General features: G+C 53.4%; 49 protein-coding genes (2 of these 49 cut by a window edge). 16 read left to right on the top strand and 33 right to left on the bottom strand.

Features of this window, described 5'->3' with window-relative positions:
• Positions 1 to 1,656: the 3' portion of an EAL domain-containing protein gene (locus tag LG202_RS12295; protein ID WP_230348661.1), read on the top strand. 123 nt of this gene lie to the left of the window's left edge; 1,656 of the gene's 1,779 nt are visible here — the last part of the coding sequence; the start codon falls outside the window, past its left edge; the stop codon is at positions 1,654 to 1,656.
• Between the two features lie 16 nt (positions 1,657 to 1,672).
• Here the strand turns inward: LG202_RS12295 and LG202_RS12290 are convergent, their stop codons facing one another.
• The 9 genes from LG202_RS12290 to LG202_RS12250 form a co-directional block, all read right to left on the bottom strand.
• On the bottom strand, positions 1,673 to 2,047 hold the full coding sequence (locus tag LG202_RS12290) for a PEP-CTERM sorting domain-containing protein (protein ID WP_230348660.1): 375 nt from the start codon (positions 2,045 to 2,047) through the stop codon (positions 1,673 to 1,675).
• Between the two features lie 103 nt (positions 2,048 to 2,150).
• Positions 2,151 to 2,789: a response regulator transcription factor gene (locus LG202_RS12285; RefSeq protein WP_230348659.1), complete on the bottom strand. Its 639-nt coding sequence runs from the start codon at positions 2,787 to 2,789 to the stop codon at positions 2,151 to 2,153.
• Complete coding sequence (locus LG202_RS12280; RefSeq protein WP_230348658.1) at positions 2,786 to 3,850, bottom strand: sensor histidine kinase; 1,065 nt, start codon at positions 3,848 to 3,850, stop codon at positions 2,786 to 2,788. The genes LG202_RS12285 and LG202_RS12280 overlap by 4 nt, the downstream gene beginning before the upstream one ends.
• Before the next feature lie 64 nt (positions 3,851 to 3,914).
• The gene (locus LG202_RS12275; protein WP_230348657.1) at positions 3,915 to 5,453 is read right to left on the bottom strand and encodes an efflux transporter outer membrane subunit; all 1,539 of its coding nucleotides are present in this window, start codon (positions 5,451 to 5,453) and stop codon (positions 3,915 to 3,917) included.
• Positions 5,446 to 8,565: a CusA/CzcA family heavy metal efflux RND transporter gene (locus LG202_RS12270; RefSeq protein ID WP_230348656.1), complete on the bottom strand. Its 3,120-nt coding sequence runs from the start codon at positions 8,563 to 8,565 to the stop codon at positions 5,446 to 5,448. Before LG202_RS12270 ends, LG202_RS12275 begins: the two co-directional genes overlap by 8 nt.
• Positions 8,558 to 9,676 (bottom strand): efflux RND transporter periplasmic adaptor subunit, encoded by a 1,119-nt coding sequence (locus LG202_RS12265; protein WP_230348655.1) that lies wholly within the window; start codon positions 9,674 to 9,676, stop codon positions 8,558 to 8,560. Before LG202_RS12265 ends, LG202_RS12270 begins: the two co-directional genes overlap by 8 nt.
• Before the next feature lie 426 nt (positions 9,677 to 10,102).
• Positions 10,103 to 10,942 (bottom strand): TorF family putative porin, encoded by an 840-nt coding sequence (locus LG202_RS12260; RefSeq protein ID WP_230348654.1) that lies wholly within the window; start codon positions 10,940 to 10,942, stop codon positions 10,103 to 10,105.
• Between the two features lie 326 nt (positions 10,943 to 11,268).
• Entirely contained in the window at positions 11,269 to 11,775 is a 507-nt protein-coding gene (gene ssb / locus LG202_RS12255; protein WP_230348653.1) for a single-stranded DNA-binding protein, read from the bottom strand.
• A 3-nt stretch (positions 11,776 to 11,778) separates the two neighbouring features.
• Positions 11,779 to 13,155, bottom strand: a complete 1,377-nt coding sequence (locus tag LG202_RS12250; RefSeq protein ID WP_230348652.1) for an MFS transporter — start codon at positions 13,153 to 13,155, stop codon at positions 11,779 to 11,781.
• A gap of 77 nt (positions 13,156 to 13,232) precedes the next feature.
• Here LG202_RS12250 and uvrA point away from each other — a divergent pair, with 77 nt between their 5' ends.
• Positions 13,233 to 16,052, top strand: a complete 2,820-nt coding sequence (gene uvrA, locus LG202_RS12245) for an excinuclease ABC subunit UvrA (RefSeq protein WP_230348651.1) — start codon at positions 13,233 to 13,235, stop codon at positions 16,050 to 16,052.
• Between the two features lie 138 nt (positions 16,053 to 16,190).
• Here the strand turns inward: uvrA and LG202_RS12240 are convergent, their stop codons facing one another.
• Positions 16,191 to 16,619 carry a GNAT family N-acetyltransferase gene (locus LG202_RS12240; protein ID WP_230348650.1) on the bottom strand — a complete coding sequence of 143 codons (429 nt, stop codon included), beginning with the start codon at positions 16,617 to 16,619 and terminating at the stop codon, positions 16,191 to 16,193.
• A 179-nt stretch (positions 16,620 to 16,798) separates the two neighbouring features.
• On the opposite strand from LG202_RS12240, the gene LG202_RS12235 reads away from it, so the two are divergent.
• A complete protein-coding gene (locus tag LG202_RS12235; RefSeq protein ID WP_230348649.1) occupies positions 16,799 to 17,188 on the top strand; it encodes a DoxX family protein in 390 nt (129 codons plus the stop codon).
• Positions 17,189 to 17,257: 69 nt separating this feature from the next.
• On the opposite strand, the gene ispH is transcribed toward LG202_RS12235, so the two are convergent.
• Genes ispH through LG202_RS12220 form a run of 3 tightly spaced genes read right to left on the bottom strand, consistent with a single transcriptional unit; the run spans position 17,258 to position 19,677 of the window.
• Positions 17,258 to 18,184, bottom strand: coding sequence for a 4-hydroxy-3-methylbut-2-enyl diphosphate reductase (gene ispH / locus LG202_RS12230; RefSeq protein ID WP_230348648.1), 927 nt, complete (start codon positions 18,182 to 18,184; stop codon positions 17,258 to 17,260).
• A gap of 33 nt (positions 18,185 to 18,217) precedes the next feature.
• Entirely contained in the window at positions 18,218 to 19,132 is a 915-nt protein-coding gene (locus LG202_RS12225) for a CobD/CbiB family protein (RefSeq protein WP_230348647.1), read from the bottom strand.
• Positions 19,129 to 19,677 (bottom strand): GyrI-like domain-containing protein, encoded by a 549-nt coding sequence (locus LG202_RS12220; RefSeq protein WP_230348646.1) that lies wholly within the window; start codon positions 19,675 to 19,677, stop codon positions 19,129 to 19,131. The genes LG202_RS12225 and LG202_RS12220 overlap by 4 nt, the downstream gene beginning before the upstream one ends.
• Positions 19,678 to 19,889: 212 nt before the next feature.
• Between LG202_RS12220 and purU the strand changes: the two genes are divergently transcribed.
• The 7 genes from purU to LG202_RS12185 all read left to right on the top strand — a co-directional run bounded on the left by purU (position 19,890) and on the right by LG202_RS12185 (position 32,710).
• Positions 19,890 to 20,744 (top strand): formyltetrahydrofolate deformylase, encoded by an 855-nt coding sequence (gene purU / locus LG202_RS12215; RefSeq protein ID WP_230348645.1) that lies wholly within the window; start codon positions 19,890 to 19,892, stop codon positions 20,742 to 20,744.
• 383 nt (positions 20,745 to 21,127) lie between these two features.
• Positions 21,128 to 23,029, top strand: a complete 1,902-nt coding sequence (locus tag LG202_RS12210; protein WP_230348644.1) for a TolC family protein — start codon at positions 21,128 to 21,130, stop codon at positions 23,027 to 23,029.
• Between the two features lie 12 nt (positions 23,030 to 23,041).
• Positions 23,042 to 23,803, top strand: coding sequence for a hypothetical protein (locus LG202_RS12205; protein ID WP_230348643.1), 762 nt, complete (start codon positions 23,042 to 23,044; stop codon positions 23,801 to 23,803).
• Between the two features lie 15 nt (positions 23,804 to 23,818).
• A complete protein-coding gene (locus tag LG202_RS12200) occupies positions 23,819 to 25,105 on the top strand; it encodes an HlyD family type I secretion periplasmic adaptor subunit (RefSeq protein ID WP_230348642.1) in 1,287 nt (428 codons plus the stop codon).
• Between the two features lie 27 nt (positions 25,106 to 25,132).
• A complete protein-coding gene (locus LG202_RS12195; RefSeq protein ID WP_230348641.1) occupies positions 25,133 to 26,470 on the top strand; it encodes a hypothetical protein in 1,338 nt (445 codons plus the stop codon).
• Between the two features lie 67 nt (positions 26,471 to 26,537).
• Complete coding sequence (locus tag LG202_RS12190) at positions 26,538 to 30,995, top strand: beta strand repeat-containing protein (protein WP_230348640.1); 4,458 nt, start codon at positions 26,538 to 26,540, stop codon at positions 30,993 to 30,995.
• Positions 30,995 to 32,710 (top strand): peptidase domain-containing ABC transporter, encoded by a 1,716-nt coding sequence (locus LG202_RS12185; protein WP_230348639.1) that lies wholly within the window; start codon positions 30,995 to 30,997, stop codon positions 32,708 to 32,710. The genes LG202_RS12190 and LG202_RS12185 overlap by 1 nt, the downstream gene beginning before the upstream one ends.
• Positions 32,711 to 32,782: 72 nt before the next feature.
• Here LG202_RS12185 and LG202_RS12180 read toward each other — a convergent pair whose 3' ends face one another.
• Genes LG202_RS12180 through LG202_RS12155 form a run of 6 tightly spaced genes read right to left on the bottom strand, consistent with a single transcriptional unit; the run spans position 32,783 to position 36,417 of the window.
• Positions 32,783 to 32,971: a YqaE/Pmp3 family membrane protein gene (locus tag LG202_RS12180; RefSeq protein ID WP_230348638.1), complete on the bottom strand. Its 189-nt coding sequence runs from the start codon at positions 32,969 to 32,971 to the stop codon at positions 32,783 to 32,785.
• Positions 32,972 to 33,010: 39 nt separating this feature from the next.
• The gene (lysA, locus tag LG202_RS12175) at positions 33,011 to 34,261 is read right to left on the bottom strand and encodes a diaminopimelate decarboxylase (RefSeq protein WP_230348637.1); all 1,251 of its coding nucleotides are present in this window, start codon (positions 34,259 to 34,261) and stop codon (positions 33,011 to 33,013) included.
• Positions 34,262 to 34,268: 7 nt separating this feature from the next.
• Positions 34,269 to 34,397 carry an LPS translocon maturation chaperone LptM gene (gene lptM / locus LG202_RS12170; RefSeq protein WP_230348636.1) on the bottom strand — a complete coding sequence of 43 codons (129 nt, stop codon included), beginning with the start codon at positions 34,395 to 34,397 and terminating at the stop codon, positions 34,269 to 34,271.
• 57 nt (positions 34,398 to 34,454) lie between these two features.
• The gene (gene mtgA / locus LG202_RS12165) at positions 34,455 to 35,144 is read right to left on the bottom strand and encodes a monofunctional biosynthetic peptidoglycan transglycosylase (protein ID WP_230348635.1); all 690 of its coding nucleotides are present in this window, start codon (positions 35,142 to 35,144) and stop codon (positions 34,455 to 34,457) included.
• Complete coding sequence (gene aroE, locus LG202_RS12160; RefSeq protein ID WP_230348634.1) at positions 35,141 to 35,953, bottom strand: shikimate dehydrogenase; 813 nt, start codon at positions 35,951 to 35,953, stop codon at positions 35,141 to 35,143. Before aroE ends, mtgA begins: the two co-directional genes overlap by 4 nt.
• A gap of 8 nt (positions 35,954 to 35,961) precedes the next feature.
• Positions 35,962 to 36,417 (bottom strand): rhodanese-like domain-containing protein, encoded by a 456-nt coding sequence (locus tag LG202_RS12155; RefSeq protein WP_230348777.1) that lies wholly within the window; start codon positions 36,415 to 36,417, stop codon positions 35,962 to 35,964.
• 250 nt (positions 36,418 to 36,667) lie between these two features.
• On the opposite strand from LG202_RS12155, the gene glnA reads away from it, so the two are divergent.
• The 4 genes from glnA (at position 36,668) to ntrC (ending at position 41,248) form a co-directional block, all read left to right on the top strand.
• Positions 36,668 to 38,077: a type I glutamate--ammonia ligase gene (gene glnA / locus LG202_RS12150; RefSeq protein WP_230348633.1), complete on the top strand. Its 1,410-nt coding sequence runs from the start codon at positions 36,668 to 36,670 to the stop codon at positions 38,075 to 38,077.
• Between the two features lie 109 nt (positions 38,078 to 38,186).
• A complete protein-coding gene (locus tag LG202_RS12145; protein ID WP_230348632.1) occupies positions 38,187 to 38,669 on the top strand; it encodes a DUF4124 domain-containing protein in 483 nt (160 codons plus the stop codon).
• A gap of 39 nt (positions 38,670 to 38,708) precedes the next feature.
• Positions 38,709 to 39,806: a nitrogen regulation protein NR(II) gene (gene glnL, locus LG202_RS12140; RefSeq protein WP_230348631.1), complete on the top strand. Its 1,098-nt coding sequence runs from the start codon at positions 38,709 to 38,711 to the stop codon at positions 39,804 to 39,806.
• Between the two features lie 53 nt (positions 39,807 to 39,859).
• The gene (ntrC, locus tag LG202_RS12135; RefSeq protein ID WP_230348630.1) at positions 39,860 to 41,248 is read left to right on the top strand and encodes a nitrogen regulation protein NR(I); all 1,389 of its coding nucleotides are present in this window, start codon (positions 39,860 to 39,862) and stop codon (positions 41,246 to 41,248) included.
• A 141-nt stretch (positions 41,249 to 41,389) separates the two neighbouring features.
• On the opposite strand, the gene LG202_RS12130 is transcribed toward ntrC, so the two are convergent.
• The 9 genes from LG202_RS12130 to LG202_RS12090 form a co-directional block, all read right to left on the bottom strand.
• The gene (locus LG202_RS12130; protein ID WP_230348629.1) at positions 41,390 to 42,640 is read right to left on the bottom strand and encodes a porin; all 1,251 of its coding nucleotides are present in this window, start codon (positions 42,638 to 42,640) and stop codon (positions 41,390 to 41,392) included.
• A 253-nt stretch (positions 42,641 to 42,893) separates the two neighbouring features.
• Positions 42,894 to 44,012, bottom strand: coding sequence for a deoxyguanosinetriphosphate triphosphohydrolase (locus LG202_RS12125; RefSeq protein ID WP_230348628.1), 1,119 nt, complete (start codon positions 44,010 to 44,012; stop codon positions 42,894 to 42,896).
• Entirely contained in the window at positions 44,009 to 45,088 is a 1,080-nt protein-coding gene (gene aroB / locus LG202_RS12120; RefSeq protein ID WP_230348627.1) for a 3-dehydroquinate synthase, read from the bottom strand. Before aroB ends, LG202_RS12125 begins: the two co-directional genes overlap by 4 nt.
• Positions 45,089 to 45,091: 3 nt before the next feature.
• Positions 45,092 to 45,604 (bottom strand): shikimate kinase AroK, encoded by a 513-nt coding sequence (aroK, locus tag LG202_RS12115; protein ID WP_230348626.1) that lies wholly within the window; start codon positions 45,602 to 45,604, stop codon positions 45,092 to 45,094.
• A 63-nt stretch (positions 45,605 to 45,667) separates the two neighbouring features.
• Entirely contained in the window at positions 45,668 to 47,842 is a 2,175-nt protein-coding gene (gene pilQ, locus LG202_RS12110; RefSeq protein WP_230348776.1) for a type IV pilus secretin PilQ, read from the bottom strand.
• 11 nt (positions 47,843 to 47,853) lie between these two features.
• On the bottom strand, positions 47,854 to 48,369 hold the full coding sequence (locus tag LG202_RS12105; protein WP_230348625.1) for a pilus assembly protein PilP: 516 nt from the start codon (positions 48,367 to 48,369) through the stop codon (positions 47,854 to 47,856).
• A gap of 8 nt (positions 48,370 to 48,377) precedes the next feature.
• Positions 48,378 to 49,013 carry a type IV pilus inner membrane component PilO gene (locus LG202_RS12100; protein WP_230348624.1) on the bottom strand — a complete coding sequence of 212 codons (636 nt, stop codon included), beginning with the start codon at positions 49,011 to 49,013 and terminating at the stop codon, positions 48,378 to 48,380.
• The gene (locus LG202_RS12095; protein ID WP_230348623.1) at positions 49,010 to 49,600 is read right to left on the bottom strand and encodes a PilN domain-containing protein; all 591 of its coding nucleotides are present in this window, start codon (positions 49,598 to 49,600) and stop codon (positions 49,010 to 49,012) included. The genes LG202_RS12100 and LG202_RS12095 overlap by 4 nt, the downstream gene beginning before the upstream one ends.
• Positions 49,600 to 50,670: a pilus assembly protein PilM gene (locus LG202_RS12090; protein ID WP_230348622.1), complete on the bottom strand. Its 1,071-nt coding sequence runs from the start codon at positions 50,668 to 50,670 to the stop codon at positions 49,600 to 49,602. Before LG202_RS12090 ends, LG202_RS12095 begins: the two co-directional genes overlap by 1 nt.
• Before the next feature lie 164 nt (positions 50,671 to 50,834).
• Here LG202_RS12090 and LG202_RS12085 point away from each other — a divergent pair, with 164 nt between their 5' ends.
• Together LG202_RS12085 and LG202_RS12080 are read left to right on the top strand one after the other, a co-directional pair.
• Complete coding sequence (locus LG202_RS12085) at positions 50,835 to 53,201, top strand: penicillin-binding protein 1A (protein ID WP_230348621.1); 2,367 nt, start codon at positions 50,835 to 50,837, stop codon at positions 53,199 to 53,201.
• A gap of 85 nt (positions 53,202 to 53,286) precedes the next feature.
• On the top strand, positions 53,287 to 53,925 hold the full coding sequence (locus LG202_RS12080; RefSeq protein ID WP_230348620.1) for a hypothetical protein: 639 nt from the start codon (positions 53,287 to 53,289) through the stop codon (positions 53,923 to 53,925).
• Between the two features lie 21 nt (positions 53,926 to 53,946).
• Here LG202_RS12080 and hemB read toward each other — a convergent pair whose 3' ends face one another.
• The 5 genes in view from hemB to LG202_RS12055 are tightly spaced (at most 52 nt apart) and all read right to left on the bottom strand, a layout consistent with a single transcriptional unit that may run on beyond the window.
• Entirely contained in the window at positions 53,947 to 54,954 is a 1,008-nt protein-coding gene (gene hemB, locus LG202_RS12075; RefSeq protein WP_230348619.1) for a porphobilinogen synthase, read from the bottom strand.
• Between the two features lie 9 nt (positions 54,955 to 54,963).
• Positions 54,964 to 55,752 (bottom strand): indole-3-glycerol phosphate synthase TrpC, encoded by a 789-nt coding sequence (gene trpC, locus LG202_RS12070; RefSeq protein ID WP_230348618.1) that lies wholly within the window; start codon positions 55,750 to 55,752, stop codon positions 54,964 to 54,966.
• A 52-nt stretch (positions 55,753 to 55,804) separates the two neighbouring features.
• On the bottom strand, positions 55,805 to 56,257 hold the full coding sequence (locus tag LG202_RS12065; RefSeq protein ID WP_230348617.1) for a DUF3465 domain-containing protein: 453 nt from the start codon (positions 56,255 to 56,257) through the stop codon (positions 55,805 to 55,807).
• Positions 56,254 to 57,279: an anthranilate phosphoribosyltransferase gene (gene trpD / locus LG202_RS12060; RefSeq protein WP_230348616.1), complete on the bottom strand. Its 1,026-nt coding sequence runs from the start codon at positions 57,277 to 57,279 to the stop codon at positions 56,254 to 56,256. The genes LG202_RS12065 and trpD overlap by 4 nt, the downstream gene beginning before the upstream one ends.
• On the bottom strand, positions 57,279 to 57,671 hold the 3' portion of the coding sequence (locus LG202_RS12055) for an anthranilate synthase component II (RefSeq protein ID WP_230348615.1). Its footprint extends 174 nt past the window's final position; 393 of the gene's 567 nt are visible here — the last part of the coding sequence; the start codon falls outside the window, past its right edge; the stop codon is at positions 57,279 to 57,281. The genes trpD and LG202_RS12055 overlap by 1 nt, the downstream gene beginning before the upstream one ends.

Here is a 57,671-nt window from a genome sequence, read left to right as displayed (position 1 = left end):
CAGGAAAACCAGCATATTTTTGCCCTACCCGTCGTCAACGCACAGCACAAACCAGTGGGCATCGTCGAACGCCATGCCTTCATGGAAACCTTTATCAAGCCTTATACCCATGAGATTTATGGCAAGAAGCCTGTTGCCGAGTTCATGAATCAGCAACCATTGATAGTGCCTAGCCACACCTCTATCGACGACATTTCACGCATCATTATTGATGCTGGCATGCAACACATGGTGAGCGGCTTTATCGTCACGGAGCATGAGCGCTATGTCGGGATTGCCAATGGGCATGATCTGCTGGACGAAATCACGCAGCGTAAGCAAGCCAACCTGTTCTATCTTGCGCATTTTGACCAACTGACCAAACTACCCAACCGCGTGTTGTTCATGGACAGACTATCCATGGCCCTGGCAGAAGCTTGTCGCACCAATTCACAAATCGGCCTGCTATTTATTGACCTCGACAAGTTCAAGCACTTTAACGACTCCATGGGACACGCCTTTGGCGACCAGTTGCTGATCGCGCTCGCGGGGATTCTCACTCGTTGCTCGCGTGAAATGGACACAGTGGCCCGCCTTTCAGGAGATGAATTCACCATCATCGTTGAGAATATTGGCAGCCAGAAAGACCTGGATACCTTGTGCTGGCGCATACTCGACACATTAAAATTGCCCCAGCAGATCATGGGGCGCGAGGTATTTATCTCGGCCAGCATCGGCACAGCCATTTACCCGCGTGATGATGAAGATGCCAACAACCTGTTGGTGAAAGCCGATGCCGCGATGTATGAAGCCAAGCGTGGTGGCCGCAACACTTACCGACATTACGCTGCCGGCATGCAGCTCTACTCGCTGGATCGCATGTCACTGGAAACCGACTTGCGCCTCGCCATTGAGCGCAACGAGTTTGAACTGTATTACCAGCCACAGATCGCGCTCGACAGCGGCAAGGTCGTCGGCAAGGAAGCCCTGATCCGCTGGCACCACCCACAACGCGGCCTGCTCACGCCTATTCATTTCATTGAAATTGCCGAAGAAACCGGCTTGATCGTCGCAATTGGCCAATGGGTGATCAGAGAAGCCTGTCGCCAACATCAACATTGGCTACAAGCCGGGTTCCAGCCCATGCGAATCTCGGTCAATATTTCTGCCATGCAGTTCTACCAGAGTGATTTCTGTGACATGGTAGAAACCATCATCCACGATACCAGCATCAACCCTGGCTATCTCGAATTTGAGCTAACCGAGAGCATGTTCATGCAGGATGCCGATACCGTGGTAAAAACCTTGCGCAGACTGCATGGGCTGGGCATCAAGCTTGCAATTGATGATTTCGGCACCGGCTATTCCAACCTCAGCTACCTGCGCAAATTCCCGATTGACCGTCTCAAGGTGGACCAGTCTTTCATCAAGGGTATAGAACACGAGCCGATCAACGTAGAAATCGTCAAGACCATTGCCGCCTTGGCTCGCAGCATGTCGCTGGAACTGGTAGCAGAAGGTGTAGAAACCGATGTGGAACTGCACTGGGCAGAAAGCAGCGGCTGCACGTTCGTGCAGGGCTATCACTTTTCACAACCGCTACCGGCAGAAAAATTCACGCGCTGGGTGACGGAGTACAAATACCAGGCCGACCAGCATGCACTGGTTGATATGTAAGGCCTGTGGCGAGGAACTACTTCTTGGAAATGCTACGCGACTGTTTGCGATGCCAGCGCGCAAACACGCCGACCAAGCCCAGCAAGAGCATCCAGAAGGTAGATGGCTCAGGCACGGCACTCACCTGTAAACCAATAGAAAACTTGCCATCATCAAGGTCAGGGCTAGATAAACGACTGCCCAAGTCCAGTCCAGATGTCACGTCATGCCTTGCAACGGCGAGTAAATCTGGCGTATCGGCAAGCAGACTTTCCTCGTGAGCTGTGCTGATCATCCAGCCATGGCGATCAATATGATCATCAAAAACGATCTCGATCGCCTGCGCGGTGTTGGCAACCAAGGCAAGCGTAATGAGTAATGCACATTTGCGGGCCTGCTGGGCGATAGACATATTGAGCCTCACATATTGGGATTGATTATCATTATATTATTTAATGATAACAATTCTCAATACATATTTAATGTTCAAGCAACCATGCCAGATCAGCCGCTATTCAAGAGACGTCAGGATTAGCAGGAATGACTTGCTGCACAATACGTACCAAGTCTGCGAGGGTACGTACATTGAGTTTTTTCATGGCGTTTGCCCGGCGCACTTTCACGGTAATTTCGCTCAGGTGGAGTCGGTCTGCCACTTGCTTGTTCAGCAGGCCTTCTACCACCAATAAGGTTACCTCGCGCTCACCCGTGGTCAGTGATTGCCAGCGCGATTGCAACTCTGCCGTGATCGCCGCTTGCTGTCGGCGCTTACGATCCAGGGTAATACCATGGTGGATTGCATCCAGCAGATCCTGATCGCGGAATGGCTTGGTGAGAAACTCAATCGCGCCATTTTTCATGGCCTCCACGCCCATGGCGATGTCGCCATGCCCGGTAATAAATACGACCGGTATTCTGATGCCGGATTGCAGCATCTGTCGATGAAAATCCATGCCGCTCTGGCCTGGCATGCGCACGTCCAGCACCAGGCAGGCCGGGTGCTCACCCCTGGCATACTCGAGAAATTCCCGTGTTGCGGCAAAAGCCTGCACTGTCAGGCCCACCGACTCAAGCAAATCACGCAAGGAATCACGCACGGACTGATCGTCATCAATCACATATACAACGGGCGACAATGTAGCGACGGTCATCATCCGGCAGGCTCCTGTATTGGCTTGGCGATAGGCAGATTGAAAAGGAATAACGCGCCCTGGCTCGCATTCGACTCCGCCCATATCTGGCCATGATTAGCCTCGATGATGGTGCGGCTGATACTGAGGCCAATGCCGATACCGTCTTTCTTGGTTGTCCAGAAAGCATCGAACAAATGTTCATATAAACCAGCGGCAATGCCAATACCAGTATCGGCAATCGCGAATAGAATGCGCCCATCGCGCAATCCAGTCGTCAGGGTAATACTGCGCCTGCGCTTGGATACCAGGGTCAGTGCGTCTATGGCATTCAGCACCAGGTTACCCACCACCTGTTGTATCTGCACACGGTCGGCCAGCGCCAGAGGCAATTGGTCGTCTAGCTCAAGATTAAGTGCAATCTGGTGGGTTTGCATTAACTCTTGCGAGAGCGTGAGTACTTCCTGCACAGCTTCGTTGAAGTCGAATGCCATCTTGTGCGGCAGTTCGCCCTTGGTCAGGCTGCGCACCCTGGCGATAATTTCGCTGGCACGCCCAGCATCACGCACGATGCGCTCTAGCGTCTGCCCGGCCTTGTCCAGGTTGGGCGGCTCTTGCGCCAACCAGCGCTGGCAAGCATGTCCGCTGGTCGTAATCGCCGCCAGCGGCTGGTTGAGCTCGTGTGCAATCGAGGTGGTCAGGCCTTCCAGGCTCTGGCCGCGGGCAATGCGCATTAATTGCTCCTGCATGGCCTGCGCCGCCATCCTCGCTGCTTCCATTTTCACCACCAGGTAAGCGGTGACCACAATGGCGGCATTGCTGATCGCCAGGTTGACGAGGCCGATGTGATACGTGCCGTGTGGCGTCATGGCAAAACTCACCCAGGTCAGCAGCAGGCAGGTCACAGAGAGGATGAGCAGGGCATGCCTGCCGAGGACGCGGGTGGCGGCGAGGATCACCACTGCATAGAACACCGCAATCGCCACTTCATAATGCGTCGTGGTATCGGCGACAAAAATCGCCGCCATGACGAGTGTCATTGCGACCAGAGCTATCGGATGGCGCGGGTTTGCTGATGATGACATGTGCATGGTCATGTAATGTGTTGCCAGATTCTACACCGCTATTTCCAGGGCCGCGCCATCAGGCTCAAGGTTGGCCGCCTGCCTGACTCGCACCCTCCCACCAGGCTCCGCCCAGCGCCTGAAACAAGGCAACTGTACCGCTATAACGCGCAGCCCGCGCCTGTACCAGACTCATGATTGCCTGCTGGTATTGCTGTTGTGCCAGCAAGACTTCAGGCTGGCTCGCTGCCCCACGTTCACGCTGGCGTTGCACGATCAGCAGGTTTTTTTGCGCTGCCTGATAAACCACATCTGCAAGGCGCAAGGCCTCGGCATTGTAATGAATCGCCTGCAGGGTATCGGCAGTATCCTGGAAAGCAGACAGCACCGTGCTGCGATATTGCGCAGCGGCCTGGGCATAGGTCGCCTCGGCAGCGCGCTGCTGGTGCAGCAATTGCCCACCAGCAAACACTGGCTGCAGGATATTGGCCCCCACTGTCCAGAACGATCCCGCCCCTTTGAGCAAATCGGCAAACTGCAAGGTCGCGCCGCCGATGTTGGCGCTCAGTGTCACGCTGGGCAAACGCGCTGCCGTTGCCACGCCCACCATGGCGCTGGCGGCCTGCAATTGCGCCTCTGCCGAGCGGATATCTGGCCGCTGTTCGAGCAATTGCGCCGGCAGGCTCACAGGCAAGGCAACCGGCAGGCGCAGCTTGTCCAGGTCGAATGCCTGCGCTGGCAGCTCGCTGGGATAATGCCCGGTCAGCACCGCCAGCAGGTTGTGCTGCTGATCGAGCTGCTGCTGCAAGGGCAAGACCGCTGCCTGCGCCTGGGCCAGCGCTGCCTCCTGCGCCGTCACCTCGGCAAGGCTGGCCTGGCCGGCGGCATATTGACGCTGCGACATGTCCAGCAACCGGGCCGAGAGTGCAACCAGCTCGCCTGCCGCAGCCATCTGCGCACGCAGCGAAGCTTCCTGAATGGCACTGTTGACGATATTGCTCACCAAGCTGGTGTAGGCGGCCTGGCGCGCATAGCGCTGGAAATCGACCTGGGCAGACAAGGCCTCGACCATGCGCCGGTTGGCCCCGAACACGTCCGGTACATAACCGATATTGAACTGGGCGGTATACAGCGAATACAGCATGATCTGCTCGGCATAGGCCGGCGTGGACAAGGAGCTGGCAATCTTCTGCCGCGTCGGGTTGAACTGTGCCCCGACCGAAGGCCAATATAAGCCGCGCTGGGCCGCCACATGTTCTCTCGCGGCACGCAAGGCAGCATCGGCTGCCTGCAGATCCGGGCTGGCTTTGATCGCCTCTGCCACCAGCTTACCCAGCTCCGGCGAGCCAAAGGCCTGCCACCATTGCGCCTGCACCGGCTCACCCGGCAACAGGGCTTGCGCCTGGCCCGCAGGCACCGCAGCAGCTACCGTGTGCTCAGGCAAGGCCGTCGCTGTATAAGTCTGCGGCGTCTGCGTTGCAGGCCGGTGATAATCCGGGCCGACGGCACAACCGCTGGCGAGCAAGGCGCACAGCGGCAAGGCTGACAGGCACAGGCTGGCCAGGCTGCGGCGCAGGGAATGGAGGGTAAATGGCTTCATCATTGTATGCATGGGGTTATTCATGGCTCTGCTCCTGTTGCCAGGCCGGCACGGGCTTATTCTGCGTCTTGCGCCGTTCTACCTGAGCCTCCACCATGTAATAGAGGCCGGGCAGCAGCATTAGCGTTAGCACCGTGGCGCTGAGCAGGCCACCGACCACCACGGTGGCCAGGGGCCGCTGCACGTCGCTGCCCAGGCCGGTGGCCAACATGGCAGGCGTCAGGCCGAGAGCGGCCACGGTGGCAGTCATCAGCACCGGGCGCATGCGGCTGCGCGCGCCCTCCAGCACGGCCTCAAGCAAGGACCTGCCTTCGTCCTGGCGCAGGCGGTTGATCTGCGAGAGCATCAGCACGCCGTTGAGCACGGCCACGCCAAACAGGGCAATAAAGCCGACCGCACTGGAAACGTTCAGCGTCATGCCGCGCACATGCAGCGCCGCCAGCCCGCCCAGCATGGCCAATGGCACGGCGGCCAGCACCAGCATGGGCTGGCGCAGGTTGCGGAATTCGCCGAACAGCAGCAGGAACATCAGCATGAAGGCCATGGGCAGGATCAGCGCCAGGCGTGCCTCGGCACGTTCCAGGTTTTCAAACTGCCCGCCCCATTCGATCTGCAACTGGTGCGGATCAACCTTGATCTCGTTGGCGACCTTGGCCTGCGCCTCGGTGAGAAAGCTCGCTAGGTCGCGGTTGCGCACATTGAGCCGCACGATGATGTTGCGCTTGGCCATCTCACGCACGATCACGCTTTCGCCCGAGACGGTGCTGATATGCGCCACCTCGGACAGGGGAATCTGCGCGCCGCTGGCCGAGGTCAGGGTGAGGTTGGCTATGGTGTCGAGATTGTTGCGCGCCGCGCGCGGGAAGCGCACCGTCATGTCATAGCTCTTTTCCCCGACATACAACTGGCCAATAGGCGAACCGCCAATGCCAGTAGCAATCAAGTCGGCGACATCGGCAGCATTGATGCCGTAACGCGCCGCGGCAGCGCGATCCAGCTCCACCCGCAGGTTGGGCAGCGGCGGCTCGACGTCGACAGTGACATCCGCCGATCCCGGCACCTGCCTGAGCAGGTCGGCAATGCGCTTAGCCACGGTACGCACTGCCGCGAGGTCTTCGCCGAAGACCTTGACCGTCAGGTCTCCGTGCGCCCCGGAAAGCTTGTCCTGCACGCCGTCTATCATGGGCTGCATAAAGCCCACGGTATAGCCTGGCATCTGCGCATACTTGCCGGCCAGCCTGGCGATCAGGGCCTGCTTGTCCACGCCTGCCGGCCATTCGCGATAGGGCTTGAGCCCGACGCTGGCCTCGATATGCGAGGGCGTCCAGTAATCCGTGCCCTCATCGTTGCGGCCGGTCTGCGTCACCATATAAGCCACTTCCGGCTCTTGCAGCGTCACGCGCCGCAGCTCGTCCGCCATGGCTGACGCCTTATCCAGCGTGATGCCGGGCGGCATCTGCACCTGCAGCCAGAGCGAACCCTCATCGAGATAAGGCAGGAAATCCCGCCCTATGGTCATGAACAGGATGACGATGGCTAGCAATGCCGCCGCACTCAAGGCCAGCAGCCAGCGGCCGCGTGCCAGCGCAAATGGCAGGAAATGGCCGTATTGCCGCGTGAGGAATTCCAGCACCGGGTTGTGATACACCTTGGCCGGCCGGCGGAAGGCGAGCCAGGCCAGCGCCGGGATCAGTGTCAGCGCGACGACCAGCGCGCCAATCAAGGCTGCGCCTACCGCAAAGGCCATGGGCGAGAACAATTTGTACTCGATGCGCTGCAAGGCAAATAAGGGCAGATAGGCACAGATGATCACCGCCATGCCGAAAAAGATGGGCCGCGCCACCTGCAAGGTCGCGGCGATGGCATCTTCTACCTGCAAGGGGCGGTGTTCGTCGGCCTCGCGCCTGCGCAGCACATTTTCCACCAGCACCACCGCGCCATCGACCAGGATGCCGAAATCAATCGCCCCCAGGGACAGCAGGTTGGCCGGTATTTTCAGGTGATGCATGAAGATGAACACCATGAGCAGGGACAAGGGGATGGTGAGCGCCACGATCAAGGCGGCACGCACACTGCCGAGAAACAGCAGCAACACCACCGCCACCAGCACCATGCCCTCGGTCAGCGTACCGCTGACGGTATGCAGAGTGGCCTCGATCAAGGAGGTGCGATCAAGATAGGGCACCACCTTCACATCCTTGGGCAGCAGGTTGTCATTCAAATCCTGCACGGCAGCATGCAGGCCTTCCAGCGCGTCGGAAGGGTTGGAGTCCTTGAGCAGCAAGGCGATGCCCTGGATGGTATCCGAGTGGCTATCCTTGCCGAGGATGCCGCGCCGCTCGACGTTGCCGTAACTCAGCGTCCCCAGGTTTTTCACCAACACAGGCACGCCATCCTTGACCTTGACCACGACGTTGCCCATATCGTCCAGCGAGCGCAACAGCCCGACGCCGCGCACCACATAGCTCTGCTCACCGCGATCAAGCACGCTGCCGCCGCCATTGGCGTTGTTGGCATTGATCGCATCCTTCACCTCCTGCAGGGACAAGCCATATTGCCGCAGGCGGCTGGGGTCCAGTTCCAGCATGAATTGCGTGGTGAGACCGCCGAAATTGGCCACATCGACAATGCCACGCACTTTCTTCAGGCGCGGGATCACCGTCCAGAATTGCAGTTCCGACAGCTCACGCAGGCTGCGCGTCGGCGACTCCAGGGTGTAGCGGTAAATCTCGCCGGTCGGCGAGGTATACGGGTCCAGCCCCGGCACTGCACCATAAGGCAATGCCACCTCGTTCAGGCGTTCCTGCAGGCGCTGGCGCGCAAAATAACCTTCCGTACCATCCTCGAATACCACGGTGATCAAGGACAAGGCAAACAGGCTGCGCGAGCGCAGCACATGCATGCCCGGCGTACCGAGCAAGGCACGTTCCAGCGGAATGGTGATCTGCTGCTCGACCTCCTCCGCGCCCAGCCCGGGAATTTGCGTCACGATCTGCGAAGTGACATCGGCAATATCGGGATACGCCTCAACGGGCAATTGCTTCCAGCTCCACCAGCCATAGAGCGCCACCATGAGAAACACCAGCCAGACGATGCCGCGACGCTGGAAGCAATGATGAACAATGGCGTTAATCATTGAGCATCACCCCATTGTGCGTCACCACGCGCTCACCGGCCTGCAAGCCCGCCAGGATTTCCACCTGATCGCCCACGGTCGAATTCACTGTTGCACCAATCGTGACAATGCGCGACTCGAACTGGAAGGGCGCATGCTCGACGAATACCCGCGTATAAAGCCCGCTTTGCAGCAGGGTGGTGGCCGGCACCAGCACAGCCTGGTGCGATTGCCCGGCAAACGTCGCGCGGGCGAACATGCCCGGCTTGAATTGCCCCTGGCGATTATCCACCAGCACGCGCACCTTGACCGTCCTGGTTTCAGGGTCCAGCAAGTCGCCTATATATTTCACCTGCCCGGAGAACACCTGCTCGCCATAGGCATTCAGCTTGATATGCGCGGCCTGGCCGACGAACATATGGGCAATATCCTTCTCTGCGATACTCGCCGACACCCAGACACTGGAGAGGTCGGCAACCGTCATCACCGGTGCCGTCACATCATTCCAGTAGCCACCCTGCGCCCCATTCAGCTCCACCACGCGCCCGGCAATCGGCGAACGCAAGCCATATTCGCGATGCGATTCCGCCTGCACCGCCACGCCAAGCTGTGCCAGCCGCTCACTGCTCGCCCGCGCATCATTCTCTGCCGCCGCCAACGCCAGTTGCGCCGCCTCGAACTCCTTGCGCGCAGGAATATTGTCCTGCATCAAGCCCTCCTGGCGCGCAAACTCACGCCTGGCCTGCTGCAACACTGCCTGCGCCTTGGCATTGTCACTATAAGCAGCCGCCAGCTCGGCAGAATCCAGTGTCACCAGCAGATCGCCGGCACGCACCACATCTCCCAGCCCATGTTGCAGCTTGACGATGCGCCCCACCAGCGGTGGCGTAATCTTCACCACCCGCTCCGGCATCGCCTCTATCACACCGGGCGCATCAATAGGCACGGAAAACGCCTGTGCCTGCACCGCCTCCACCACCAGGCTGCGACGCAAGGGCGAATCCGCCGCCACACTCACCAGGCCACCCTCACGGCTCAGCTTAGGCTCGGCTGCTTGCGGTGCAGCCGCCTTGCTTCCACACCCTGCCAGTGCCAGCACGGCACATAGCCACCACACACCACAGCGCTTCATCGACAACCCCTATCAAATGCCATTGAACATTCGCCATCCAGTGCAATGCGATGGCAGGCCTGCATTGTGCGAAAGCGCTTGCAAGCCTGCCAGTATCAATAGGTAGGGGAATAATGACCGAGAGCTTATGCGGGATATACCAAGGTATAGCCGGGGAAATATCGTGGGTATAGCACTAGTGAAAAGAATAGCAGTTCGCTGCCTGGGGAATACTAGCGGTTATGGGTGAATAGCCTGCAGAAGAGTGAATATCCACGGGGTACGCCCCGTTAAACCAGGTGTTTAAACAAGCAGTGGTAAGTAAAACTGTCGCCCAGCCAGCGCACTTCTTCCCCGGCCTGGGCGATGAATGCAAGTCCATCTATACGCCCAGGCCGCAGAAAAAGGAAAGCCTCAGTTTTCGATCATATCGAATGCTCAGTAAAATCAGAATGTGCGCTTGATATACGCAAAGAATTTGCTGTCACCTGTCTTGTAGCCAGTGCTGGTGACATACCAATCATCATTGGCATCAGTTGCGATATAGCTTAGCCCGGCATTCCAGCCATCGCTATTGGCAATGGAGAAATCCTTGCTCACGCCCACCTGTATATCGGTGTAGTCCGCCACCGCATAGTTCTTCACGGATTGATGACCGACATGCAACAACAGGCTTAAACCGTAGAAAGGCAATGCCGGGTTATAGTTAAGTTCAATGTAGTTGGTACCTTTGGAATCGCCGGTACCCGTCGTGTGGTGACCAATGGCAGTATTGCCATAAGACTTGGTGTTAACACCAAACCAGTCCGTGAGGGAGTAGGAATACTTGATCGCGAAGTCCTTGTAGTTCATGGCGACATTAACTTCCGTGACGTTAGGAGACTGATTGGCGATCTTCTCATTGTCAGGATAGTAAAACTGCAAGAATCCTGGGGTGATGGTCAGGTCATCCGTGATTGGGAAACTGAAACCACCATAAAGATCGACTTCCAGCGTATTGCCATAAAGTGCATCCCTATGCACATTGGTACCGCCTATGCCGAGAAACAGGCCACTGTCATGGGAGTAATCAACGAATGCCTGGATAGCCCCGCGCCCGCGTGCATAGGAGATCCCGCGAAAAATATAATCACTGTAAAAACCGAAATTGGTACTGATATGGTGCGGCGATGCTGGCTCTGCTGCGACATCGGCCTTGTCTTCGGTTGCGGCGTCAGCAGCCCATGCCGGGCTATGAACGATGGCGGCAAAACTACAGGCCAGAAAAACAGGACGTAAAGAAAACATGGCGACTCCCCTTGGTAGCGATGAATAAAGCTGGAGCCACGACAATAATGAATCACCACACCCCTTGAAATTCTCTTAAAGGAGTATGCAAAAGGGAGTACCCACTTCGGGGTAATCCTTTTGTTTTAATAACAAATTTTCTTAAAAATATAAAAGAGTGGGCATTAGGCCTAATGATCCCAGGCCATTAGGCATATGGAGGAAAAGAAGCTGAGAGAATGCACTGAGCAAAAGACAGAGTTGCGCTAACAGGAAGTCATCTAACGCGGCATATCAAAAAAAAATGGCCGCATTGCGGCCATTTTTCACTGTCGGATAATCTTGGACTAGAAGGGGATATCATCCTCGAAATCATCAAAATTGCTGCCGCCTGCTGGCTTGGAAGCCGGAGCTGGTGACGGGCGGGGAGCCGCTTGTTGCCTTGGAGCTGCTGGGGCTGACTGGCCATAATCCTGATTGAAATCATCGCCATCGTAGCTGGCACCGCCACTACCAGCGCCATCACGCCCACCCAGCATCTGCATCTGGTCCGCGATAATTTCAGTAGTGTAGCGGTCCTGGCCTTCCTTGGTTTGCCATTTGCGGGTTTGCAAGCGACCTTCCACATACACAGGGCGACCTTTTTTCAGATATTCACCGGCGATTTCCGCCAGCCTTCGGTACATGACAATGTTGTGCCATTCGGTGCGTTCCTGGCGTTGACCGTTCTTGTCTTTCCAGTTGTCAGTAGTGGCAATGCTGAAATTGGCTACTGCTTCGCCATTAGGCATGTAACGAACTTCCGGGTCGCGGCCCAGGTTACCTACCAAGATTACTTTATTGACCGATGCCATTTTTTAACCCCTTATCAATTGCAGCGCTGTGGAATCATCCCAGTCAGCCTGCATATCTATTTTCAAGATCACCATACCTTCATCAGGCAGGACTACAGATTCATTCACGCCCGGCAATGCCGCCAACTGGCGCGATAACTGGGCAGCATCATGCGCATGCCCTTCCGGCAAATGATACATTTTACTACGGACTGCTGCTGGTGCACGCATCGTCCAGACGCTGACCAACCATAAAAGCATGAGCACACCACAGAACACAAAGACGGCAGTATATCCATATCGGCTGGATAACCAGCCACCAGAAACCCCGCCCACAAAGATACCCAATGACTGCGCAGTATTGAACACCCCGATCGCCGTACCCTTGGCGGCGGCAGGGGCCTGTTTGGAAATCGTGGAGGGCATGATGGCTTCCAGCACGTTGAAGGCAATAAAAAAGATAGTCAATGCCGCAATAATGCCCCAAAAGCTTTCAATCATGAGGCCAAAGGCTAGTTCAGCCAGCAACATCACGCTAACGCTCAGGATAAATATCTGTTTGAGCTTGGCTTTCTTCTCGCCAATGATAATTGCAGGCACCATCAACACAAGCGAAATCACCATGATAGGCAGGTAAATCATCCAATGATCATTTTCGCTAAGGCCACTGGTTTGCTTCAGTGCAAATGGCACCACGACAAACATCGCCATATGCGAAGCATGTAGCGCAAAAATTCCAAAATTGAGCCGCAACAACTGAGTATCTCGTAACACATCTGCCAGCTTGGCAGGTGCGGCCTGAGTATCTGAGTGAAAACGACTGACAGTCGGGTTAGGCACCAGGTATTTGATATCCAGCAGCGCCAGCAAGGCCAGCACGCCGGTCAACACGAAAATACCGGGCACGCCTATCCACTGATTCAGGGTAGGCCCGAGCACCAGCGATAGTGCAAAGGTGATACCGATACTGGCACCTATCATCGCCATCGCCTTGGTGCGATGCTCCTCGCGCGTCAGATCAGCTACCAAGGCCGTGACCACGGCAGATACTGCGCCTGCACCCTGGATAGCTCGCCCGATGATGATGGTATGGATGTCATCAGCCATTCCCGCAACAAAACTACCTATCGCAAAAATAACCAAGCCAATATAAATGACATTCTTGCGCCCGAAACGATCAGAAGCCATGCCAAAAGGCAATTGCAGCAAGGCCTGCGTCAAGCCATAAGCACCCAACGCCAAGCCGATGTAGAAATGATCATGACCAGAAGGCAGAGTCTCGGCATAGATGGCAAAAATCGGCAGGATGAGGAACATGCCCAGCATGCGCAAGCCATAAATAGAGGCCAAGCTCAGGGTGGATCGCAATTCGACCGGGGACATGCGTTCAGGCTGTGACATTAAAAATCATTGAATTCAACACGCGAAGTTGCGTATATTAACAGGTTGCCCCACCTAACCAAACCGACATCGAACACATGGATTACATACGCATACGTGGCGCCCGGACGCATAACCTGAAAAATGTCTCGCTGGATCTCCCGCGCAACAAGCTGATCGTGATTACCGGCTTATCCGGCTCCGGCAAGTCTTCGCTTGCATTCGATACCTTGTACGCCGAAGGGCAACGCCGCTATGTCGAATCTCTTTCTGCCTATGCCCGCCAATTCTTGGCGCGTATGGACAAACCCGATGTCGACCTGATCGAGGGCTTGTCACCCGCGATTTCTATCGAGCAGAAATCCACATCGCACAACCCGCGCTCCACCGTGGGTACAGTCACGGAAATTCACGATTACCTGCGCCTGCTCTATGCCCGCGCCGGAGATCCGGAATGCCCGGAACATGGCATCAAGCTGGAAGCACAAACGGTCTCGCAAATGGTGGATAGCGTCCTGCTGCTGCCGGAAGATACCAAGCTGATGATCCTGGCTCCAGTAGTGAGCAACCGCAAGGGCGAGCAACTGGATTTATTCGAGGAACTGAAGGCACAGGGCTTCGTGCGCGTCCGTGTCGATGGTGAAATTCATGAGCTCGACAGCGTGCCCAAGCTGGCCAAGACCGTAAAGCACAATGTCGATGTCGTCGTGGATCGCCTCAAGGTACGCGCCGACGTTAAGCAACGTATTGCCGAATCATTCGAGACCGCGCTACGCCTGGCCGATGGCAAAGCCGTTGCCCTGGAAATGGATAGCGGCAAGGAGCACCTCTTCTCTGCCAAGTTTTCCTGCCCTGTATGCGACTACTCACTCGCTGAACTTGAGCCACGCCTGTTCTCGTTCAACAACCCGATGGGCGCCTGCCCCAAGTGCGACGGCCTCGGGCAGATCAGCTTCTTCGACCCCAAGCGTGTGGTTGCCTTTCCACACCTTTCGCTCGCCAGCGGTGCCATCAAGGGCTGGGATAAACGCAATCAGTTCTATTTCCAGATGTTGCAAAGCTTGGCCTTGCATTACGGTTTCGACCTGGAGCTCGCTTTTGAAGCCCTACCTGCGGAAGTACAGGATGTCTTGCTAAACGGCAGCGGTAAGGAAGCGATCACTTTCCAGTATCTCAATGAGCGTGGCAAGTTGTATGAAAAGTCCCACACGTTTGAGGGCATTCTTAACAACCTGCAACGCCGCTATCATGAAACCGACTCTGTTACGGTACGCGAAGAGCTATCTAAATACCTGAACTCGCAAGCTTGCCCGGATTGCAGTGGCACACGCCTGCGACGCGAAGCTCGCCACGTCAAGGTTGGCGGCAAGAACATTCACGAAGTATGCGAAGCACCACTGCGCCAGGCGCTGCACTTCTTCGACAATATTGAACTCACTGGGCAGAAACTCGCCATCGCCGACAAGATCGTGCAGGAGATCAGCAGCCGCCTGAAGTTCCTTACCAATGTCGGCCTGGAATATTTGTCTCTATCACGCTCTGCCGAAACCCTCTCAGGCGGCGAAGCGCAGCGCATTCGCTTGGCTTCGCAGATCGGCTCTGGCCTCACCGGTGTGATGTATGTGCTGGATGAGCCTTCCATCGGCCTGCATCAACGCGATAATGATCGCTTGCTGCAAACCCTGGTGCGCCTGCGCGATATCGGTAACAGCGTTATTGTGGTCGAGCATGACCAAGACGCCATTATGGAAGCGGATTACGTCGTTGATATTGGTCCAGGTGCGGGCGAGCATGGTGGCAACATCGTCGCCGCAGGCACGCCAGCAGAAATCCAGAACAACCCACAATCGCTCACTGGCCAATATCTCAGCGGCATCAAGGAAATTGCCGTCCCCAAGCAGCGCCATGCCCCCGACCCAGCGCGCTGGCTCAAGATGACGCAAGCCAGCGGCAACAACCTCAAAAATGTCGATCTGGCCCTGCCTGTCGGCCTGCTGACCTGCGTGACTGGCGTCTCGGGTTCCGGCAAATCTACCCTGATCAACGATACCCTCTACCGTGTTGTCGCACGCCATCTGTACGGCAGCTCAACCGAACCGGCACCTTTCGAAGAGATATCTGGGCTTGAGTTCTTCGACAAGGTCGTGGATGTTGATCAAAGCCCGATTGGGCGCACCCCACGCTCCAATCCAGCCACTTATACAGGGCTATTCACGCCGATTCGCGACCTGTTTGCTGGCGTACCGGAAAGCCGTGCCCGTGGTTATGGTCCAGGCCGTTACTCATTCAACGTCAAGGGCGGGCGCTGCGAAGCCTGCCAGGGCGATGGCGTCATACGCGTCGAGATGCACTTCCTGCCGGATGTGTATGTGCCATGCGATGTTTGCAAGGGCCACCGCTACAACCGCGAAACATTGGAAATCCAGTATAAAGGCAAGAACATCCACGAAGTACTAGGCATGACAGTGGAACAAGCGCGTGAATTCTTCGATGCAGTCCCCGTCGTCGCGCGCAAGTTGCAGACCTTGCTCGACGTTGGCCTGGGCTATATCACGCTTGGCCAATCCGCTACTACGCTTTCAGGTGGCGAGGCACAGCGCGTGAAACTGGCACTGGAGCTATCCAAGCGCGATACAGGCAGAACGCTCTATATCTTGGACGAGCCCACCACCGGCCTGCACTTTGCCGATATCCAGTTACTCCTCGATGTATTGCACCGCCTGCGTGATCACGGCAACACCATCGTCATCATTGAACACAACCTGGATGTGATCAAGACCGCAGATTGGCTTGTCGACATGGGGCCGGAAGGCGGCGATGGCGGCGGCACCATGATTGCCTGCGGTACACCGGAAGAAGTGGCTGACACTCAGGCCAGCTATACCGGAAAATATCTGAAACCAATGCTCAAGCGCTGAACTTAACGCAGTAAGAACAAATGTAGCAATCTCCCGGCGCCCTATATCTGGGAGCTTGCTACACTCGCTACGCCCGCCCTTGCTCTACCAATAGCTCACGGCAGCATTGTTATAGCAACCATGCTCTCAGCCAATAAATTAGTTGCTGATGTGCAGCTTCATAGCCTGATGTGGGATGCCTGCATCCATGTATTCATCGCCAATGCCATGAAACCCAGCCTGTTCATAAAAAGCAAGGGCATGGCTTTGCGCCGATACATGAATATCAAACCAGCCATTTTGCCGGCACAATTCGATCGCCGCCTGTAATAACGCACGGCCAACACCTTGTTTACGCCAGGCTGGCAGTACAGCCATACGGCCTATGCTACCGTCACTGAGAATCCGTGCACACCCTATGGCACTCCCATCCTCGGCTATGGCGAGCAGATGTAGCGCGGTATCATCCAAGCCGTCCCACTCGAGTTCGACTGGCACATGTTGCTCATCAATAAACACTTGCTGGCGAATCGCTGCTATCGGTGCTTGATCACCCACCCAATCCGCCTGTCTGACATAAAAATTCATTTCAGGATGCTTTCTTGGAATCTAAAATAAAAACACATAACCCAAAACCGTCATCATCGTCACAAGTATTGCGGTACATAACGCTTACAGGCATCATCTATGCTCGCTTCGATTCACGAAATCGATATAAAAACTAACACGATCATCTTGATGGTGTACTTGGACGAGAAGGTAAGACGATGAAGAAGTTTTTAGGTTTCCTTGGGCGTATTCTACTAGCCCAGATTTTCCTGCTGGCCATACTGATTCAGCTTTACATGATTCTGCAACACCCTGAAGGCTACCAAAGCTACCAGCTTTACCTAGCCCAATTTGGCCTGCTGCCATTCTTTGCTCCATTGATGATATTGATCCAGCTGGTATTTGGCTTAGGGTTATTCCTTGGTTTCAAGACCAAGCTTTCGGCTTATGTGCTGGCGGTGTATGCTGTTTTCGTCGCCGTCTTCCTCAAACTGCCGGTCGACTTGATTGGCTTCATGCAATACCTCGCTATCGCAGGCGGCTATATCATCCTGGCCCTGAATGCACCCACTGCATTCAGCCTGGACAACCTGCGCAAGAAAGCCTGATCAAGCACAGCCAAACTAATTAAAAAGGGCGGTAATTCCGCCCTTTTATTACATCCCTACCTCTTATTTTCAAGCCTCAGCCAAGTTGCGCGGTATCTTGAACACCACGTTTTCCACCACGCCATTCAACTCCTGCACCTCGGCAGCGCCCAGCTCCTTGAGCTTATTGATTACCTCTTGCACCAGCACTTCTGGCGCAGACGCGCCAGCAGAAACACCAATGCGCTTTTTACCCACAATCCAGGCAGGATCAAGGTAAGAGGCATTATCCACCATATAGGACTCAATACCCTGGTTCTGCGCCACCTCGCGCAACCGGTTGGAATTGGAACTGTTGGGTGAGCCCACCACAATGACTAAATCACAATCGCGCGCCATAACCTTCACAGCATCCTGACGGTTCTGCGTTGCGTAGCAAATCGAATCGCTGCGCGGCGGAGTAATCTCGGGAAAGCGTGCCTTGAGTGCGGCCACTATCGAAGCTGCATCATCAATCGACAAAGTCGTCTGCGTTACATAAGCCAATTGCACCGGGTCTTTCACCTCCAGCGTGGCGACATCTTCCGGTGACTCCACCAAGTACATGCCTCCCTCGGATTGGCCCATGGTTCCCTCAACCTCAGGATGACCCTTGTGACCAATCATGATAATTTCCTTGCCGGAGGCACGCATTTTGGCCACCTCTATATGCACCTTGGTCACCAAGGGACAAGTCGCATCAAACACCTGCAAGCCACGCGCTTCCGCCTCGGCACGCACATCTTTTGAAACGCCATGCGCACTGAAGATCACCGTATTGCCCGCAGGTACTTCATCCAACTCCTCGACAAAAATCGCGCCCTTTTTCTTCAAGTCATCTACGACGAACTTGTTGTGCACCACTTCGTGGCGCACATAGATAGGCGCGCCGAATTTCTCCAGCGCCTGCTCAACAATAATGATCGCACGGTCTACACCTGCACAAAATCCACGCGGGTTGGCTAATACAATATCCATAATCTCTCTACCATGTGCTCACCGCAACGCTTGTCACTGGCCCAGCCAGTGAGCAAACGTCAGCAGCAGCAATAATCCGATCAGCAATACCAGCACCCGCCAAACGAGGCCGACCGTGCTGCGCAAGTAGTCCGCATCAGCGGGGTCACCCAAGCCAATTTCAGGACGGAACACCAGGATGCCATTCATCGGCAATGGCTCGCCTATCTTCACACCCAACGCACCGGCACCACTTGCCAATATCATGCCCATCGCCTTGTCAGACCAAGTCTGAGCCTGCGAACGCCAGCAATAGATGGCATCTTCAAAGTCGCCCACGATCGCATAGCTACCTGCGGTCACAAAAGCCGGAGGCCAATTCAGCCAGCTAAATACCTTGCGTGACCAGTCATTAAAAGCGGTAGCTTCATGGGGTTGCCACTCCATGGTGACAATATGGGAAAGACGGTAGAACAATGCACCGGCAGGGCCAAGGATGACAAACCAGAAAATTGGCGCAAACAGACCATAATGTGAACGTGACAACACCGTTTCTACACTCACCTGTGCGATCTGGGTAAGCGTAAAGCTGTCAGTATCAACTTTTTCCCACTGCCCCAGTAATAAGCGGGCTTCGTCGATATTACCGGTGCGCAATGCGGCAATGATCTCTTCTGCACGCGGACCAAACTGGCTCAGACGTAATGTGAAGTAAAGTAACGCCACGCCGAAAATAATGCCCAGAATCGCATTCACCTGGAGTAGCACGTAATAAACCACGCCCACCAATAAGCTAGGTAGTAGCACGACCAACGCCCATGCCGTGATGCCTTGCAGGCGATTGCCGCCATTGAAATTTCGCTCAAGCAACTGAACTATCGGCGCGACGATCTCCTGCAACCAGTCCAGCTTGCGATGGGGTCGGTAATAGGTGAGCGCCAGGGCGCCGATCAGTGCAATGAAGTTCAAGGCGAGACTCCTGCTTTGTGTTCAGGTTGGGCAACAGGTTCCAGCGGCATTTCGACACTGAGGACACTATCATCGACAATTTCCACCGTAGGCAGGTTCAAGGTCGTGTTCTTGGCTTTGACGAAATCCAGTACCTTGGAGTAAGTCTTGCCATATGCAAGCAAAGGATGCGCCTTGATGCTGGAAACAAATACCTTACGCACGGGTACGGTATCTACCTGAATAGGTGCCGCAGGCTTCGCATCAGCATCAATGATAAAGCCAGCACGTGCATGCAGCTCCTTGTAAGGCGTGGTGCGTGGATCACTAAAAATCAAGGTGATTTCAGGCCCCGGCTTGATGTTCTGTTGTACCAACTCATGCAGCACTTCCTCTTGCTTGCTGGAGAGCTTGGAATAAGGCCCTTCAGCTTCGAGGTAGGCGTAGCGGTAATCGCCGCGCTCGGCAATCTCTACATCGGCAGACGAAAACAGGCCCCACCACCATAACACCAAGGTGACGGGAATCAGAAAAATCAGCAGGAAATAAGGTAATTGTTTTTTCACGATCTTGGTACCACCAGGCAATTGTCCACAACCCGGCCTGGCAGGCCTGAACAACGGGCTGGGCGACTGTTATTTTTACTCGTAAACGATACCACAGACGCGGCTTGTCTTCACCATAACTTTGAATCCAGCCCTCTTGGAGATGATTGCCTGCATGAGCGGCAAATCCCAGTATAATGGCGGCTTTTGCGTTGACTACGTCCAGAACCACGATGAAAAACACTGCAACCCTTCTTGTGACCTGCCCTGACCGCAAAGGCATCGTTGCATCGATTGCCGATTTTCTTTATCGCCACGATGCCAACATCCTGCATGCAGACCAGCATCAGGATGCCGAGAACAACCTGTTCCTAATGCGCGTGGAATTCGATCTGGAGGGCGCATCTGTCAACCTGGACAACTTCACGGATCACTTCTCGCCGATTGCGAGCCAATTCAGCATGGATTGGGAGCTCAAGGCCTCCCAACGCCGCGCGCGCATGGCGATCATGGTCTCACAATATGACCACTGCCTAGTTGACCTGTTGCACCGACACCAAAGTGGAGAGCTGGATTGCGACATCCCCCTCATCATCAGCAATCATCGCGACACAGAAAAACTAGCGCAATTTTATGGCATCCCGTTTTTCCATATCGAAGTCACCAAAGAGAACAAGGCAGAGGCAGAAGCAAAACAATTTGCCTTGTTCGATGAATACCAGATCGACCTGATCGTCCTGGCACGCTACATGCAGATTCTCTCGCCAGATTTCGTCAAGCGCTACCCGCATCGCGTCATCAACATCCACCACTCTTTCCTGCCTGCCTTTATTGGCGCCCGCCCCTATCATCGAGCCTTCGAACGTGGCGTCAAGCTGATTGGCGCCACCAGCCACTACGTGACAGAAATCTTGGACGAAGGCCCCATCATCGAACAAGATATCGCGCGCATTTCACATCGCGACCAAGTCGAAGACCTCATCCAAAAGGGTCGCGATCTTGAGCGTGTCGTGTTATCCCGTGCTGTACGCTGGCACATAGAAAACCGCATCCTGCTCTACGCAAACAAGACCGTTATTTTCGACTAATACATCCGGTTGCCGAAAAGCCGACGCCAATGACGGAATGCTAACGTTTCCGCACGCACTATAGTGGCGTACGAGGTGAGTACTCCGAGTCAAACAAGCAATAAGGGCATAGTCCAATTGGACTAAAACCCCCATAAAAACAATGACATTCATACCAAGCAACATTAGACTAGCCCGCGACAAGTCATCACTGGCGCAATTCATGCTGCAGGATGACTTGTCGTTAACCATGTGATTCACAATGGTTGACAGTTAGGTAATAGGTTTTGAGGTAGATTGAAGCGACATGGCGGATAACATTCCGCCTGGTTATCCATAAAAATGACTAAGGGTTGATCGTGCTAAACAACCGCAAACACTTCATGTTTAAATGTACATGGCCTATGTTAGTGGTGACAGCAGCCTGGGCTGCCGAACCGCAAGGGGAAATCACCAATGCTCCTGCCAGCGCATTGCAAGCTGCGTCCAGTGCTGCACATGCAGCCGTTGAAGCAGCCAATGCCGCCGCTGCTGCAGCAACAGCCGCCGCCAGCGCAGCCAATGCTGCAGCAAGTGCGGCAAGCGAAGCTGTCAAGGCAACCGAACAGAGCTTGAAACAACCCCAGCTGGTTGTTGCACCCACGACTCCAGAACAATTAGCCAAACCGCCTGTAGCTGCTGTAACAGCAGCGCCAGTTGTTGCTACCACTCCAGCACAGCCTCTAGCAACCGCCCAAACGAAAGTAGCGCCAATTGGCCTGCAATCATTGAACCTGGACTTGCCGATGCAGGCACAATCTGTAGCAGCAGTGGATGAATTGCACCTATCCCGTTTATTTGGCATCTCCAGCATCCCTGTTGCAGTAGCCAATGAAATTCACAACGAATACCTCAGCAGCGAATACGCAGAGCAGGCGCATTCATCACAGCTGCCCGCTACTGTGACTGACACCATGGATATTCGCTCGGCCACTGTTGCTGCCGTAGATTTCAGCAGGGATGTGCATATTGCCGACGAACGTCTCAACCAGGCGGAATCGCAATCCAAGCAGGCGCGTGGCCTGTTGTTGCCTAACCTGTCGGTGCGTTATGGCAAGGGCAGAGAAATCTCCTCCCCTTCATCCGCGATTGATGCCCGCACTGGCTCGCGCATGGAAGAATCACACCATACTCGTACAGACCGCGTCATCACGCTGCGCCAGCCATTGTTAGATATGCCCAGCATCTATGACTGGAAGCGCCGCCAAGCCGTCATCAATTCCCGTGAGGAAAGCCTACGCGGCACCCAGGGTGATGCCTGGCTAGCCACAGTCAATGCCTATCTTGGCTTGACCACCAGCCGCCTCAATGCCGACCTCTCATTAGGTTATGAGAACCAGCTCAACGAACTTTTCGCTTACGTAGACAAACGTGCCACCGCAGGTGCCTCCAGCGATGCAGACCGTGAACGTGTACGCGCCCGCAGCCTTTCAGCCCGTGCTGCACGTACCCAACAGGAAGCGGCTCACTCCGCTGCCAGCGTCGAGTTTCTGCGCCTGACTAACATTGCCCCGCAAAATATCCGCTTGCCCGAGCGCGAAGATATGGGCGTCATCCCAGCAACTGCTGCCGACGCCATCAAGATCGCGATGAACAACAGCCCTGATATCGCTTCCATACGCGAAGAGTTACGCGCCTCGCAGATTGACCAAAACGTCGCGCGTTCCCGCTATGCGCCGCGCCTGGATCTGGAGCTATCCAGATGGACCACGGATAATGCAGGCGGGCCAGTAGGTGAGCAGGATGACAAACGCTTCATGGTTGTCATGAACTGGAACCTGTTCAACGGTGGGACCGATTATTACCTGACCAAGGAAAAACTCTCCCGCATCGAAGAATCCCGCTATCGCCTAGATGACCTGCAACGCCGCATCAGCCAGGCCATGATCTCGCAATATGCCATCCTCGAATCTTCCCGCGAGCAATTGGTTGCTGGTTATCGCGAGCTCAATGCGATTACTTCAGCCGCCAATGCCATGTCAGAGAAGATGTTTGCTGGCAATCAATCCCTGCTTGATCTGCTGGATGTGTATGACCGCCAGTATCAGGCACGTACTCGTCTCGTGACGCTACATGCTCAGGAAATTGATGCCTTGTCGCAAATCAATCGCTTGCTCGGCCAATCACAGCCTGTGACATTGGCAGCAGCCAACAAGATGCCGGGTTTCGGCCCGGCCACAACTCTCCCAGCCCAGACGGATGATGCCGTGACAACACCGCTGAGCCCGTTAGATGCAGGCACGGCGACGCCGCTGCCCAAGGAATAGTGAGATAACGCCATGCAGCTTGATAACGAACAGGAAGACTCAGGGATTTTCTGGCCCGGCTATGTGGATGCAGTCAGCAATCTTGTGCTGAACCTGCTGTTTGTCGTGGTGATTCTCACTATTGCCGTCTTTATCTTTGCCATGGAGTTGGGCCGCCGTCAAATCAGCGCTGAAACACCAGTCGCCCCTCCAACAGAAGCACAGCAACAGGTTTCGCAGCTCACACCCTCCGACATGGAAGCAGTAGAACCGACTTCGTATCAATCCGACGATGATGCAGCCCGCCTGCGCCTACAAGTTGCCGCCTTGCAAAAGCAACTGGCGGCACTCAAGGGCAAGGATGAAGAAGCCCGCAAACTGAAGGAAGAGCTGGCCGCCCTGCATCATGAAAAATCTGCGGGCCGCAACAGTCCTCGTCGCGTGGTCTCTGCCACCATCCGTGCTGAGGAACCCGATATGACAGTGGCTGGAGCACAAGGCGGCCTAGTGGTCGACTTTGTTGACGATGCCATCACCATCTCAAGCAATGAGGCTGACGAATTACGCAGCCCGCTGCAACCTATCGTGGAAAGTGGTGGAGCTACGCTTGAAGTCAGCGTTCCGCCTGGGTTTACCGAAGCACGACGCCTGGCTTTCTACCGTGCCATGGCTGTACGCAACCTGTTGATCGACATGAAGCTACCCGCTGACCGTATCCGTGTTTCCATCATTGATGGCAACGCCAGGTCGGATAGTTCGCTGGTCTCGGTCGTCCCAGCGAGCAAGAAGCCTTAACCGGCCAGCAAACGGATGAATTGGCTGCAAAAACAGTGGAACGCCATGACGCCATCCCGGGCTTTTGTCCTGATCAGCGTAGCGGCGGTAATAGCACTGGTGAGCTGGGCAGCATTAGCTCAAGTTGACCTGATCGTGCGTACGGTGGGCCGTGTAGTGCCGGCAGGTAAGGCGCAGATAGTGCAACACCTTGAAGGCGGGATTGTAAGAACCATCCTCGTGCAGGAAGGTGAAGTCGTCAAAGCAGGCCAGCCACTGATTGAGCTTTCAGATATCAAGGCGCGCTCTGACCTCGGGCAGGAGCGTACCAAGCGTGATGCCTTGCGCGGGCGTGAAGCGAGGCTACTGGCCGAAGCACGTGGCAAATCCAGCATTGAGTTTCCTGCTGATTTGCATGATGCCGAAGTGAAGCAAGTGGAATCTGCAGCCTTGCAGGCTCGTGTTTCCAGTATCAATGAAGAGTCTCGTGTATTGCGCGATCAAAGCGCACAACGCCGCGGTGAGATTGCCGAGATCGAAACACGTCGCAGGAATCTGGTTTCAGAGATAGAACTGGCACGCCAGCAGCACAAGCTGATTGAAGGCTTAAACAAGAATGGCGCTGCTTCCAAGATGGAGCTGCTGGACGCGGAAAGCCGCTTGCAGCGCATGGAGTCGCAATTACGTGAGGCTGAGGCTGCATTGCCACGTTTAAGGGCTGCACAAGCGGAAATCGAGTCCAAGATCGGCGAATTATGGGCACGCTTCCGCGCCGATGCCACAGCGCAATTAACCGATGTGCGGGCAGAACTGCAACGCTCGACACTAGAGTTCGAGACCAATGCTGACCGGCTGGATCGAAACATTGTCAGGGCGCCCATGGCGGGCTTCATTAACCGCATGATGCTATCCACCGTGGGCGGGGTGATCAGGCCCGGTGAGCCATTGCTGGAAATTACGCCGGAAGACGAGCATATCGTCGTGGAAACGCGCTCCAGGCCAGATGACCGCGCCAACTTGCGCAATGGCCTTCCAGCGCGGGTGCGTATCGGCGCATTTGACTATGCAACTTATGGTGCCTTGCCAGGCAAGGTGACAGAGGTAAGTGCAGACACGCTGTTTGATGAGCGTGAAGGGTATTACTACCGGGTGAGGGTAGACGTTGGGAGCATCAGCGAAATCAAACTGGCAAAAACCGCTGGCCCGATTTCGCCGGGGATGTCAGTCACAGCGGATATTGTTGTAGGCAAGCGCACTGTGCTTTCCTACCTGCTGTCGCCGATGATGCGTTTTGGGGATCGCGTATTCCGCGATCCAAGATAAAGATTATTTGTTAAAGGTAAGCTCCACATGCTAAAGCGACTAAGAATTTACTACTTTTACGCGGCTTTGCCATTTGTACTGCTATTGCTGGGGGCTGCCGTTTATCATGAGGCCATCGTCAAAACCTTGGTCGAGAACCCGCATCCGCAGATCAATTACGCCATCTTCTTCATCACCATCCTTGGCGGCATCCTGATACTGTTTAATGTGCGCCGACTCTTGCGTGAAGCCAGCAAACTGGAGGACTTCACCGATGCCATACAATCCGGTGAAGGCCCTGCCCAACTGCAAGACAGGGCACAAGCTTACGATGGCGATATCGCCTATGTATTACGCATGATGGCGGCATCCAGTGGTCGTGGCATTGCCCACCAGGAGCAAGTCGCGATTGATGCAGAACTCAATAGCGCAGGCCGCCGCCTGACCAACCGCAATGCCCTGCCACAATTCCTGACCAGCCTATTGGTCGGCCTGGGCCTGCTGGGTACGTTCATTGGCTTGCTGGCGACATTGGATGACATTGCTGTACTGATTTCCAGCTTTGCCACGATCAATGTTGGTGTCGATAGCCCAGTTGAAGTCTTCCGTGACATGGTTTCCCGCATGCGTGCCCCAATGCGCTCCATGGGTATCGCCTTCTCAGCTTCGCTGTTTGGCTTGCTCGGCTCCATCATCCTCGGCTTCATGATGGTCGCTGTGCGCCGCTGTACACAAGAAGTGCTTTCCATCCTGGGCTCAGAAGTTGCACAGCATATCGAACAAGCAATTGCACGCCTTGCCAACAACGGTCAGGCAGGCAATGTCGCCACCACAACTACAGGCGAAACTGTCGTCATCGAATCTGACGCTGCGGGTAGCGCCGGCTACCTCGCCAACATGGACCCGGCCGAACTCAAGTTCCGCCGTGAAATTGCTACCGAGGAAATCCGCGTGCTGCGCCGCATTGAAGAGCGGCTGAGTGAATCTTCACGCTTGCAGGATCGTGCGCTGCAGGCTGAACTGGATAACTTCAACAAGCAGCGTAGTGAAATGATGCGCGCAATGGCAGACCACAACGAATCCGTTTCGCAGTTCCGTGGCGAGTTGCAACGCGTAGGCCGTCAGCTCGGCACCATTCTAAGCATGATGGAGCGTGGCAATGCCGACATGCTCTCCCAGCTCAACGATCACTTCTCTGAACTGATCCAGACCACGGCACGCCAGGGCACCGATCTTTCACGCATGAGCGACATGATGACGCGTATGACCGATGACTCAATGGAGCTACGCACCAACATCACCAACATGATGGATAGATTCTCGCCAGCAGAACAACGTGCCCTATTAGCCACGTTATTAGAAGAGGCAAACAAGCAACGTCGTTGATTGACCGAGTATGCAATGTTGCAGCCTAGCACTATGCCAGGCCACCAATTGAAAAAGGAGTACCACCATGGCAATTACCCAACCCGCAGTCACTGAACAGCGTAACGGCCCAAGCACCAAGCAAAACCACGTGACCAACGTCACGCGGGCAGAGGCCAGTGCAGACGGTATCATTCGCCTGACAGAAAGCCATGGCGCACTCAAGTCTGTCGATGTTGCCGATGTAGACTTGGTGCTGGGCTTTGCCGATGGCTCCTTTATCATCATCCCCAACGGGGCTCTTGACGCATTAGAGCCCAACGCCCCCAAGGTTGAATTTGGCGGCGACAAATTCAACACCAGCCTAACCGAACTGTTTCAGCAAGTTGGCACCGTGGATGCTGCCGATGCCGGCAACCTGCGCATCATCAGCGAAAACATCGACACCCGCCTGACCGAACTCCAGCCAGACGAGATCGACTACACCTCATTGTTCATGGCAATGAACAACCACACCTCAGCGCCATCAGCCCCGGCCGCCCCACTACCACAAGCCCAAACGCTGCCTGCCGCAGCTCAAGTACAACGCGGCAGCCTCAATGGTCGAGGCAATAATAGTGGTGAAGCAATGGATGCGATCATTCCACCAAGGGTGGATCAACCGTCGACTTATCGGTTGGGGAATCGGGTGGAGACTGCAGAAAACTTGAACATTGGCTTGCCTGTCATTAATGGCAGCCTATATAACGATGAAAGCTTCAAGGTAGCGGGAGACATCTCACAAACTGGTTTACCCACTGGTGCACGTGATGCATCACAAGCCGAAGATTCTGTTTTCAATTCCACCGCGCGGAATGCCTCCAGCCAAGCACACAATGAAGTGATTACCGGAACCAGTGGTGACGATAACATTCACTGGAATACGGCTGGCTTCTCCTCCAACGACGAGACTTGGAGCAAAATATTTCATCTCAGTACCAACGGGTTGGACAATATTGACACCGTCAGATTAACCTCATCCGATACTTTACCTCCAGGCTTTAGCATCACAGGACCAGGAGTAACATCTGTCACTAGCAACGGCATCACTACATGGTTTATTAATCCTGCATCATTGAATGCAGATGGCTCTATCGATTTAAATATTACCTACGATGTTGGTGGTACCCTTACGACCCCCGACTTCACGATTAATGCTTATATCAAAGGCACTTCCGGCCCATTCACTTTCGAAGTAGGTAAAGACTTCTACTTTCGATACATTGATGCAACCACCGCCGATGATTTTATCGCCACCAAGAATGGCGAAGCCATTATGGTGCTTCCAGCCAATGGCATCGGCTATAAAATAGACGGCGGCGACGGCAATGACATCATCAGCGCTGGCGCAGGCAACGACACATTGATTGGCGGCCATGGCACCAATCAGCTTGATGGCGGCTTGGGGAACAATACTGCCAGTTATGAAAACATGATTGCTGGCCAGAATGTCAGTGCCTCTCTTGTTTCAAATACAGGCACTGTCAGTGGCGGTGTTGCAGCCGATACGTATGCGAATATCCAGAACCTGACGGGGGGTGCTGGCGATGATTTACTGGAAGGCAATGCTGGTGCTAACCGTCTGATTGGCGGTGACGGCAATGATACTTTGGTGGGGGGCGGTGGTGCAGATACACTTGATGGTGAGGGCGGCATCGATACCGCCAGCTTTGCAGGGTTGCAAGCAGTATCCGTGACTTTGAATCAGGCGGGCACAGGCACTGCCACCAGCGCCAGTGGCAATGTCAGCCTGATTAAGATTGAAAATCTAATCGGCACTGCATTCAACGATACATTCAGGGTTTCCGTCGCGCCAGGGGATTCTGGCGGGGTAAAAAGCGGTGTGATCAATGGAAATGGCGGTAACGATACGCTGATTTACACCGGCGTTAGCGATCACCTTGATGTGGACTTGGTATCGGGCACGGTGAATGGCATCACCAACATCTTGAGTGGCATTTCCAATATCACGACAGGCAGTGGCAACGATGTAATTGTTGCGACTAATGATGCCAACCGCATTGATGGCGGAACTGGCAATAATACTGTTGATTTCAAGTATGCAGGTTCTGCTATCAGCGTAAATATCGAAGATACCACGGTAGAAACTTTGGTCAGCGGTGGTAGCGGCGCGGATGTGTTGCTCAATATACAGAATATCAATGCCACCGACTTCAACGATACGATCACGGTTGCCAACTTTGCCAGTGTGATCAACGCGCGTGATGGCAATGATACCGTCACAGCAGGCAATGGCAATAACACCATAGACGGCGGAACGGGCGATAACCGCATCAGTGTTGGTAGCGGCAACAACACGATCACTGCCGGTGCAGGCAATGACATCATCATCGCGACTAATGGCAACAATACGATCAATGCTGGTGATGGCGCGAACAATGTCACGGTGGGTGCTGGCAACAACAACATCACGACAGGACTGGGCAACGATACGGTATCTGCCGGTGGAGGCAATAATTCCATCAATGTTGGCAATGGCAATAATCTGGTTACTGTTGCTAACGGCAATAACACAATCATCTCCGGCACAGGTGCTGACACAGTGTCAGCCGGAAGTGGTATCAATTCGATTTTCACTGGGGATGGCAATGACGTCATCACGGTGGGCAATGCCCAGACCACTGTGGATGGTGGTGCCGGTACGGACAGGCTTACCTATGTTGGCGTGACACAATCCTTGGTCGTCAACCTTGCGGATGGCATGGTGACGATAGATGGTGGCAATCAGGCAGTCAGGGTTAGCAATATCGAACATATTACGACCGGCAGCGGCAACGATACGGTTTATGGCAGTGCTGTCGCCAATGAAATTAATACTGGTGATGGTAATGACAGTATTGAAGGCATGGATGGAAACGATACATTAAATGGCGGGGCCGGAAACGATACTATCCATGGTGGTAACGGGGATGACCGAATTCTAGGGGAAGATGGCAATGACTCCTTGGTGGGTGATGACGGCAATGACACCCTGATTGGAGGCGCTGGGGCTGATGTGCTCGATGGTGGCAACGGCATTGACACTGCCAGTTACGAAACTTCGACAGGTGGTGTTACGGTCAAGCTACTCACCAGTGCCTTAACAGGGGTTTCTACAGTGATAGGTGCAGTGGGCATCTCAGGGGATGCTGCTGGAGACACCTTAACCAACATCAATAACTTGAGAGGCGGCAGCGGAGCAGATGCGCTTTATGGAGATAACAATGCCAATCTGATCGAGGGTCTGGGGGGCGATGACACTCTGGAAGGCATGGGCGGCAACGATACCCTGATCGGTGGCGGTGGCAATAACACCGCGACCTATTTCCATGCCGACAATGGCGTCTATATTGACCTCTCTACTACTGCTTCGATAAACGTCGAGCATACCTTCAATAACTATGGCATCGCGGTGACGCTCCAGGCTGCCACGGCCCGGGATATTATTGCCGGGGACAGCGCCCAGCTTGGCACTGCGGGCACAGGCACGCTGGGAACCTCCATAGGGACAGACAGTTTGGTGCAAATACAGAATTTGATAGGTACCGAATATAACGATTTTCTCAAGGGCGATAGCGGTGCCAACAGAATAGACGGTGGAAGTGGTCGCGACTTCATCATTGGCGGCAATGGTGCCGATACCCTGCTAGGTGGTGCCGGTGACGATACGATTTATGGTGGCGTGGATACCACCGGCGCAGGAGATGCGGGTAATCTCATCATAGGCGGTACTGGCCGTGATCTACTTTACGGCGGTGCAGGTAACGACACGATTTATGGTGATAATCAGGATACAACCCCAGGCAGTGGAGGCAACCTCAACAGTAACAATGACACTATTTATGGTGGGGCTGGCAATGATCTTATCTATGGAGGCGGAGGAGATGACAGCATTATAGGCGGGCTGGGGAATGACACTATATTCGGCGGTGATGGCAATGACTGGATTGATGCCCGTCTCGGCCAGGATGTCGTCTCAGGTGGCAGTGGCAATGATTACATCATTGCTTCAGTCAACGTAAGTGGGGCATCCAATACTCCTACACCGTTCCCCGACCGCTTTACTAGCATCAATGGGGGTGATGGCCGGGATACCTTGAAACTAGAGGGTTTTGTGGATGGACAGAACTACAATCTCTCAACGTTCTATACAGGTAGCGGTGCTGGTGGTGCAAAAGTGACAAATGTTGAAGTGCTTGATGTGAAAGGCGATGGATCACTTAACAATTTTGTTATCGATGCCATCACCATTAACAATATTGTCAATGGTGCCAATAGCACACCTACCGCATCCCAATCAGTTGCCATCACGATATACAACGATGCGCCAACCAATGCTGGTGATCCTACTACAGGCGATAGATTGACGATTTCAGATGCCTACTATAATAATTTTGCAACTACAGTCTCCGGTGCTACTGGAGTGGATTACTTTATCTATGCCTCTGCAGCAGATCGAGATGCGAGTACCAATGCGATTGCCACGGTTCACTGGTTAACCGCTTGATGATTGAGCATAAAAAATCTCCCCCAATTGCTAGTCTTTGGCAATTATTCCGCAACCAGTGGTTGGAGGTAGGACTCTCCAGCCTTTTGATCAACAGCGGTCAAATCCTGCTGCCGCTGTTCTCCATGCTGGTGTACGACAAGATCGTCAGCAACGGGGTTTTTGAGACATTGTGGGCCCTGGTGATCGGCATGTTGATCTTCATCGCGCTAGACGTGGGTATGCGTATCACGCGCAACTGGACAGTGGAGCGTGTGGCAGCCGATATGGCGCGCAAGACGGATGAAGGGCTGTGGCACAAGCTGCTTGCTGACCGTGACATGCCGGCAGGCGGCGTGGCGACTTTCCTCGCACATTATCGTGATTTGACCAATGCGCTGAATTTCGTTTCTTCCACCTATCTACTGGCAATTGCAGATTTGCCATTCTACCTTCTGTATCTATTGGTCATTGGCTTTATTGCCTGGCCGATCATGATTCTGGTGGGCGTACTCACACTTATTTATGCTGGCATAGGCTATCTCGTACAGCGCCAGACTTTGCGTCTGAACCGCGATGCTGAGAAAACCTCCACCCAGCGTATGGCCTATATTGGCGAGATATTGCAGGGCATGGAGGTAGTGCGCACCATTCCAGGCGTCACCGGCCTATTGCAAGGCTGGCGCACGCAATCAGATAAAGTAAGTGAACTGGAAGCCGCACGCAGGCTTTCTGCCAGCCATAGCAACACGCTCTCGGCAGGCATGATGACCTTCACCACGGTAGCCGTGCTCACCCTAGGCGCCTACCTGATCGAGGCACGCATGCTGTCTGTAGGTGGCCTCATTGCATGCTCACTGCTGGCAGCGCGCGCCATGATGTTGGTAACCTCGCTATATCTGGTACTCGGCAAATGGGAAGATTTTGCACGCTCGGCCAAACGGATGGACGACCTGCTGGAATCCGGCAAGGCTGCGCACGGCGTCAGCCAAGACATTGCACAATCCGCGCCGCATGCCTCCTTCAAGGTGAACAAGCCAGAAGCTAAGGGTGACATCACCCTGTTGCGTCTGACCAAGCGTTATCCTGATCGCCCTGCTGCACTGGATAACGTCAGCCTCAACATTATCGCGGGCGAAAAAATCGGCCTGCTGGGCCGTCCAGGTGCAGGCAAGAGCACGCTACTCAAGCTGATAGCAGGATTAAGTATTGCCGATGAAGGTGAAATATTAATTGATGGCTATGAGCTGCATGCCATTGCCCCTGAAGACCGTGCACGCTGGATGGCTTACAAGCCACAGGAGCCTGTGCTGTTTGCAGGCACGTTGGAAGCCAATTTATTGCTGGCTGGTAGCAAACCGCAGAGCGAACGCCTGCAACGCGCATTGTGGGCCTCTGGCTTAGAGGATGAACTCAAGCAAGGCAGGCTTACGCTCACCATGGCCATTGCTGACCGTGGTAGTAACCTCTCCGGCGGCCAACGTCAGAAAGTTGCCTTGGCAAGAGCCTTTGCCCAACAAAGCAACATCCTGCTACTGGACGAACCTAGCCTAGGCCTAGACCCCGAAGGCGAACAACTCTTGGCCCAGCGCCTGCCGCAAGTGATCTGCAATGGCAACCTGGTCATGATCAGCCATAGCGCCGCCATGATGACGGCAGTACAACGCATCATTGCCATGGATAGCGGCAAGATTGCCGCTGATGGGCCAAAGGAAAAGCTCCTGAGGCCTGCCTAAATATCCTCATGCAAAAGACAATAAAAAAGCCAGCAAATTGCTGGCTTTTTTATTTTAGGGAAACCTCCCAGGTTACTTCTGCAACGCTCTCTGGATTTTCTGGTCAGTCTTGTATTCGCTCAGCGCATATACGGACCAGATCGCAGCAGGCAGCCAACCGATAATGGTAATTTGCAGGATGAGGCAGATGATGCCTGCAATCGGGCGACCTATGGTAAAGAACTGCAACCAGGGTAGGAAAATGGCAAGTATCAGGCGCATTTCAATCTCCTTTTATCTTTTTTGACTTGTCGCAACAGTTTAGCCGAGAATCTTTTCCAGGGCGAACAGTTGCTCTATGGTTTCACGCTGGCGGATCAGGTGAACCTGATCACCATCCACCATAATTTCAGCCGCTCTTGGGCGCGTGTTGTAGTTTGAACTCATGCTCATGCCGTAAGCACCAGCAGACAGAACTGCCAGCAGGTCACCTTGCTGCAATGCCAGTGTACGGTCATGTCCGAGGAAGTCACCGCTCTCACACACCGGGCCGACAATTTCATATACCTGAGCCTTAGATTGATCAACTGCCGGGGTAATAGCAGCGATCTCATGATACGCGTCATACAACGCTGGACGCATGAGATCGTTCATCGCGGCATCGACAATCGCAAAATTCTTGGCTTCGGTATGCTTCAGATATTCAACCCTGGTGATCAAGGCCCCGGCATTACCGACCAATGCACGCCCTGGCTCAAACACCAACTTGACCTGACGATCACCTAGCTTCTCAAGCATAGCCGCTGCGTATACGGCGAAATCTGGCGGGGTTTCATCTGCATAACAGATACCAATGCCACCACCGAGATCAATATGCTCGATATGAATGCCTTCTGCCTCAAGCTGATCCACCAGCACCAGTACGCGATCAAACGCATCAAGGAAAGGAGATAGTTCCGTCAATTGCGAGCCAATGTGGCAATCCACCCCATGCACAGCGATGTGCGGCAAACCAGATGCGCGCTTATAAAGGCTAAATGCATCTTCGTAAGCCACGCCAAACTTGTTGTTCTTGAGGCCTGTTGAAATATAAGGATGCGTCTTGGCATCAACATTCGGGTTGACGCGCAATGACACCGGGGCCACTTTGCCTAACCGAGCAGCGACTTCATTGAGTCTATCCAGCTCACTCGCAGATTCAACGTTGAAGCAGAAAATCCCGGCGCTTAATGCCGCTTCCATTTCACCCTCGGTCTTACCCACGCCAGAAAACACCACCTTGGCAGGATCGCCACCAGCAGCCAACACGCGGGCCAGTTCACCGCCGGAAACAATATCAAAACCAGCGCCTAGTCGGGCAAACAGGTTGAGTACCGCCAAACTAGGGTTGGATTTCACCGCAAAACACACCAGATGATCAGCTTTTTCAAACCCGGCATCGAAGCGGGTATAGGCCGATTCCAGCGCGGCACGGGAATAAACGTAAGTGGGTGTACCGAACTCTTCGGCAATGCGGTTCAACGGTACATTTTCGGCATGCAGGATGCCATTTTTCAACTGAAATGGATTCACAGACAACTCATCGAGAAGGTTCTTGTTGCGGCAGGGGATCCTGCGGATACTGCTTTTCCGGGATATAAAGATCGCCCTTGGTGCCACAGGCCGCCAGGGTCAGGCTTGCAATCAGGATCAGGAAGCAGAGGCGCATGTTGTTTAAATTCAAAAGGTTTATTTTAACACAAGCCTATCGCGGCTTTATCACGCATCACGGCACCGCAGCATAGCGCATGCGTGACTCAATAATGCCCGTTTTGCGCACTAGCCCTCTCGCTTCACGGTGCTTGTCATAATACTTAGGGTTAGGAATCATCGCCGCCAGTTTCGCCGCCTGCCCTGCGCTAAGATTGGCAGCGCTGGTTTTGTAGTAATGCCGTGCCGCCGCTTCGGCACCAAATACGCCATTACCCCATTCGATGACATTGAGATAAATCTCGAAAATGCGGCGCTTGCTCATCATGCGCTCCAGCATCCAGGTAATCGCCACCTCTTCCAGCTTGCGCCATGGCGTGCGCCCGGTGGAAAGAAACAGGTTCTTGGCAAGCTGCTGGCTGATAGTAGAGCCACCTGCGACAATTTTGCCTTTTTGCCAGTTTTTTTCGTATGCCTTCTGGATACCATCCCAGTCGAAGCCCTCATGACCAACAAACTTGGCATCTTCTGACGCAATCACTGCACGTTTGAGGTTACGGGAAATTTTCTGGTATGCGACCCATTGATGCTTGAGCGTGGCATCGGGGTTTTCCTCTTGCAAGGTGCTTAAGCTGGTACGCATGAATGCGCTACTCGAGGGGTTATGCTCCACCCACCAAAGGATATGCATGAATATCCATAATTGATACAGCACCACCAGCACAATCACCAGCAGCAAGCCTCGCCAAAACCATCGCTTGATCATGATGCGCGCATTGCAGAAATAACGGGAGTAGTATCCGGACGCACCTGCCGCCATAGATAAAATGCTTCCGCTGCCTGCTCTACCAACATACCCAAGCCATCTGCAATTCTTGCCACGCCTTCTTCACGGGCATATTGCATGAAAGGCGTTTCGCGCCCATACATCATGTCATAGGCCAGCGCATCAGTGGCAAACAAGCCAGAGGACAATGGCAGCCGCTCGTTGCTCAAACCACTGGAGGTCGCGTTAATTACTACATCAAACACTTGTCCTGGCAATGCATCAAAACTGTGCGCTGCCAGCGATACACCAGCAGCACTTGCGCGCGCTACCATTGCTTGAGCCTTATCCACACTACGATTGGCAACGGACAGGGTTGCTGGAGATGCCTCCAGCAATGGCCCCAACACGCCCTCAGCAGCCCCTCCCGCTCCAATCAGCAACACGCGCTTGCCTTGCAGGGGAAATTGCAGGTTATGCAAAATGTCGCGCACCAAACCCACGCCATCCGTATTGTCACCCCGAATGACTTGGTTACTAAAACTCAATGTATTCACAGCACCGGCCTGACGTGCGCGCGGCGTCAACTCTGTTGCCAGCTCATAGGCCTCAAACTTAAAAGGCACTGTGACATTGGCTCCAGAATATCCCTGGGCTTGCATCTCCGCGACAGTAGCAGCAAAGCCATCCAGTGGCGCAAGCACCTTGCCATATTCAAGCTGCTGCCCTGTTTGCTGCGCAAATGCAGCATGAATGAGCGGCGATTTGCTGTGCTCAACCGGATGGCCGATGACTGCGTAACGATCCATACTCACCCTCAAGCGTTGGTCCAGGGCAGGCCAGCCGCTTTCCAGCCATTGATCTGGCCACGCTGCTTGCTATCTGGGGTAGACTCCCCTTCAAAACCTTCCAACACATTGTAGGCTTCGGCATACCCAGCCTGGGCTGCCACAACAGCAGCATTATGAGAACGCCCGCCCGTGCGGCAGAGAAACATCACCAACACCTCATGATCCACTTGCTTATCTAGCTGTGACAAGAAATCAGGATTAGCCACCATGCCAGGGTAGAACGCCCACTCAATGTGGGTAGCACCAGGAACACGCCCCACTAGCTCAAGCTCCGCTTTGGTGCGTACATCAACCAGCTTAGCGGCAGGTGCCAAATCCAGTACCTTTTGCGCCTCCTGCGGCGTCAAAGCACCCGCATAAGGAAGCCCATGCTGTTCAGCACGTTGTTTTGCATTTTGCAAAATAGCACTCAAGGTTTCCATCATCATCTCCTCACCCTCTCAGAAATGCGGAGTATAGCGCCAAATCGCCCGGCAAGATTCAACGCACAAATATGGTGCATAAAACCGGGGTAACGCAATATTTTGGTGCACAACATGGAGTTCTCTTTTATAACCTTATGTGTAAAAATGAGAAATTGCATGAATTCAATGGCACAGTTCATGCTTCATGCTAGTGTCAAGCATAGTGCTTAAATAACCTTCTTAATTCAAAAAGAGCTAGGAGAATCAAATGGCGGTGGCCGACGTATTAAAGCTTGTGAAGGAAAACGACATCAAGTTTGTCGATTTTCGCTTTACTGACACCAAGGGTAAGGAACAGCACGTAACCGTGCCAATTTCCGCATTCGACGAAGACAAGTTTACTGAAGGCCACGCTTTCGACGGGTCTTCTATCGCTGGCTGGAAGGGTATTCAGGCATCTGACATGCTGCTGATTCCAGATCCAGATACTGCCAACATCGATCCGTTCATGGACGAACCCACTCTGTTCCTGACCTGTGACGTCATCGATCCTACCGATGGCAAGGGTTATGACCGCGACCCACGCTCTATCGCCAAACGCGCTGAAGCTTATCTGAAGTCCAGCGGCATTGGTGATGCAGCTTACTTCGGCCCAGAACCAGAATTCTTCATTTTCGACTCCATTAACTGGTCTGTCGATATGAGCGGCAGCTCCGTCAAGATCAACTCCGAAGAAGCTGCATGGTCCTCCAACGACAAATTTGAAGGCGGCAACACTGGCCACCGTCCTGGCGTTAAAGGCGGCTACTTCCCCGTACCTCCAGTTGATTCCCTGCATGACATTCGCTCCGCGATGGTCATGACAATGGAAGAGCTGGGCGTGCCTGTAGAAGTGCACCACCACGAAGTAGCAACTGCTGGCCAATGTGAAATTGGCACCAAGTTCAGCACACTGGTACAGCGCGCTGACTGGACACAAATCTTGAAGTACGTTGTGCTGAATACAGCACACGCTTACGGCAAGACTGCCACTTTCATGCCTAAGCCAATGTTCGGTGACAACGGCTCCGGTATGCACGTTCACCAATCCGTATGGAAAGATGGCAAGAACCTGTTTGCAGGCAACGGCTACGCTGGCCTGAGCGAATTTGCTCTGTACTACATCGGCGGCATCATCAAGCACGCGCGCGCACTGAACGCTATCACCAACCCTGGCACCAACTCCTACAAGCGTCTGGTTCCTGGTTTTGAAGCTCCAGTAAAGCTGGCTTACTCCGCCAAAAACCGTTCTGCTTCCATCCGCGTTCCTTTCGTACAATCCGACAAGGCTCGCCGTATTGAGGCTCGCTTCCCAGATCCTACTGCCAATCCATACTTGGCATTCAGCGCATTGCTGATGGCCGGCCTGGACGGCGTACAAAACAAGATTCACCCAGGTGAGCCTGCAACCAAGGATCTCTACCACTTGCCACCAGAAGAAGATGCAGCTATCCCAACTGTTGCCTCCTCGCTGGAACAAGCGCTGGAAGCCCTGGACAAGGATCGCGAGTTCCTGACCCGTGGTGGCGTATTCTCCGAAGACTGGATCAACTCTTACATCGACCTGAAGATGGAAGAGGTGACCAAGCTGCGTCAGACTCCGCATCCAATCGAGTTCAGCATGTACTACAGCATCTAATCGATGCGATAGTCAAAAAAGCGGGGAAACCCGCTTTTTTTATGCCTGAAATCGGCCTCATCAATAATTGCCTGCACCAGGCTTCTGCTCTACACTCAATCTCATGAGAATGTTCCAACTGCCTTTTATTAGCTTGTTTGCCTGCATCATCACTTCGATGACCGCCCAGGCCGACATCTACAAGAGTGTGGATGAAAATGGCCATGTCACCTACTCCAACGTCCCCAGCAAAGGAGCGACAAAGCTGGAGATAGATCCGCCACCGCCAAGCACCACAACACAACCCAAAACAAAGCCTCAAGCGACTCCTAGCAATTTTCCGCGCGTGGATAGTCAAACCCAGAAAAAGCGTGACGATCAGCGCAAAAAAATATTGCTAGAAGAACTAGAAGCTGAAAAAGCCGCTCTGGAGGAAGCTAAAAAAGCTTATACCGAGGGCGAATCAAAACCCGAGGTATACCGTGGGGCCAATGGCAAAACTTATCGCAATGTCGCGAAATTCGAGGAAAAAATGCAACAATTGCAGGCCAATGTGGATGCGCACGAACGAAATGTGCAGCTTCTGCAAAAAGAGTTGGAGGCGTTTAAATAAGCAGCATCCAACTGGCCTGGCTTTTGCTTAAAAGAAGCCATGGAACATAAAATCCCCCCCTCATTCGCAGGCCTTGAACACTTATCAACGGCTATCCTCCTGCTCGACCAGCAGCGCCATGTCGTTTATGCCAACCCCGGTGCCGAGGTGCTATTCGCCATCAGCGCTAAGCAAATTGCAGGTTTACCTGTCTCACAGGTTTTTCCCGGCTGTGACATTCTCGACTCGGCCATGGAACATGCGATTAAGCATCACAGCCCATTCCGTGAGCATGAATTCCCCATTACCACGTTACGGCAACAATCTTTTGCTGTCACCTGTACCGTCACCCCGGTAGAGCTTGATCCCGCGTGCCTAGTACTGGAATTCCAGCATATGGATCAACAGCTACGCATCGCGCGTGAAGAACGCATGCTAATCCAGCAACAAGCCAATGCCGAGCTATTGCGCAATCTGGCCCACGAAATCCGCAACCCGCTCGGTGGGCTTCGTGGCGCGGCACAATTGCTGGAGCATGAACTGCCACAAGTCAGCCTTCGCGAATACACCCAGGTCATCATCAAGGAGGCAGACCGCCTACAATTGCTGATGGACAGACTCTTGGTGCCACACCGTGTACCCAAGTACGAGCCAACCAATATCCATGAAGTACTCGAACGTGTGCGTAGCCTGCTATTGGCAGAATCGCCGCGAGGTATACAAATCCGCCGTGACTATGACACTAGCCTGCCAGAGCTAATCGGTGACCGCGAGAAACTCATTCAGGCCGTATTGAACATTGCCCGTAACGCGGTGCAAGCCATGCAGAACAAACCTGGTACGGAGTCACCTGAAATCATCTTGCGTACAAGAGCAGCACGCCAAGTCACATTGGCGAAAAAGCGCTACCGAGTCGCTATCAAGCTGCAAATCATTGATAACGGCCCCGGTATCCCGCCAGAAATTCGCGAGCGAATTTTTTACCCGCTGGTATCAGGGCGCGAGGGTGGCACCGGCCTAGGCCTGACACTGGCGCAAACATTCATCACCCAGCATCACGGTATGATCGAATGCGAAAGCGCGCCTGGACACACCAGCTTCACCATACTGCTGCCAATTGAAAGCACAGCGATGAAAGCTTACATTGCAAGACAATAATCTATAAAAACAACGCCTTTTTAATAAAAGACAGACTACAACAGGTAACCATCATGAAACCGATCTGGATCATAGACGACGACAAATCCATACGCTGGGTATTTGAAAAAGCCCTGGGCCGCACCGACATGGATTTCAAGACTTTCGCATCGGTACCCGAAGCCTTGAATGCCCTGACCCGGGAAGAGCCACAAGTCATTGTCAGCGACATTCGCATGCCCAATGGTTCTGGCCTCGATTTCCTGCACGAGGTAAAACAACGCCATCCAGATATTCCCGTCATCATCATGACCGCCTATTCCGATCTGGAAAGTGCAGTTGCCGCATTCCAGGGTGGCGCTTTTGAATACTTGGCCAAGCCTTTCGATGTTGACCAGGCGATTGAAATCATCCGCCGCGCAGTAGATGAAAGCATGCGCCAGGCAACTGAAGTGGTGATGCAAGAAGAAACACCGGAAATCATTGGTCAGGCCCCCGCCATGCAGGAAGTGTTTCGTGCAATTGGCCGCCTGAGCCGCTCGCATTCAACCGTGCTGATTAACGGTGAATCCGGCACCGGTAAAGAACTTGTAGCGAGCGCACTGCATCGCCATAGCCCGCGTTTCGACAAGCCTTTCATCGCCATCAATACTGCTGCAATCCCCAAGGATCTGCTCGAATCCGAGCTATTCGGCCACGAACGCGGCGCATTTACCGGCGCGCAAGCTGCACGGCGCGGACGCTTCGAGCAGGCTGACGGTGGCACCTTGTTCCTTGATGAAATCGGTGACATGCCCTCCGACCTGCAAACTCGCCTGTTGCGCGTTCTGTGTGATGGACAGTTCTACCGTGTTGGCGGACACCAACCAGTCAAGGTCAATGTGCGCATCATTGCTGCAACACATCAGGATCTAGAAGAAAGAGTGAAACTAGGGTTGTTCCGTGAGGATTTATTCCATCGCCTCAACGTCATCCGCCTACGCCTGCCACCCCTGCGCGAGCGACGTGAAGACATCCCCTTGCTGGTCAAGCACTTCCTGCAACACAGCGCCCGCGAACTGGGTGTAGAAGCCAAGCAGCCATCCACCGCTGCCTTGCGCTACCTCGGTACGTTAAGCTGGAGCGGTAATGTGCGCCAACTGGAAAACGTCTGCCACTGGCTCACCGTGATGGCTCCCGGTCAAAACATCGACATCGCTGACTTGCCACCGGAGCTGAAAGAAGACGCGGCCAAGCCTGCTAGTGCCACCTCATGGCAAACGGCACTGGCCTCTGAGATCACTGACGCACTCAATCGCGGGGAGCATGACATCCTCGATAGCCGCACCCAGCAATTCGAGCGCATTCTCATCACCAAAGCCCTGCAACATACGGGTGGACGCCGGATCGAAGCAGCCACACAGCTAGGCATGGGCCGCAACACCTTGACGCGTAAAATACAGGAATTAGGCATCGACGAATAAGCATCAATAGATTGCGGACAAACTAAAATGCCGGGCTAGCTCCGGCATTTTTATTGCTACATCTGCAGCACAATAAAAAAACGGCACCCGAAGGTGCCGTTTTTACGATTGCTTTCTAAGCTAAATCTTACGATTTAAATCCTAGAAGAACAGGATCGCGCCCAGGCTGATTGTCTTAGCCTTGCCGTCTACGGAAGCAACGCCAGGAGCATTGGCTTCAACCTTTTGCTGTGCATATTCTGCAACCAGATTCAGGCTCTTGGTCAGAGGGTGGTAAGCACCAACGATCCAAGACTTGTTTTCATGGTCAACACCAGCATTTGCAGGGGCATTGTTGCTATTGTCAGACTTGGAGATACCGTAGGAAACACCCAGCTTGGTACCAACTGTAGGCAACTTGTAAGTAGCTTGTACATAGCCACCCTTGTCGTCAGACTTGTTGCCACCCAGGAATTGCAGGCCACCCAATTGACCACCAGTCTGAACATCCAGACCACGACCATTGTAGTAGTAACCAACCAAACCGAAGTCAGCTACGTTGATCTTAGCACCCAGATCATAACCACTGGAACGATAGCTTTGGCTAGCTGCCAGTGCCAGACCAGTTGCAGGATCAATCTGACGCTCATGCTTCTGAGTGATGTAACCTGCCCAAACCTTACCAGCTACATCGCCAGTCCACTCATAGCTAACCTTACCATCGAAGCCCAGCTTGGAATCATCCAGATCAATCGCATTCAGGTTGTTACGCAGACCTTCACGAGCAGCTACAGCAAAGCTGAAACCATTCCAGTTAGGGGATGCGTATTGAATTTGACCGATCCAGTCAGCGTAAACATAACCGGAACCGATACGGCCCAGTGTGGAGTTACCAGGACCACCAGCACCAACACCAACGCCCAGCAGGGTCATGTCGGAGAGGATAGCATCAGAGCCGAACAGACCAAGGTCACGACCAGCCTTGATAGTACCCCAGGAAGCATCACCGAAAGTCAAGTAAGCTTGACGAACGTTGATGGAGTTACCGTCACCAGCGCGGCTTTGAGCCAATGTACCGCCAGGAGTAAGACCTTGAGCACCAGTAGTGCCCCAACCTTGTTCGCTGTTAGCACCAACGAAGAATGTGAATTGGAATGCGATATCCAGATCGTTCTGACGAGTCTTACCACCGATACCCAGAGCGGAAGGCAACAGACCTGTAGAAACTTGGTTTGCACGGTTGATGTTTCTGAAAGCATCACCAGAGAACTTGGTGTTGGTGTAGTAAGTATTAACGTTACCACCGATATCAATCGTCCAGTCACCTGCTGGGATGATGATACCTGCGTTTGCAGCGGAAGCGCCGAAAGCCAATACTGCGCCAGCAACTGCCAGGCCTAGTTTCTTGTTCATGTATATCTCCTAATGCGTTTAGTTATCCCTTGTGCGGTGTATGTTCATCACTACAAGGGTATTGCACTGACTTCTTGTCTAAGAAGTTATGGGCAGTATGCCAAAGGCCTTTCGAGGCCTGCAAGCAATCTTGTGGTTTTTTTACGCGATTGAAGATTTTGTGTTGTTTATATGCAACAGTTTATGACAAGTCCAAACTGCCGAAAAATAAATTATTTCCGGTTTAAATACTTAGCAATCAATGCTAAAGCAATTATTCAGCTATGGAGAAGAGGCGCTGATGCTCGCGGATAGCGTAACGGTCTGTCATGCCGGCAATATAGTCGGCGATCACACGTGGTTGCATATCCGGGTTGGAGGGCCGGTAATCGTCAGGCAACAAGCCTGGATCATTGATGAACGCATTAAATAGCTCAGCGATGATGCGCTTGGCCTTGGAGGTCATGCGATTAACACGATAGTGCCGATAAAGATTGGTACGCAGGAAGCGCTTAAGCTCAAGTTGCTGCTCATCAATAGCCGGGCTAAAGCTGATCAATGGGGGCAGTGTACGCACATCTTCAATGGTTTGAGGAGCATGCGCAGCAATGTTCTTGCGGCTTTGCTCACACAAATCCGTAACCAATATATGAATCATGCGCCTGACGGTTTCGTGAATCAGTCGACGCCCCGTCAATGCCGGATATTGCCCTTGCACCAAGGAGAATTGCTCAGCAAATAAACGTACCTCAGCTAATTGCTCCATGGTAATGAGGCCTGAACGCAGGCCATCATCGACATCATGATTATTGTAGGCAATTTCGTCTGCCAAGTTGGCCACTTGCGCCTCTAGCGATGGCTGTTGCTTGTTGAGGAAGCGTTCGCCGACTTCGCCCAGCAACCGGGCATTGGGTAAGGAGCAATGCTTGAGAATACCTTCACGCACTTCAAAGGTGAGGTTGAGGCCATCGAATTCGGCATAGCGTAATTCCAAGTGGTCAACGACACGCAAGGATTGCAAGTTGTGCTCAAAGCCGCCGAATTCGCGCATGCATTCATTGAGTTGGTCTTGGCCAGCATGGCCAAACGGCGTGTGGCCGAGGTCATGCGCCAGGGCAATGGCCTCAATCAGGTCTTCATGCAGGTGCAGATTACGCGCAATGGCACGTCCTATCTGCGCAACCTCAAGGCTATGCGTCAACCGGGTGCGAAACAGGTCGCCTTCATGGTTGATGAACACCTGGGTTTTGTATTCAAGGCGGCGGAAAGCACCGGAATGGATAATACGGTCACGATCCCGCTGGAAATGGTTGCGTGTAGCAGGAGCAGGCTCCTCATGTACCCGCCCTTTGGTCAAGGCAGGGTTGGAAGCATACGGTGCCAACTCGGTCATGCAGGAATAGTCAGGGTTGATTGCAAGAGATTGGCATCATAATCGCTGGTCACCAGCGATTTACCAATGCCTTGTTGCAACACCAGGCGAATCTGGCCATCAACCACTTTTTTATCCAGCCCCATGAGATCTAGGTAACGATCCACACCCAGCGCTGGTGCATCGATAGGCAGCTTAGCTTCGATAAATATCGCCTTAATACGCTCAACTTCCGCATCGTTCAACCATCCCAAGCGGCGCGAAAGATCGGCTGCGAGGATGGTGCCCGCCGCGACGGCTTCGCCATGGAGCCATACGCCGTAGCCCATGGCATTTTCGATCGCATGCCCAAAGGTATGACCTAGATTGAGCAAGGCACGCTCGCCAGATTCGCGCTCATCCGCAGCAACCACTTCTGCCTTATTCTCACAAGAGCGGTAAATGGCATAGCTCATGGCTTCGGTATCAAGCTTGAGTAGCTTTTGCATATTCGCTTCTTGCCATGCAAAAAATGGCTCGTCACGAATCAAGCCATACTTGATCACTTCTGCCAGACCAGCTGAGAGCTCGCGCGCTGGCAATGTCGACAGCGTATCAATATCGGCCAGCACGACTTGTGGCTGGTAGAACGCACCTATCATGTTCTTGCCCAGTGGATGGTTGATACCAGTCTTGCCGCCTACAGAGGAATCTACCTGAGACAATAAAGTCGTCGGGACTTGAATAAACGGTACGCCACGTAGATATGTCGCCGCGGCATAGCCAGCCAGATCACCAATGACACCACCACCAAGCGCAATGATCGTGGTACTACGTTCACAGCGGTTCTCGAGCAAGGCATCGTAGATCAGGTTAAGCGTCGCAGCATTTTTATAGGCTTCACCATCCGGCAGCACGATGGGAATCACCTTGACGCCAGCATCACGTAATGGCTGAGCCAGCTTTTCGAGGTAAAGAGGAGCCACGGTCGTATTCGTCACAATCGCGACTTGCTTACGCTTCAAATGTGGCAGGATCAACTCAGGCTGCGTCAGCAGGCCACGGCCAATATGGATAGGATAAGAGCGCTCGCCCAAGTCTACGTGTAATGTTTGCATGGCTTATAAAGATAAAAGTTTCTGTTCAATCTGGTGCACGATAGCATTCACCGGCTGACCACCGGTATCTACAATAATAGAGGCAACCTCGCGGTACAAGGGATCACGCTGGGCAAACAATTGCTCCAGCTTCCTGCGGGGGTTATCTCCTTGCAACAATGGGCGGTTCTTATCATTGCGTGTGCGTTGCCAAAGCTCATGCACATTCGCACGCAAATAAATCACTGTACCATGCTCCATCAGTTGCTTGCGGTTCTCAGGTAACAACACTGCTCCACCACCGGTTGCCAGCACAATATCCTGCATCTGGCTCAGCTCCTCAATCACCGCTGCCTCACGCTTGCGAAAGCCGTCTTCTTTTTCCAGTTCAAAAATGACAGGAATGCTGACGCCAGTACGCCGTTCGATCTCATGGTCGCTATCGTAAAAAGTTTTGTTCAGGTGCTTGGCGATAATGCGGCCTATGGTGGTTTTGCCCGCCCCCATTAAACCTACAAAGAAAATATTTGCTGCCATAAAAAATGCCCGCCATACGCAAGCGAGCATTTTAAGTGAATCTGGCTTAACTGTCAGATATGGCTAACGCAAAGACAAACTTTCATCCATGACTTTGGGCGTAATAAAGATTAAGAGTTCAGTCTTGTCGCTTTGCTTCACGCGTCTCTTGAAGACATTGCCAATAAAAGGCAGGTCACCAAAGAATGGCACCTTGTCTACATCGTTACGCTCAGTCTGCTCATAAATACCACCCAGTACCGCTGTTTCACCGTTGGACACCAACACCTGGGTTTGTACGCGCTGAGTGTCGATGGATGGCACATTATTAAAGACTGTACCCACCTTATCTTTCTTGACTTCCAGATCCATGATGATTTTCTCATCAGGCGTAATCTGCGGTGTCACTTCCAGGCTTAACGAGGCATTCTTAAATTGCACCGCCGTAGCGCCGCTGCTGGTCGCTTGCTGGAAAGGGATTTGCGTCCCTTGCTCAATGATGGCTTTTTGCTGGTTGGCCGTCGTGACACGTGGACTAGAAACAATCTTGCCGCGCTGGTCAGTTTCCAGCGCAGAGAGTTCTAGATTCAACAAGAAGCCTGCTGGCAGTCTAAACAAACTGAAAGCAAAATTACCGAAGGCATTGGCAACGGGCAAGTTTACGTTCAGATCCTGCGCACCATCGGCACTCACCCCAACGCCAACAGTGCCGGGGATTGAGGTCGTCGCCAGGGTGGAAGAACCCACACGATTGGCAATGGTTTCAGTAATGACGCCAGTGGTAGGGTCTATCGTACGCTGCGTGATGGTGTTACCCAAAGTTCCACTTGAACCATAGCGAGTATCGCCACTCGCCTGCTGCTTTTGTACACCAAAACGTGCGCCTAAGCTGCGACCAAATTTCTCATCTGCAATCACGAGTCGTGACTCAATCATCACTTGTTTCACAGGAATATCAATCTTATTGATAATGGTCTGGATTTCTTCCAGATGCTTGGGGGTATCCTGTACGAAGACGGTATTGGTACGCGCATCGACCACGGCGCTACCACGCTTGGAAAGAATTTTCTGCTTGCTGTCGCTGATGATGTTCTTAAAATTCTCTGCCTTCTGGTAACGTAAGGTAAATACTTCGGTACGCATGGGTTCAAGCTCTTCAATTTGCTGGCTTGCTTCCAGCAACAACTTCTCCTTGGCCGCGACTTCATCAGACGGCGCCACCCAGATCACATTACCCGTCTTGCGCTGGGTTAAGCCCTTACTCGACATAATAATGTCCAGCGCCTGGTCCCAAGGAACATCCTTAAGGCGCAGTGTCAGGTTGCCTGTCACGGTATCGCTGGTCACAATATTCAGGCCAGTGAAATCTGCGATCACCTGCAAGACCGAGCGCACATCGATATTCTGGAAATTAAGGGAAAGTTTCTCTCCAGCGTAGCCAGGCTTGGAGCCTTGCACCAGCTTATTCGGGTCTTCAACCACAGGGCGAATATCAATAATGAAGCGTTTATCTGCTTGATAGGCCGACTGCTCCCACAAGCCCTTGGGCTCGATCACCAAGCGGGAGTTGTTGCCCTGCTTGATAGCATCCACATATAACACCGGCGTATTGAAGTTGATGACATTGAGGCGGCGCTGTAGATTCTGCGGCAGTTCGGTGTTATGAAAATCCACCACGACGGTCTTACCCTGCTGGCGAATATCAATGCCAGCGGAAGCATCAGAGAGATCAACCACAATGCGGCCTTCACCATTCTTGCCGCGCATGAAGTCTATATTATTCAGGGTGTGGAATTTCTCACCCGCTTTAGCCTCGGCGAAGCGAGAGACGACATTGGTATTGGCAGTCCCTGCCTCGGTTGCCTGCAAAATAATTGTCGTTTCACGACCTTGTGTCGTCGTGTTATAGGCCACCATTTTGGCAAGATTCAGCACCATACGAGTACGATCTCGTGCTTGCGCGAGGTTCACTCCTTTAAGCGCCCCTTGGCTGGCTTGCACGCTATTCTTGCCCAAACCATTCCCCACCGCAGGAAAGTCCAGCGCAATGCGCGAGGGATTATTCAAGGTAAAGCCCGCCGGAGGGTTTGCCAATGGTGATGTTGTTTGTACCTGTATGGCAATACGACCACCTGACATTGCCACGAAGTCAATTTTCTCGATTTTGTTGGCAAACTCGGCTTGTTGCTCATCGGCAGCCTGTGCCATCGGCATCAGCAGCATGAATGCCAGGCCAGTGGCCCACTTTATAATATTCATCATGTTCACCCTCAATCCTGCAACTCGATACTGGAGATACGCTCTATCCAGTCACCGCTTAACTCATCCTGTATGATTTCCTTGAGCCTTAAGCCGCCCTCGGTAATCTCGGTCACCATGCCAAAATTCTGCCCCATATAGCCCCCCACCTTGATTTGCTGCACTAGGTTATCCGGCGTCAGGATCAGGGCATACTTCAACTTCTCCTTCGACAAGGAGCCAACAAACTTTAGGCTTTCCAACGGGAAAGCTTCCAAAGGTTCACGTGGTCGATTCATATTGGGCTGCATACTGCTGCGCGAGCTGACAATCTTGCGTGCCTTGAATGGATCATTGAGGATGCCATCGGCATTATAGGTTGCCGCAGTATAGGGTTTCACCTCAGGCAATGGCTCAACTCGCGCATGCATATCATTACCGGCATCACGGATGAAATGATCAAGATCATCACCCTGACCATCGCCACATGCACTCAACAATACGCACAAGACCAGCATGCTCACGCCTCGGTAATGTTCACGCAACATATCCATGCTCATTTGCGTGCCTCTTTCTTTTCTGCCTGCTTCTTGCTGGCAATTTCATTGGCATCAAGATAGCGATAAGTACGGGCTACTGCCTCAATCACCAAGCGCCCATCTTTGGCATCCTTGCCTGCTGTATTGATGACGATGTCGTTCAAGGTCACGATTCGAGGCAGCCTGGCAATATCTCCAGCAAACTCGCCAAGGTCATGATAGGCACCTGTCACCTTGATCGAGATAGGCATTTCAGCGTAAAAATCGGCGATCACTTCCTGCCCGGGCTTGAATAACTCGAACTCAAGTCCACGCTCAAGCCCGGCCTGGTTGATATCGGTCAACAAACCATCCATCTGTGAGCGATCCGGCAGCTGCTTCACTAATGCACCAAACGTACGCTCGATATCCACCATCTGCTGTTTGTATGCTTCAAGGTTGATCGCTTGGCGCTTCTTAGCGAGAAAAGTTTCACGCAACTCGCCTTCCTTGGCGCGCGCCTGCTCCAACTCCTCCATCGCGGGACTCCAGAAAAACCAGTAGCCAGCAATGATGATGATCACGAGCAACATGCCCAGAAGTACGCCTTTTACAGGCCACGGCAAGCTGCCGGCATTTTTCAAGTCAATATTATTGAAATCCTGCAGGTTCACAGCGCACCGCCTTTCTGCACACCTGGCAATTCATCGTCTGGCGATGGAGGGGCTTTCAACTGCACATTCACAGTGAAGTTGTTCTGCCTGAGCCCATTGACTGTCGTGGACTTGATTTCTACGAGATTGGGTGACTGTAGCCACTCTGAACCAGAAAGATTGCGCACCAGTGTAGCCACACGCGCATTGGTATCAGCCACGCCTTCTAATGTCACCAAATGGCCTTGCTGCTTGAGCGCTTTCAGGTACATGCCTTCTGGCAGCTGACGGCTGATTTCATCCAGCATCATCACGGACTGGCTACGGTTGACCTGCAAGTTTTCGACGATCTGCTTACGATCCAATACATTGCGTATCTGTGTCTTCAGCTCCTTGATTTCAGCAATTTGCTTATCAAGATTGGCACTGGCAGCCTCCAGCCGCGTATTGCGGTTCACCTGCTCATCCAACTTGCTACTGAGAATCGTGCTACCAAGGAATACAATTGCCACTCCAGCGGCACCGGCGAATGCCAGCATGAGATTAAACTCGCGCTGGCGTTCAGCACGGCGAATCTGACGGTGGGGGAGGAGGTTGATTCTGACCATTAGTCAAACCTCCGCAAAGCCAAGCCGCAGGCAATCATCAGCGCAGGCGCATCTGCAATAACCTGTTGCTGCTTGAGGCGAGGATTGATCGACATATGATTAAAGGGATTGGCAATGAGTGTATTAGCCTGGGTTTTTTCCTGCACCAGCGCTGCCAGACCTGCTATCGCGGCACAGCCGCCTGCCAGCAGAATATGATCGACTTTGTTATATTGGGTTGAGTTGGTGAAGAACTGCAGGCTGCGCACAACCTCTTGTGACAGTGATTGCAGGAAAGGCTGCAGTACCTCGCTCTCATAACTTTCCGGCAAGCCACCATTACGCTTGGCAATTTCTGCCTCTTCGCCAGAGACGCCGAAACGGCGCTGGATTTCCAGCGTAAGCTGGTTACCGCCAAAAGCCTGCTCGCGGCTATGCACAAGTTGCCCATCATGGAAGACATGCACGTGCGTCATGGTGCTGCCTACGTCCACCACCATCACAGTTTGCCCTTTACCGGACTTTGGCAACTCAGTCACGGCTAGCGAATAGGCTGCCTCGGTAGCATAAGACTCTACATCTACAATCAGCACCTTGAGGCCTGCACCTTCTGCCGCTGCTACTCTATCCTCGATTTTTTCCTTGCGGGAAGCAGCAATCAGCACCTCAACCTCTTCGGCCCCACTAGGAGCCGGGCCAAGCACCTGGAAATCAATATTGACTTCATCAAGCGGGAACGGGATATATTGGTTAGCCTCTGCCTCGACCTGGAATTCCATGTCCTCTTCGCGCATGCCACCCTGCATGATGACTTTTTTGGTAATGACGGCTGTTGCTGGCAAGGCAAGCGCCACGCGCTTTTCGCGCGATGCCAATAATTTCCAGGCTCGCTTGACCGCATCGGCAACCAGATCAAGCCCAACGATATTGCCATCTACGACCGCTTCCTTGGTCATAGAAGCAATCGCGTAGCCCTGCAGGTGATAAGCTCCCTTGCTCCCCTGTGCCAGCTCGACCATCTTGACTGCACTGGAACTAATATCCACGCCTATCAGAGGCGGTGTTCGCTCTGAGAAAAAGTCGAATTTCAAAAGAAATTCCCTTCCAGTACGGTTAGTTATAATGTTACTTCTAATAATTTACTTTAGATGCTAGCAACAAGCATCTGGGAAGTCAAAGCAGATTATTTGATTTTAAAAACACGGTAATGACACTTATAATAACGGCGTCTGTGACCAATACTGAACCCTAATCAATGCTCCCGAAAAAATGGTGGCAGTTCCTGCTCCTCACCGGCGTCATCCTCGGTTTGGTGACAACTGCACTGGTGGCACTCGCTGCCACATTGATCTACCCCGAACTCCCCTCCCTGGAAGCCCTGACGGACTACAAGCCCAAGGTGCCGATGCGTGTCTATTCCGAGGATGGGCACCTGATAGGCGAATTTGGCGAGGAACGTCGCGCCTTCATCGGCATCAATGAAACGCCCAAGACACTGAAGCAAGCCATCCTGGCAGCAGAAGACGAGCGCTTCTACCAGCATGGCGGCATTGATACCCTGGGTATCCTGCGCGCCGCAGTATCCAATGTCACGTCTGGCAGTTTCAAGGAAGGTGCCAGCACCATCACCATGCAGGTGGCACGCAATTTCTTCCTCTCCAGCGAAAAGACTGCTACGCGCAAACTCAGCGAGGCGCTGCTTTCCATCAAAATCGAGCACAACCTGACCAAGGACCAGATTCTCGAGCTTTACATCAACCAGATATATCTGGGGCATCGCTCTTATGGCTTTGCCGCTGCATCGCAAGTGTATTACGGCAAGCCACTGGATCAACTCAGCATTGCGGAGGTTGCAATGCTGGCTGGCCTACCCAAGGCCCCCTCCCGCTACAACCCGTTTGCTAACCCCAAGCGTGCAGAAGCTCGCCAGCACTATGTGCTGCGTCGCATGAAAGATTTACATTTCATTGATCAGAAGCAGTATGAAGCCGCTTTGAAGGAACCGCATCGCTTCCGTCAATCGCGCAAGATGCGCGACTTGTCTGCCGATTATGTAGCAGAGATCGTACGTCAGGCCATGTATGAGCGTTACAAAGATGACATCTACAGCAGTGGTCTGAAAATCTACACCACGATTCGCAAAGATACCCAGGAAGCCGCCAACCGTGCCATCCTGCAAGGCATTATTGATTATGACCGCCGCCATGGTTATCGCGGCCCGGAAAAGACCGTCTCTCCTGGCAACAACGAACAGGGCAGCGGCAATTGGCTAGACAATGCCTTGGATAACCTGGAAACCTTCCAGGGCATGATCCCTGCCGTGGTGACTAAAGTCACGCCCAAGGCAGTCAGCGCCTACTCCAAGGATGGCAACAATATCGAGATCAGCGGTGATGGCCTAGCATTCGTACAAAAACAATTGGCTGAGAAAGATGCTACCAAGCGCACCATCAAGCCTGGTGCAGTTATCCGCATCATGCGCCAGGGTGACAAATGGCATATTGTGCAATTGCCACAGGCAGAAGCCGCACTCGTGGCGATGGACCCGGAGACAGGCGCCGTCAAAGCATTGGTGGGTGGTTTTGACTTTAATCGCAACAAGTTCAACCATGTGACACAGGCATGGCGCCAGCCCGGCTCCAGCTTCAAGCCCTTCATTTATTCGGCTTCGCTGGAAAAAGGGTTTACCCCGGCCAGCATGATAGAAGACGAACCTATCTCAGTCTCGGCACGCGAAACCGGCAGTGGCTCAGCCTGGGAACCCAAGAACTATGACCGCAAGTATGAAGGCCCGATGCGCATGCGCACGGCCTTGACCAAGTCCAAGAATATGGTTTCCATCCGCATCCTTGAAGGCATAGGCGTCAATTATGCGCAGGACTACATCACCCGCTTCGGCTTTTCACCCAAGGACCACCCACCCTACTTGGCGATGGCGCTGGGTGCTGGCTCGGTCACCGCATGGCAGATGGCTGGCGCCTATTCGGTATTTGCCAATGGCGGTTATCGCGTCAAGCCTTATATTATCGACAAAGTAGTCGACAGCCGCGGCAAACTACTGGAACAATCCAAGCCCTTATTGGCTGGCAAAGGCGCAGCACGCGTGATTGATGGTCGTAATGCCTTCATCATGAACTCCATGCTGCAAGATGTGGTGCGCCTAGGCACTGCCACACGCGCACGCAGCCTGGGCCGCTCAGACCTGGCAGGCAAGACTGGCACGACCAATAACCAGATTGATGCCTGGTTTGCTGGCTACAGCCCCAAGCATGTGGCAATCGCCTGGATGGGCTATGACAAGCCCAAGTCGCTGGGCAGCCTGGAAACCGGTGGCAAAGCAGCATTGCCGATCTGGATCGACTATATGAGTTCGGCGCTGAAAAATGTGCCTGAAGTCATCCCAGAAGTACCTGCTGGCGTCAGTGCGATCCGCATCGATCCAGCCACTGGAATGCGTGCCAAAGGCGATAGCGATGGCATGATGGAATATTTCTATCATGAGTTCCCACCGCCGGAGCCCGAAGAATCCATTTTCTCCATTATTCCTGGCTTCCCTGGTCATGGCCCGACACCCACGGAGAAACAGGACAATACTCCACCCAGGCCAGATCAGCTGTTTTAAGCAGTATTGCAGTCCCGCAAGTGCAGGCACACTTCTCTGTTGCCTGTACTTGCGTGAATCACTTGTGTAGAAGGGCGTTTGCACCATGGCAAAAGATAGCGGCAATCGCCAATCCCAGATGCGCCAGCTTATTGCACAGCTAGCTGCACGCATGATGGCGGAAGAAGGCATTGCAGATTATGCATATGCCAAGCGCAAGGCTGGACGTCAGCTTGGCGTCACTGACTCGCAATGTATGCCTACCAATAGTGAAATCGAGGAAGAAATCCGCCTGTATCACGACATTTATAATAGTGATGAGCAGCCGGAATCTTTATTACAGCTACGCAAAGATGCCTTATTGGTCATGCAGCTACTGGAAAGATTTAACCCTCACCTGACTGGTGCAGTACTGGATGGCACGGCAGGAAAATACGCAGAAACCCACATTCACCTGTTTGCTGATAGCTTGAAGGAAGTGGAGATTTTTTTGCTGAATCAGCAAATTCCGTATATCACGGATGAAAAATCCTATCGTATCAGTGAGCGGCGTAGCATGGACCGCAAGAAAGTTCCACTGTTCACGCTAGAGGGACCGCATGGGCTGATTAAGCTCAGTATCTTTGAGGTTGACGACATGCGCATGGCAACAAAAAGCCCGGTCAATGGCAACAATGCCAGCCGGGCCAATATAGAAGCACTTACCAAGCTAATCGTACAAAGCGAACAGACGCCAGAGCCCTGAGACAACCTCATTGATAGGGCGTTATCCTTCTCTTAGCCAGCGTGCAATATCCATGGCGTAATAGGTCAAGACACCATCGGCACCTGCCCGCTTGAATCCCAGCATCGCTTCAAGCACCACAGCCCGCTCATCCAACCAGCCATTTTGCACCGCGGCCTTGAGCATGGCATATTCACCGCTCACGTGATAAGCATAGGTTGGCACGCCAAACTCCTGCTTCACTCGGCGCACGATATCAAGATAAGGCATGCCTGGTTTGACCATGACCATATCAGCGCCCTCTTCCAAATCCAAAGCCACTTCCCGCAAAGCTTCGTCCGAGTTGCCTGGGTCCATCTGGTAATTGTATTTGTTACCCTTGCCAAGATTGGCAGACGAACCTACCGCATCGCGGAATGGCCCGTAAAACGCAGAGGCATACTTGGCCGAATATGCCAGGATACGTGTATGAATATGCCCAGCCTCTTCCAGCGCATCGCGAACCGCGCCTATTCTGCCATCCATCATGTCTGAGGGTGCTACCACATCGGCACCTGCGTCAGCATGGCACAACGCCTGTTTTACCAAGATGGCCACAGTTTCATCATTGAGCACATAGCCGGTGTCATCAATCACGCCATCTTGTCCATGAGTAGTATAAGGATCGAGCGCGACATCAGTGATGATGCCCAGTTGAGGATAAGCCGCTTTAAGCGCTCGCACGGCACGCGGTACCAAACCATCACGATTCCACGCCTCATCCGCAGTCAAGCTTTTGTACTGCTGCTCAATGACAGGGAACAGGGCCAATGCAGGAATACCCAGTGCCACGCATTCCCCGGCTGTTTGCAGCAGGTGATCCAGGCTTTGGCGTTGCACACCCGGCATGGAGGCAACTGGCTCAATACGATTGTCACCTTCGAGCACAAACACGGGATAAATCAGGTCATTTGTTGTGAGCACATGCTCGCGCATCAGACGGCGCGAGAAATCATCCCGCCGCATGCGGCGTGGACGAATAGCGAGAAGCTGGCGTGATGATTCGGTCATGGAAATTCCTTATGCAAATACCTGGGCTAGGGCCACACCCGGATCAGGCTGGCGCATAAAAGCCTCGCCGACAAGGAAAGTGTGCACCGCATGTTGGCGCATCAAGGTCACATCCTGTGACGTGAAGATACCCGACTCGGTGACGATGATTTTGTCAGCCGGAATACGTGCCAACAGCGACAATGTCGTCTCCAGCGTTACTTCAAAGGTACGCAGGTTACGATTATTAATACCGAGCAAAGGCGTCTCCAGTTGCAATGCCTGCTCCAACTCCTCGGCATTATGCACTTCCACCAATACACTCATGCCAAGCTGGTGAGCGATGGTTTCCAGTGCGCGCATCTGTGCCAGATCAAGCGCAGCAGCAATTAGCAGGATGCAATCAGCCCCCATGGCACGCGCCTCATACACCTGGTAAAGGTCTATCATGAAATCCTTGCGCAATACCGGAATATCACAGGCCGCACGTGCCGCCTGGAGATATTCTGCACTCCCCTGGAAAAACTGCTCATCAGTCAATACGGAAAGACAGGCAGCACCATGACGGGCGTAACTAGCCGCAATCTCAGCTGGACGAAAATCTTCGCGGATCACGCCTTTTGACGGACTAGCCTTCTTGATTTCCGCGATCACCGCTGCTTCGCCAGCAGCAATCTTGGCCTGGATAGCACCAATAAAAGAGCGAGGAGCTGGCTGGATCAAGGCGGCAGCCTCAACCTCGGCCAATGGCTTTTGCTGTTGTGCGGCGTGGATTTCCGCACGCTTCACTTCAAGTATCTTATTGAGTATGTCTGACATTGCCTTGCAATCACTTTCATTAATCGTAACCATCTTTGCGCCGACTATTTGATTACTGGTACAGCCGTCCCTGATAGCGTAACCATCCATCGGCATGGCGTCCTCTGGGGTCATGATGGGTCCAGTGTATGACACCACCCTTGGCATTCCATTCGTATATGCCATTGAATTCGACCAGCTCACCAGCCTGCAATCCAGCCAGCCGCGGCGCAAGATCGATATTATGCGCCACCAGCACCGTCATGCCGTTTTCCAGCCCCAGGATAAAGCGTTGATGGCGCGAACCATCGTTATCATCAGGCAATACTTTGCGCACCACGCCACTGGATTGCACCGCCACGCCATGCTCACGCTGGCTAAATGCTTGTGCGATACGCTGGTTGGCTGCAACAGGCGTAGATGTCGCCGATACATCAGCAACAGGGGAGGCACCTTGCCCGGGCTGGCTAAAATGGAAAAATGTGTAGCCGACAGCAATCGCAGCGACCAGCAACAACCGCATCATACGGCTTGACTCAACGCCTTGAGTTGTTGCAATTTGCCCATTGCCGCGCCGGAATCCAGCGAATGTGCTGCCTGTGCAATGCCTGCTGATAAATCAGCAGCCAGACCAGAAACATAGATCGCGGCGCCGGCATTCAACAAGACAATATCCCGTGCCGGGCCAGTCTGGCCTGTAAAAACACCCAGAATAATCTCGCTGGACTCTTGGGCGTTTTCCACATGAATGCTGTTGATGTCATGCAAGGCCATGCCAAACTGGGCAGGGTTAAGCGTGTATTCATGCACTTCGCCATGTTTGAGCTCAGCGACATAAGTATCAGCGGAAAAAGAGATTTCATCCATTTCATCCGCACTATGCACCACCATCACATGCTCGCTGCCCAACTGCTTCAACGTATGTGCCAACAGGCTCACCAGGTCACGATGGAACACACCCATGACCTGACGCCTGGCGCCAGCGGGGTTAGTCATCGGCCCCAGCAGGTTAAACATGGTACGCACACCAAGCTCACGCCGCACTGGCGCTGCATACTTCATGGCTGCGTGGTGATTGGGAGCAAACATGAAACCGATACCGGCCTCGTTGACACAACGCGCCACCTGCTCGGGCGTAAGGCTGATATTAACGCCCAACGCCTCCAGCACATCCGCAGAACCACTCTTGGAGGAAGCAGCACGCCCACCATGCTTGGCGATACGTGCGCCGGCACCAGCTGCGACAAAAGCCGATGCTGTCGAGACATTGAAAGCCTTGTTGGGCGCACCACCAGTACCACAGGTATCAATCAAATGACTGCCATCGTCCACCCGCACCTTGCTGGAAAGCTCGCGCATCACCTGCGCGGCAGCTGCAATCTCCGTCACAGTCTCACCCTTGACGCGCAAACCGGCAAGGAAACCAGCAATCTGTATCGTGGTAAAAGTGCCGCTCATGATCTGCTGCATGACATCCAGCATTTCATCGTGGGTGAAATCGGTATGGTCAATCAGCCTTTGCAAGGCGATCTTGGGGGTAATGCTCATTAATACGCTTTCAGGAAATTATTCAGCAACTCGTGTCCGTACTGGGTGAGGATAGATTCGGGATGGAACTGCACGCCCTCAATCGGCAGCGTCTTGTGGCGCACACCCATGATCTCGCCGTCTTCTGTCCAAGCGGTAATTTCCAGGCAATCAGGGATAGATTCGCGCTCTATCACCAAGGAATGATAACGCGTTGCGGTATAGGGATTCGGCAAGCCCTTGAATACACCAATATCAGCGTGGTGGATGTCAGAAGTCTTGCCATGCATCAGTTGCTTGGCATGCACGATCTTGCCGCCGAACGCTTGACCTATGCTTTGATGCCCGAGACAAACCCCCAGAATGGGAATCTTGCCAGCGAACTCATGAATCAATGGCACCGATATTCCCGC

Source organism: Methylobacillus methanolivorans, from assembly GCF_054588515.1.
This window is presented reverse-complemented; position numbering and strand designations above follow the sequence as displayed.

Coding starts and splice junctions, on each gene's coding strand:
- LG202_RS12290 (WP_230348660.1), bottom strand. CDS start 2,047: ATGTCTATCGCCCAGCAGGCCCGCAAATGTGCATTACTCATTACGCTT.
- LG202_RS12285 (WP_230348659.1), bottom strand. CDS start 2,789: ATGATGACCGTCGCTACATTGTCGCCCGTTGTATATGTGATTGATGAC.
- LG202_RS12280 (WP_230348658.1), bottom strand. CDS start 3,850: ATGTCATCATCAGCAAACCCGCGCCATCCGATAGCTCTGGTCGCAATG.
- LG202_RS12275 (WP_230348657.1), bottom strand. CDS start 5,453: ATGAATAACCCCATGCATACAATGATGAAGCCATTTACCCTCCATTCC.
- LG202_RS12270 (WP_230348656.1), bottom strand. CDS start 8,565: ATGATTAACGCCATTGTTCATCATTGCTTCCAGCGTCGCGGCATCGTC.
- LG202_RS12265 (WP_230348655.1), bottom strand. CDS start 9,676: ATGAAGCGCTGTGGTGTGTGGTGGCTATGTGCCGTGCTGGCACTGGCA.
- LG202_RS12260 (WP_230348654.1), bottom strand. CDS start 10,942: ATGTTTTCTTTACGTCCTGTTTTTCTGGCCTGTAGTTTTGCCGCCATC.
- ssb (WP_230348653.1), bottom strand. CDS start 11,775: ATGGCATCGGTCAATAAAGTAATCTTGGTAGGTAACCTGGGCCGCGAC.
- LG202_RS12250 (WP_230348652.1), bottom strand. CDS start 13,155: ATGTCACAGCCTGAACGCATGTCCCCGGTCGAATTGCGATCCACCCTG.
- uvrA (WP_230348651.1), top strand. CDS start 13,233: ATGGATTACATACGCATACGTGGCGCCCGGACGCATAACCTGAAAAAT.
- LG202_RS12240 (WP_230348650.1), bottom strand. CDS start 16,619: ATGAATTTTTATGTCAGACAGGCGGATTGGGTGGGTGATCAAGCACCG.
- LG202_RS12235 (WP_230348649.1), top strand. CDS start 16,799: ATGAAGAAGTTTTTAGGTTTCCTTGGGCGTATTCTACTAGCCCAGATT.
- ispH (WP_230348648.1), bottom strand. CDS start 18,184: ATGGATATTGTATTAGCCAACCCGCGTGGATTTTGTGCAGGTGTAGAC.
- purU (WP_230348645.1), top strand. CDS start 19,890: ATGAAAAACACTGCAACCCTTCTTGTGACCTGCCCTGACCGCAAAGGC.
- LG202_RS12210 (WP_230348644.1), top strand. CDS start 21,128: ATGTTAGTGGTGACAGCAGCCTGGGCTGCCGAACCGCAAGGGGAAATC.
- LG202_RS12205 (WP_230348643.1), top strand. CDS start 23,042: ATGCAGCTTGATAACGAACAGGAAGACTCAGGGATTTTCTGGCCCGGC.
- LG202_RS12200 (WP_230348642.1), top strand. CDS start 23,819: ATGAATTGGCTGCAAAAACAGTGGAACGCCATGACGCCATCCCGGGCT.
- LG202_RS12195 (WP_230348641.1), top strand. CDS start 25,133: ATGCTAAAGCGACTAAGAATTTACTACTTTTACGCGGCTTTGCCATTT.
- LG202_RS12190 (WP_230348640.1), top strand. CDS start 26,538: ATGGCAATTACCCAACCCGCAGTCACTGAACAGCGTAACGGCCCAAGC.
- LG202_RS12185 (WP_230348639.1), top strand. CDS start 30,995: ATGATTGAGCATAAAAAATCTCCCCCAATTGCTAGTCTTTGGCAATTA.
- LG202_RS12180 (WP_230348638.1), bottom strand. CDS start 32,971: ATGCGCCTGATACTTGCCATTTTCCTACCCTGGTTGCAGTTCTTTACC.
- lptM (WP_230348636.1), bottom strand. CDS start 34,397: ATGCGCCTCTGCTTCCTGATCCTGATTGCAAGCCTGACCCTGGCGGCC.
- mtgA (WP_230348635.1), bottom strand. CDS start 35,144: ATGATCAAGCGATGGTTTTGGCGAGGCTTGCTGCTGGTGATTGTGCTG.
- aroE (WP_230348634.1), bottom strand. CDS start 35,953: ATGGATCGTTACGCAGTCATCGGCCATCCGGTTGAGCACAGCAAATCG.
- LG202_RS12155 (WP_230348777.1), bottom strand. CDS start 36,417: ATGGAAACCTTGAGTGCTATTTTGCAAAATGCAAAACAACGTGCTGAA.
- glnA (WP_230348633.1), top strand. CDS start 36,668: ATGGCGGTGGCCGACGTATTAAAGCTTGTGAAGGAAAACGACATCAAG.
- LG202_RS12145 (WP_230348632.1), top strand. CDS start 38,187: ATGTTCCAACTGCCTTTTATTAGCTTGTTTGCCTGCATCATCACTTCG.
- glnL (WP_230348631.1), top strand. CDS start 38,709: ATGGAACATAAAATCCCCCCCTCATTCGCAGGCCTTGAACACTTATCA.
- ntrC (WP_230348630.1), top strand. CDS start 39,860: ATGAAACCGATCTGGATCATAGACGACGACAAATCCATACGCTGGGTA.
- LG202_RS12130 (WP_230348629.1), bottom strand. CDS start 42,640: ATGAACAAGAAACTAGGCCTGGCAGTTGCTGGCGCAGTATTGGCTTTC.
- LG202_RS12125 (WP_230348628.1), bottom strand. CDS start 44,012: ATGACCGAGTTGGCACCGTATGCTTCCAACCCTGCCTTGACCAAAGGG.
- aroB (WP_230348627.1), bottom strand. CDS start 45,088: ATGCAAACATTACACGTAGACTTGGGCGAGCGCTCTTATCCTATCCAT.
- aroK (WP_230348626.1), bottom strand. CDS start 45,604: ATGGCAGCAAATATTTTCTTTGTAGGTTTAATGGGGGCGGGCAAAACC.
- pilQ (WP_230348776.1), bottom strand. CDS start 47,842: ATGAATATTATAAAGTGGGCCACTGGCCTGGCATTCATGCTGCTGATG.
- LG202_RS12105 (WP_230348625.1), bottom strand. CDS start 48,369: ATGTTGCGTGAACATTACCGAGGCGTGAGCATGCTGGTCTTGTGCGTA.
- LG202_RS12095 (WP_230348623.1), bottom strand. CDS start 49,600: ATGGTCAGAATCAACCTCCTCCCCCACCGTCAGATTCGCCGTGCTGAA.
- LG202_RS12085 (WP_230348621.1), top strand. CDS start 50,835: ATGCTCCCGAAAAAATGGTGGCAGTTCCTGCTCCTCACCGGCGTCATC.
- LG202_RS12080 (WP_230348620.1), top strand. CDS start 53,287: ATGGCAAAAGATAGCGGCAATCGCCAATCCCAGATGCGCCAGCTTATT.
- hemB (WP_230348619.1), bottom strand. CDS start 54,954: ATGACCGAATCATCACGCCAGCTTCTCGCTATTCGTCCACGCCGCATG.
- trpC (WP_230348618.1), bottom strand. CDS start 55,752: ATGTCAGACATACTCAATAAGATACTTGAAGTGAAGCGTGCGGAAATC.
- LG202_RS12065 (WP_230348617.1), bottom strand. CDS start 56,257: ATGATGCGGTTGTTGCTGGTCGCTGCGATTGCTGTCGGCTACACATTT.
- trpD (WP_230348616.1), bottom strand. CDS start 57,279: ATGAGCATTACCCCCAAGATCGCCTTGCAAAGGCTGATTGACCATACC.